Raw genomic sequence first — 55,101 nt, forward strand, 5'->3', positions numbered from 1 at the left:
GCTTTCGTCGCGCCCTGTTGAGCGCTGCCGCCCTCGTGGTGGCCGTCCCCCTCCTCGTTCCCACGGCGGCGTTCGCAGCCTCCGACGACGAGGCGCCCACGCCGACCCCGTCGGCCTCCACGCCTCCCGCCGATCCTGCGCCCCGCACGATCGACCTCGACGCGTCGCTCTACCTCACGCTGGCCCGCTCGGTCTCCGCCTCCGCGGCGGGGAAGGCCGACACCACGACGCTCGACAAGGAGATCGCCCGATTGAGCTCGTCCACCGAGCTCTCGGATGCGGTGGCCGAAGCGTCCATCACCGTGCTGCGCGATGCGACCGCTCGCGTCACCGCGGAGCGCACCGCGTACGACGCCCAGGTCGCCGCCGAGCAGCAGGCGGCAGCCGCGGCGGCAGCCGCCGCGCTCGCGCAGGCGAACACGCCGGACGGCGCTCGCGCAGCGGCCCGCACGATGGCGGCCGAGAACTACGGCTGGGGCGACGACCAGTTCTCGTGCCTCGAATCCCTGTGGCAGCGTGAGTCGAGCTGGAACTACCAGGCGTACAACGACGGCAGCGGCGCGACCGGCATCCCGCAGGCCCTGCCCGGCTCCAAGATGGCTTCGGCCGGTGACGACTGGCAGACCTCCGCGATCACGCAGATCCGGTGGGGGCTCGACTACATCGACCGCGCATATGGCACGCCGTGCGCGGCGTGGGGCCACTCGCAGGCGACCAACTGGTACTGAGAGCCCTCATGACGAAGGGGCACCCGCGCGATGCGGGTGCCCCTTCGTCATGTCCGGGTCAGAGCGCTGCGCGCAGCCCCTCGACGAGCGGCGTGGTGGGACGCCCGATGAGCTGCGACAGCGTGTGGTCCTCGGAGTCCAGCGCACCGGCGGCGATTCCCGCATCCAGCGCGGCGACGAAGCCGGCCGTGCCCTCATCGAGGCCTGCGCCGCGCAGGGTCTCCAGCAGGTGCTCCTCCGACAGCGCCACATACGTCACGTCGCGCCCGTGGATCTCGGCGGCGGCCGCAGCGATGTCCGCGTAGCCGAATGCGACATCACCCGCGAGCTCGAGCACGCGTCCGAGGTACGCGTCGTCCGTCACCACGATGGCCGCCGCCTCGGCGAAGTCGGCGCGGGCGGCTCCTGCCACCTTCCCATCGGCGACCGCAGCGGCGATCACGCCGGACTCGGCGGCGCGGGCCACATCCTGCGCGTAGTTCTCGATGTACCAGTTGTTGCGGAGGATTGTGTAGCGCAGGCCGGATGCGGCGAGCGCCTCCTCGGTGGCGACGTGCTCGGCTGCCAGGGGCAGCGGGCTCGTGGTCGCGTGGTAGATGCTCGTGTAGACCAGCCCGCCGACCTTCGCGGCGACGGCGGCGTCGATGACCGCCTGGTGCTGGGGCAAGCGCTTGCCAACCTCGGAGCCCGAGACGAGCACGACGCGGTCGACCCCGGCGAAGGCCGCGTCGAGGGTCTCCGGAGCGTCGTAGTCCACGACGGCGGTGCCCACCCCGCGATCGGCGAGGTCGGCGACCTTGTCGAGACTGCGCGCGCCCGCGACGATGTCGGATGCGGCGACGCCGCGCTCGAGCAGGCTTTCGACGATGAGACGGCCGAGGTGTCCGCTGGCGGCGGTGACGAGAATGGTCATGGGAGTGTCCTTTCGATCCGGTACGTGGGGGTAAGCCCACCTTCCGCCTGAAACATTCCTTTTGTCAGGTACCCACTTCGGAGTAAGGTACCGACGTCATGGTGAGTTATGTGAATTTGCAGGCCCTCCCGGAGGGATTGTTCACCCACGCGTGCCCGACGCGGACCGTTCTCGATCACGTCATGAGCCGCTGGGGGGTGCTCGTGCTGTCGGCGCTCGTGGGCGGCACCCTTCGCTGGAGCGAGCTGCGCCGCGCCGTCGACGGCATCAGCGAGAAGATGCTCGCCTCGACCCTGCGCCAGCTCACCGCAGACCGCTTCGTCGAGCGGGAGTCGTTCCCGACCGTGCCGCCGCACGTCGAGTACCACCTCACCGACCGAGGTCGTGAGCTCATGGCGCGGATGCTGCCGCTGCTGGAGTGGATCGCCGTGAACGCCGATGAGATCGTGGCGGGGGAGTCGGAGCCGGCTACGGCGTAGCACGAGCAGGTCAGCGCGGGTCGGGATCCTTGTCGCGCAGCTCGTCGACGTACATGGCCTCTTCGTCCAGCGTGCGGTTGCGGTAGGCCTGCCGCCCCACCATATGCGCCGACAGCGGCGCGGTCGCGAGCTGGATGAGGGCGATCGGGATGAGGAAGGCCACGGCGGCCCAACTGCGAACCGACAGGGCGATCGCGAGGCAGATGAGCAGGAAGCCGAGCACCTGAGGCTTGGTCGCGGCGTGCAGGCGCGTGGGGACGTCGTGGAAGCGCAGCAGGCCGATCGCCGCCGTCAGGCACAGGAGCGCGCCGATGAGGATCAGCACGAGAGCTGTGGTGTCGAGGACGGCATCGATCGGGAACCCCGCATCCGCCTGGACGTGCGCGATCATCGCTGGTTCGCATCCTTCCTCGCGACGAACCGCGCGATCGAGATCGATCCGAACACGCCGATCGCGGCGATCACCAACAACACGGGCAGCGTGCGGGTGTGGTGGTTGATCGCCATCTCGGCGCCCAGCACGCACATGACCTCTGTCAGCAGCACGTCGCTGGCGACCGCCCGGTCGAGGATCGAGGGCCCCGTGATGACGCGCCAGAGCGTGAGCAGGGCGGCCACGGCGAAGACGATGTAGATCGCCACGAGCAGTGGGTTCATCCGCTGGCCTCCTTCGCCTGGGCCTCGCCCGTGCGGGCCGGCGTCACCTGCGCGAGCTGTGCGCGCGAGCCGACCGCGCGCACGATCCGCCGCTCCCACCGCTGCACGTGACGACGCTGCGCCTCGACGTCCGCGTCCGAGTTCACGCCGATGACGTGCAGGTACAGGATGCTCTCGTCGCGGTCGATGTCGATCACGAGCGATCCCGGGATGAGGGATGCGGTGACGGCGGTGTGCGCGAGGATCAGCTCATCGTTCGTGGCGAGGGGCACGGCGATGACGGCGCCCCCGGGATAGCGTCGGGGATTCACGACCTGCCAGGCCACGAGCAGCGAGCCCTTGACGAGCGCGCCGAGGAAGGCAAGCACGAAGACCAGGCCGTACCAGAGGTTGACGCGGCCGGACAGCTCCACCGGCGGCAGCCGGAAGACGCGGGTCACGAGGATCGCCGCCACGAGTCCGGTCAGGAACGCGATGACCGTGAACTGACCCCACAGCAGCATCCACAGGGCGACGAGCCACAGGAAGAACGGCAGTTGCCGCCAGGTCTGGGCGATGAGTCCCTTGGGGCCGCGGAGGTGTCGGATCACTGATCGACCTCCCCGGACTGCGTCTCCAGCTGCACGAGCTGCACGGGCTGCAGCAGCGCGTCGCCGATGCGGGTGCACATGTCGTAGAGGGGCCCGGCGAACACCGTGAGGGCCACCGTGACGGCCACCATGCCCGCGGTGGCCGCAGTCATGACACGGGGGATGACGCGGCGTTCGGTCTGGATGCCGGCGGCCGGGGCGTTGCCGAGGTACTCGACGCGAGCCTCGACCTCGGGCTCCTCCGTGTCGTCCTCGCGCCAGAAGCCGAGGTTCCAGGCACGCATGAGCGCATAGAGCGTGAGCAGCGAGGTGACGATACCGGCCACGATCAGAACGATCATGAGCGGCGTGCCGACCTGGGCTGCGGCGTCGAAGAGTCCGTACTTGCCTATGAAGCCCGAGAACGGGGGGAGCCCGCCGAGGTTCACGGCGGGGATGAAGTACAGCACCGCGATCACGGGGGCTGCGCGCATGAGCCCCTTGAGCTTGAGGATGGAGGTGCTGCCTGCGCGACGCTCGATGAGTCCGACGGCGAGGAACAGAGTCGTCTGCACCACGATGTGGTGGACCATGTAGTAGATCGTCGCGCCGATCGCCGCGGGGGTCGCGATCGCGAGCCCGAACACCATGTAGCCCACGTGGCTCACGAGGGTGAAGGAGAGGATTCGTTTGAGCTCGGCCTGGGCGACCGCACCGAGCACACCGACGATCATTGTGGCGAGGGCGACGATCAGCAGCAGCACGTTCACGTTGCTGTCGGGGAAGAGCTGCGTCTCGGTGCGGATGAGGGCGTAGACGCCGACCTTGGTCAGCAGGCCCGCGAAGACGGCCGTGACCGGCGCGGGTGCGGTGGGGTAGGAGTCCGGCAGCCAGAACGACAGCGGGAAGACGGCCGCCTTGATACTGAAGGCGAGCAGCAGCATGAGGTGCAGCGTGAGCTGCACGTGCTGCGGCAACTCCCCCATCCGCTCCGCGATCTGCGCCATGTTCACGGTGCCGAGGGCGCCGTAGATCATGGCGATCGAGGCGAGGAAGAGGATCGAGGAGACGAGCGAGACGACGATGTAGACGATGCCGGCACGGATGCGGGACTCGGTGCCGCCGAGGGTGATCAGCACGTAGGACGCGACGAGCAGGATCTCGAAGCCCACGTAGAGGTTGAAGAGGTCGCCCGCGATGAACGCGTTGAAGATGCCCGCCGCGAGGATGAGGTACGACGGGTGGAAGATCGAGACCGGGGTCTCCTCGTCACCGTCGGCGGCGCCTTGCCCTACCGAGAAGAGAAGGACGGCGAGCAGCACGACGCTCGAGACCACGACCAGCAGCGCCGCCAGCCGGTCGACGTAGAGCACGATGCCGAAGGGGATCGGCCAGCCGCCCACAGCAACGGCGAGGGGCTGGCCCGAGTCGACGACCACGAGCAGCACCGCCGCGATGGCGAGCACCGCCGTGAGGGTCGTGATCGAGACGGCAACCTGCACGCGCCGGCGCCTGCCGAACACGAGCGCAATGGCTGCGCCGATGAGTGGCAGGGTGACCAGAAGCGGAACCAGTGCGTTCATCGCTCACCCTCCTCGTCATCGGTGCGCCTCGTGGTCGGTCGATCAGTCGGCGCGTCGTCGCGGATGCCGGGCACGTCCAGGCTGCCGAGCACCGTGATGGGAACGCTCGCCGCATCCACGAAGTCCGTCGTCGCGTCGTCGGCGGTGATCTCGTCCTCCATGGCCTCTTCGTCTTCGACCGCACGGCCGCGCAGCGCGATGTCCTCGACGTCGTCCTCGACGGTGTCGGCCTGACCCAGCTGCCAGGAGCGGTAGATGAGCGCGAGCAGGAACGCCGAGACCGCGAAGGTGATCACGATCGCCGTCAGCGTCAGCGCCTGGGGGAGAGGGTCGGAGAACTCCGCCGAGTCGGCGCCTTTCGCAAAGAAGGGCGCCGTTCCGGGGAAGCCCATCACGATGAGCAGCAGCAGGTTCGCGGCGTTGCCGAGCAGCAGGAAACCGATCAGCACCCGGGTGAGGCTCCGCTCGAGCATCGCGTACACGCCGCACGCGAAGAGCACGGCCATCACGGCGATCAGGACGACGGAGACGCTCATCGGGTTCCCGCCCCCTGCTGCTCCAGCTGGAGCTTCTGGCGGTCGACCTCGGCGCCGAGGCTGCGGAGCACGTCGAGCACGAGCCCGATGACGACGAGGTACACGCCGATGTCGAAGATCGTCGACGTCACGAACTCCACGTGGCCGAGCACGGGGATCGTCACGTCGAACCAGGTGCTGGTCAGGGGGTCGACGCCGAAGAACAGCGGCACGACGGCGGTTCCGACGGCGAGCAGCATGCCCACGCCCAGCAGGCGCCCCGCATCCGTCGGTGCCGCGGCGCCGAGCTCGTAGCGGCCGCCGGCGACGTAACGCATGACGAGCGCCATACCGGCGATGAGACCGCCCGCGAACCCGCCGCCGGGAAGGTTGTGACCGGCGAACAGCACGTACAGCGAAACGATGATGATCGAGTGGAACAGGATCCGCACGACGACTTCGAGCAGGATCGAGCGGTTCTCCGGCTTGACCTTCGCGCCTCCCACGAGCCAGGCGCGACGACCGCTCTCGCCCGCGCCCTGGGGGCGCAGGCCCTCCGACGTCTCGAGCAGCGGACGACGGCGGGGAAGGCGGGGAAGCGGTTTGGTGAAGTCCGAGAGGGTGTCGGAGCGGTGGGTGACGAACACGAGTGAGGCGACGCCGGTGGCCGCGAGGATGAGCACCGACAGCTCGCCCATCGTGTCCCAGCCGCGAAGGTCCACGAGGGCGACGTTGACGACGTTGCGCCCGTGGCCGATTTCGTAGGCGAGTTCCGGGAAAGCGAGCGAGATCGGCGTCTCGACGCGCGCGGAGGTCGCGACGATCGCGACGAGAGCCATCGTGAGGCCGACGGCTCCGGCGAGCACGGCTCGCGCGAGCGGAGCGACCGACGCGTTGTGGTCGCCCATCCGGGCCGGGATGCGCCGCAGCACGAGCGCGAACGCGACGAGCGTGACGGTCTCGATGAGGATCTGCGTCAGAGCCAGATCGGGGGCGCCGCTCGTGGCGAAGAGCACGACCATGCCCAGGCCCGTGACCGAGACGAGCACGACGCCCGTGTAGCGCTTGCGGGCACGCACCGCGATGATGCCCGCGACGATCATGATCGGGGCGACGAACACCTGGGTCGGCGACTGCCAGGCATCCAGCTGCGCGCGCCACTCCGGCGTCGCCAACAGGGTGACACCCTGCGAGACGACGAAAACGAGGAAGATCGTTCCCACGTAGACCGGCAGCGAGCCGCGCTGCGTGAGCGTCGTCGTCCACACCGAGATGCGGGCGATGAGACGCAGGACCGCGTTGTAGGCGTCGGCGGCGGTGAACGGGAGAATCCTGCGCCGCTCGGCCCACCGCACCTTCAGAGCGAACCAGAACAGGAATGCGCCCACCGCGAGCGTGCCGAGCGAGAGGAACAGCGCGGGCTCGAGGCCGTGCCAGAGTGCGAGATGCGTGGCCTTCTCGCCGGCCGCCGGGGCGAGCTCGGCGTATCGCGCGAACGCGGTGTCGATCCAGGGTGCGGCGAGCCCCGACACGAGCGTGAGGCCGGAGAGGATGACCGGCGCCGCGAGGAAGCCGACGGGCGGGTCGGGCCACTCGGTGCGCTCGCGCGGTGCGCCCGCCGCATCCTTCTTCGTCCAGAACGCGCCCCAGACGAAGCGGATGCCGTACGCCGCCGTCAGCGCCGAACCGATGAGGATGCCGATGAGTGCGACCGTCGCCCACACCGATCCGTCGTCGAGGAAGGCCGCCAGCGCGGACTCCTTCGCGACGAACCCGATGGTGGGGATGACGCCGGCCATGGACGCGACGGCGATGATCGAGAAGGTCGCGAGCGTGGGCGCTTGCCGCCCCACTCTGGAGAGTTCATTGATGTCACGGGTGGAGAGCTGGCGGTCGATGACGCCCACCACGAGGAACAGCGACGACTTGAAGAGAGCGTGGCTGAGCAGGAGCGCGAGACCGGCGAGCGCCGCCTCCCTGGTGCCGAAGCCGAGCACGACCGTCAGGAAGCCGAGCTGACTCACCGTGCCGAACGCCAGAATGCGCTTGAGGTCGGACTCGCGAAGGGCCTGCACGCCGCCGAGCAGCATCGTGAACACGCCGAGGCACACGATGATCGGACGCCACGGATCAGCCTCCGCGTAGACGGGCGCGAAGCGGGCGATCAGATAGATGCCGGCCTTGACCATCGCCGCCGCGTGCAGATAGGCGCTGACGGGCGTGGGCGCGGCCATGGCGCCGGGGAGCCAGAAATGGAATGGGAAGATCGCGGACTTGCTCAGCGCGCCGACCAGAAGAAGGACGAGTGCGGCGTTGACGGTGGGACCGGTGGGGGCCTCGGCGAGGATCGTGGAGATGCTGGTCGTGCCCGCCGCCACGACGAACAACACGACGCCGATCAGCATGACGAGTCCGCCGAGCGTCGTCACCAGCAGCGCCTGCAGCGCGGCACGACGGCTGACACCGCGCGCGTGGTAGAAGCCGATGAGCAGGTACGAGAGCACGCTCGTGATCTCCCACAGCATGACCAGCACGACGATGTCGTCGGTGAGCACGAGTCCGTACATGGCTCCGGCGAAGGCGAGGAGCACAGCGGAGAACTGGCCGAGGCCCTCGCGTTTTCCTGCGAAGTACCAGCGGCAGTAGAGCATCACCAGAGCGCCGACGCCGGTCACGATGAGCGTCAGCACCCAGCTGAGCATGTCCATCCGCATCGAGAGCTGGATACCGAGCGAGGGCATCCAGTCGTATGTCTCGAAGGGAATGCCACCCGACAGCACCTGCGGAGCGAGCCAGAGCGCGTGGCCGAAGGCGATGATCGGCAGCAGGGCCGCGACCGCGAAGGCGCGGGCGCCGAGGCGGGAGACCAGCCAGGGGAGCAGAAGCGGAACGAGGGCAAACGCAGCGAGGAGTACCAGCAAACGCGGCCTCCTCGTGGTCGTCGGGGCTCCGTGGCAGACGGAACCACCCAGGCGATCGGGGTGTCGCTCTCTATTCTACGGGGCGGATCACACGCCCGGCGCCAGGACCGTCGAAACCGGTCCCGTCGTATTACCCGGACGGAACACAGAAGTCAGCAGGATGTCGGGGGGAACGACGCCCTCGAGCATCGCCGACACTGCGATACCGGCGGCGCGCCCCTTCTCCGCCGCGGGCTGCACCATCGTGGTCAGCGTGAGGGGGGCGACGCCGTCGATCGAGACGCCGTCGAAACCGGTGACGCTGACGTCTTCGGGCACGCGCAGCCCAGCGTCGTGGACGGCCCGGATGATGCCCGCCGCCAGCACATCGCTCTGCGCGAGGATCGCCGTCGGCCGCTCGCCCGGTGCCGTGAGGATGGCTCGGCCCGCCGAGTAGCCCTCGTCGATGAGACTCGCCCCCGCCGCATACACGCGGGCGTCCTCGAACACGTCGAGGGCGCCCTCCAGACGTTCGCGCGTGACGTCGACGGTGATCTGCGAGACCGATTGCGGATCGAACCATCCCGTGCTGTGTCCGCCGCCGACGGGAAGGGCGACCACCACGACGCGACGGTGTCCGAGCTCTCGCACGTGCCGAGCGATGACGGCCTGCGCGTCGTGATTGTCCAGGCGGATGCGGGGGATCCCCTCGCCGGCATCGCCCTCCACGACCACCACCGGAACACCGCGCCGCTGCAGCACCTCAAGGTCGTCACGCAGCCGTGTGCTGCATCCGATCAGGACGAAGGCATCAGCCGGGGCTGCGGGGAGGGCTGCTCCCCCCGATTCGTCGTCGCGGAGGAGGAGCAGACCGCTGCCGCGTTCGGCCACGCCCTCGGCGAGCCCGTCGAGCATGATCGTGGTGACGGGATCGCGGAAGGCCGCGCGCAGCCGATCGCCGATGACGACACCGACGACGCCCGAGCGTCCCAGACGCAACGACGCCGCACGCGGATCCGGCCCTGCGTAGCCGAGTTCCGCAGCGGCCGCGAGCACGCGTGAGCGGGTCGCCTCGGAGACCGCGGTCTTGCCGCTGAACACCACCGACGCGGTCGAGGCGGCGACTCCCGCCTGACGTGCGACGTCGGCGATGGTGGCACGGCGTGCGTTCATGGTCCCTCGATGCTAACCCCCCACGTCACGACACGGATCGAATCGATTCGGTAGGGTGTGCTCATGGAAACAGTGCTGTCCCGTTCCCAGGTCGTGCGGTGGCGCACAGCCGTCTTCGCCATCTTCCTCGCGAGCGGCCTGAGCATCGCCACCTGGGCGTCCCGCGTGCCGGCGATCAAGACGGCGCTGGGCATCGACAACATCCAGGTCGGCATGCTGCTGCTGGGGATGGGCGTCGCCTCGATCCTCGGCCTCACGGCCAGCTCCGCGATCCTCGCGCGGTTCGGAGCACGCCGGGGCATGCTCGGTGCGCTGTGCTTCGTCGTGCTCGGGCTCGTTCTCATCGGGGTCGGAACCGACTACCTGCACATGTACGGCGTCGTGCTCGCCGGTCTCGCACTCTTCGGATTCGGCAACGGCTCGCTCGACGTGATGATGAACGTCGAGGGCGCGGCGATCGAGAAGCAGACCGGCAAGACGATCCTGCCGCTGTTCCACGCCTTCTTCAGCTTCGGAACGGTCATCGGCGCGGGTCTCGGCACGGCGGCCGCCGCCATCGCGTTCAGCGTCGTGGCGCACACGGCGATCGTCGCGGTCGTCATCGCCGTCCTGGCCGTCGTGACGGCCTCCAATGTGCCGGTCCGCGACGTCGCGATGGACGTCGACGCGGAGGATGCCCCGAAGGGATGGAGCGAGCGCATCCGTCTCGCGCTGAGCGCATGGAAGGAGCCGCGCACGTACACGCTGGGCGTCATCATCCTGGGCATGGCCTTCGCCGAGGGCGGTGCGAACGACTGGCTCTCTCTCGCGGTCGTCGACGATCACGGGGCCGACCCGGCGCTCGGACCCGCGGCGCTGACGGTGTTCTCCGTAGCGATGACCGTCGTACGGGTGTTCGGCGGTCCGCTGGTCGATCGCTTCGGCCGCGTCGTCGTGCTGCGCTCGCTCGCCGTCACGGCGGCCGTCGGACTCGTGCTGTTCATCTTCGCCCCGAACATGCCGCTGGTGTTCATCGGTGCGGCGCTGTGGGGGATGGGCGCATCCCTCGGCTTCCCGCTGGGCATGTCGGCCGCCGCCGACGACCCCCAGCACGCGGCGGCGCGGGTGAGTGCGGCGGCGACGATCGGTTACGTCGCGTTCCTGTGCGGTCCGCCGATCCTCGGCTTCATCAGCGAGCACATCGGCCTGCTGAACACCCTGCTGATCATCGTGGGACTGATCGTGGCGTCGGGCTTCTTCTCGGGCGCCGCCCGCCCGCTGGTCACCGCATCCGACGAGAAGGCGCCGCGCGGTCACTGAGCGGCGTCACCCCGGGCGATCGCCACGGCGTGCGAACGACTCTCGGCGCCCAGCTTCGTCAGCACACTCGACACGTGCGTCTTCACCGTCGGAACGGAGATCTCCAGCAGCGCGGCGATCTGATGGTTGGAGCGCCCTTCCGAGAGGGCGGCGAGCACCTCACGCTCGCGCGGCGTCAGCGCGTCGAGCGCCGCGGTAGCGGGGGAGTGCTCCGCAGGCCGCGTGCGGCGCGCCAGCACCCGCCGAGTGACCCGAGGGTCGAGGACCCCGTCGCCGCGGGCGACGCTGTGCACTGCATCCACGAGGGCCGCAGCCGAGACCGTCTTCAGCAGGAATCCGACAGCACCCGCGTCGAGCGCCGCATCCACCAGCTCGTCCTCGTCGAAGCTCGTCAGCACGAGCACGTCGCTCGTGTCGTCTTCGCGGATGCGGCGGGTCGCCTCCACGCCGTCCATGCCCGGCATCCGCAGGTCCATCAGCACGACGTCCGGCCGCAGGGCCCGCGCGTTGCGCACCGCCACCGCGCCGTCGGCAGCCTCGCCGACCACCTCGATGCCGTGGGCCACGAGCATGATCCGCAGTCCCTCACGGATGGCGGCGTGGTCATCGGCCAGGAGCACTCGCGGCGCGCTCATCCGGGCACCGCCGCCGGGATGTGGGCCTCGACGCACCATCCATCGGCGCGGGGTCCGGCATCCAGCCGGCCGCCCAGGGCCTTCGCGCGTTCGCGCAGCAGCTCGAGACCCCAGCCGTTCCCGACGAGCCGAGCGGGCGGCGCGGATGCTCCACGGGAGTCCACCCGCACGGACACCTCCCCGGCCTCCTCGACGAGCCGGATGCGCACCTCGGCTCCGGGTGCGTGACGGACGCAATTCGCCAGCGACTCCTGCACGATGCGGGCGACGGCCTGGTCCACGGGCGTGCTGAGATCGGCGTCGAGGTCGTTTTCGAGCGACACCTCCAGTCCGGAGCGGCGCGCGGCCTCGGCGAGGTCGTCGATCGAGGCGACGCCCGCCGGCGCCGCGATCTGCGCGCCGCCGTCGCGCAGCACGGCGATCATCGTGCGGAGCGTGTCGTGCGCCTCCCGCGACGAGTCGCGCACAGCCCGGAGTGCGGCGCGATCGGCATCCGGATCCGGCGGCATCGACAGCGCCGCCTCGGAGCGGATCGCCATCGCCGCAACATGGCCGGCGACGACGTCGTGCAGCTCGCGCGCCATGGCGTCGCGTTCGCCCTGCACCGCCGCATCCCGCTGCCGCGCACCCTCGTGTCGCGCGTCCTCCGCCTGCTGCCGATGCAGCGCGACCAGCTCCCGCGACTGCGCCACCGCGGTGCCGTACCAGTACCCCAACCCGGCCAGGGCGCCCAGCTGCAGAGCGACGAGGAAGGCGGCGCGCGCGTCGCCGGTGATCCACCCGGCCGCGATCGACATGACCGCGACGACCGTCACCGTCCCCGCGAGGATGCCGCGGCGGTGCTCGGCCTCGCGCGTGGCGACGTACAGCACGTCGACGGCGACGATGAGGGGAACCAGCCCGCCGAACACGAAGACGTCGACGGCCATGACGATCGCCGCGGCGATCAGCGCGGGGATCGGCCACCGATCACGCACGAGCACGAGCGCCACGGCGGCGAGCGCGGGGATCAACGCCCACCACGCGGATGCGGCGGCGAACACACTGGGCACGATGGCACCAGACACCGTGAGTCCCAGCGCGCCGGCGGCGAGCGCGATCAGCAGGTAGATGAGCGCGTCGGCGGGCCCCCGGTGCCGGCGCACCCAGTCACGCAGCCGGGAGACCTCTGCTTCGCCCATGCGTTCATGCAAGCACAGGCATGCGTCTGCGGCATCCGTCGAAGGACGGAGGCGCCAGGGCGAGGGTGCGTCCTTCGCCCGATGTGCGCAAGCCGTCCCCGCCGAAGACTCGGAGCGTGGACCTCATTCCCGGCGCCCCCTTGCCGCTCACCCTGTTCGTGCTCGCCCTCGTCGACGGGCTGAGCGTCGGCACCCTCGTCATCCCCCTGCTGCTCATGATCGTGCCGGGCAAGGTGCGCGTCGGGCGCCACCTGGTCTATCTCTCGACGATCTCGCTCTTCTACCTCGCGGTCGGCGTGCTGTTCCTGCTCGGGCTCATGAACGTCATCGACGTGGTCGGCGACTTCTCCTCCTCGACCGCCGGGGCGGTGGTGCGCCTGGTCGTCGGCGCGGCGCTGCTGATCGCCGCCTTCGCGATCCCCGCGAACGAGAAGCGGATGCGGGAGCGCCCCGACGCCGGCCCCGGGCGCATCGTCCGGTGGCGCGACCGGCTGGTCGCCGACGGGGTGCCGGCGCGCACCGTCATCGCCGTGGCGATCGCGGCGGGAATCGTGGAGCTGGCGACCATGCTCCCGTATCTGATCGGCATGACGCTGCTGGCCGAGTCGCCGCTCGCGCTCCCGGTGCAGGTGGGAGCCCTCGCCGCATACTGCCTCGTCATGATCCTGCCGGCGCTGGTGCTGCTGGGTCTGCGGATCGTCGCGGCGCACCTGATCGAGCGTCCCCTCGAGCGTCTCGCAGCATGGCTCTCGCGCACCGCCGGCGAGACCACATCGTGGATCCTCGGCATCATCGGCTTCCTGCTGGCTCGTGCCGCGGCGACCGAGCTCGGCTTGTTCGATCTGCTGTGAGCGTCGAGGACGGGCTCCGCGGCAACTAGGCTCTTCGGGTGCGTCTCGTCATCGCCCGCTGCTCCGTGGACTACACCGGCCGCCTCAATGCCCATCTGCCCCTCGCGACTCGCCTCCTCGTCCACAAGGGCGACGGCAGTCTCCTCGTGCACTCCGACGGCGGCTCCTACAAGCCCCTGAACTGGATGAGCCCGCCGTGCTCACTGGCCGTCGAGGAGCCCGACGAGGATGCGGCGAGCGCCGGCGTCATCGAGCAGTGGCGGGTCACGCACACCAAGACCGGCGACGCGCTGCTCGTGCGCCTCTACGAGGTGATCCACGACTCCAGCCACGAGCTCGGCGTCGACCCGGGCTTGCAGAAGGACGGCGTCGAGGCCGACCTGCAGCGTCTGCTGGCCGAGCAGGTGGGGGTCATCGGCGAGCACCTCACCCTCGTGCGCCGCGAGTTCCCCACCGCCATCGGTCCGGTGGATCTCATGCTGCGCGATCCGGACGCGGCCACGGTCGTCGCCCTGGAGGACGAGACGCCGCGCGCGCTGCACGTCGCCGTCGAGGTCAAGCGGCGAGCGGGGATCGACGCGGTGGAGCAGCTCACGCGCTACCTCGACCTGCTCAACCGCGACTCGCACCTGCGGCCCGTGCGCGGTGTGCTGGCGGCGCAGGCGTTCGCGCCGCAGGCGCGCACCCTCGCGACCGATCGCGGCATCGACTGCGTCGTCCTGGACTACGAGGCCATGAAGGGCATCGACAGCGGACTGCCGACGCTCTTCTGAGCGGCGCGAACCCCGCCGCGACGATCGGCCGCCCGGCGCACGATAGCGTGGGAGCCATGTCCGTCGGATCCCCGTTCTCCTGCATCCTCTGGGACGTCGACGGCACGCTCGTCGACGCATCCGATGGGATCCTGCGCCGCCTCACGATCACGCTCGAGCACTTCGGCCTCCCGGCGCCGACGCGCGCCGAGCTGGTGCACTGGATCGGACCTCCCCTGTACGAGTCCTTCCAGCACCACGCCGGGATGACCCCGGATAGCGCCACGGACGCGGTCACCTTCTATCGCGCGCTGGGCAAGGCCGACGGCTACACCACCGACGTCAAGCTGTACCCGGGGGTCAAGCAGATCGTGGACGACCTCGCCGCCGCGGGCATTCCCCAGGGCACGGCGAGCTCCAAGCCCGAGAACCAGGTGCAGGCGCTCATGCTGCACTTCGACCTCGCGGAGCACATGACGGCCATCACGGGCGCGACGCCCGACGAGAAGACGCTCGCGACGAAGGCGGACATCGTCGCCGAGGCTCTGCGCCGGATGCGGGCCGCCGGCGTCGACACCTCGCGCCCCGTACTCATCGGGGATCGGCACCACGATGTGGACGGTGCGACGGCCAACGGCGTCCCCGTGATCTTCGTGCGGTGGGGTTTCAGCTGGCCGCACGAGGCCGAGGGCGCCCAAGCCGTGGTCGACAACGCGGACGAGCTCCACGCGCTGCTGCTGGTCGACTCCGACGCCTGAGCCCTCCGCGTCGCTATCGTGAGCGCATGACGACGGACGACGCCGCCAGCCGACCGAGGCCCCGCACGGCGATGCGCATCGCTCGTCGCGTGCCCGCGACTCTCGTCCTGGTCGCCGCACTGCTCGTGATCGGGGTCGTCACCGGTGCCCTCTGGCATCCCTTCCATCGGAACCCCGGCATGGAGCTGTGGGCTTACGGCTGGCCCGCCCTCGAGGCCGGCCGCTGGTGGACGCCGTTCACCGGCACCTTCATCGTCGGCCACCCCGGCCTCTACCTGTTCACGGTCGCGAGCTTCGCGGGGATGGCCTACCTCGAATTCCGCCGCGGCACCCGCGTGGCGCTCGCTTACTTCGCGATCGGCCAACTGTTCGCGGTGCTGGCGGCGGCCCTTCTCGTCTGGGCGCTCTCGCTCACCGGCTGGCAGTGGGCACTCACGCAGGCGGGCGCACTGGATGTCGGCCCGTCCGGCGGCGCGTTCGCCGCCATCGCCGCCGCCGTAGGGCTCCTTCGCGCGCCGTGGCGGATGCGGGTCTGGTTGCTCCTGCTCGGATACGTCTTCGTCACGATGCTGTTCTGGGGGAATCTCGACGACATCGAGCACCTGCTGGCGGTAGTCCTGGTGCTCTTCGTGGACCGCTCGCTGCGCCCGCAGCGCACGACCGTGCGGGAGCAGCGGCTCGTCGCCTTCCTCGGACTCGCCATCCTCGCGGTCCTCGAGATCATCGTCTTCATGGTCCCGACCGACGGGCCCTTCGGACCGACCACGCCCGGCTCGGGCTCGGTCTGGGATGTGGCGATCGACGTGGTGGCGATCGCGCTCATCGCCAACGGGCTGCGACGCGGCCGTCGGTGGGCGTGGATCCTCGGGCTCGTGCTGACGGGCCTCAATCTTCTGTCGCTCGCTCTCCTCATCGCCCTGATCGCCCTGACGAGCTGGACCGAAGCCGCCGACGTCCTCTCGGGAGATCCCTCGCTCTCGCTCGCGACCGGCGTGCTCTGGCTGCTCGTTCTCGTCTACCTCGTCTGGGTGCGCGGCGCTTTCCGCGCGCGCCGGCGCACCCGCATCGGTCAGCCGCCCGCGCCGGATCAGACCGCGCTGCGCGACCAGCTGCACCGCTTCGGCGGGGGGACACTGTCGTGGATGACGACCTGGGAGGGCAACCACTACGCCCGGGTGTCGGAGAGCATCGTCGCGTTCCAGAGCCGCGCTTCCGTCGCGCTCGTGCTGGCCGATCCCATCGGTCCGGAGGCCGACGCCGGTCCCGCCGTGTCGGCGTTCATCGACTCGGCGGAGCGTGCCGGCCTCATCCCCTGCTTCTTCAGCGCGGGAGAACGAACCCGTGACGCGGTGCCCGAGAGCTGGCGCAGCCTCGTGGTGGCCGACGACACGATCGTGGACCTTCCCGGACTCGAGTTCACCGGCAAGGCCTGGAACGCCGTCCGCACCTCCTTCAACCGTGCGGGGCGCGAGGAGATGACGTTCCGACTCACGCGGCTCGCCGACGAACCATGGGGGATCCGCGCACAGCTGCGCGCGATCTCCGAAAGCTGGGTGGGCGACAAGGGCCTCCCGGAGATGAGCTTCACCCTCGGCACACTGGCCGAGGCCGCCGACCCGGAGGTGCGCCTCGCGCTGGCGATCTCGCCCTCGGGGGATGTCGACGGGTTCCTGTCGTGGCTGCCCGTCTACGCGCCGGGCGGCGGCATCCACGGCTGGACGCTGGATCTCATGCGCCGACGCGAGGGCGGGTTCGGGCCTGTGATGGAGTTCCTCATCGGCTCATCCGCCAAGGCCTTCTCCGAGGAGGGGGCGCAGATCATGTCTCTGTCGGGAGCGCCGCTCGCGCACGACTACCCGCCGGATGCGGGGCTCATCGCCGAGTTGAGCGGCAAGCTCGCCGAGGCGCTGGAGCCCGTCTACGGCTTCCAGTCGTTGCATCGCTTCAAGGAGAAGTTCCACCCGCGCTACGAGACCATGTACCTGCTCTACCGCGACGAGAGCGACCTCACGCGCATCTCTCTCGCGCTCACACGGGCGTTCCTGCCGACGGCGACGCTGCGTCAGTTCGCCGGCGCGGGTCTGGAACTCGTCCGCGGCACCACCTGACGCGAACGCAAGAGGGACGGGATGCCGCGCATCCCGTCCCTCTTGTCGATTCGCGCCTCAGAGAGCGCGGATCTTCGCTGCCTGCAGACCCTTCGGGCCCTGCTCGACCTCGAACTCGACCCGCTGGTTCTCCTCGAGCGAGCGGTATCCGTTGCCGTCGATCGCGCTGAAGTGAGCGAAGACGTCCGCGCCCCCCTCATCGGGAGCGATGAACCCGAAGCCCTTCTCGGAGTTGAACCACTTGACCGTACCCGTCGTGCTCATGCCTTGCCTTCTTGTGCGTCCGGCACCCTCTGCGCCAGTGACCTCCCACCGTAGCGGCGCGGAGTGATCAGTGGGGAAGAGTTGCAGATGGTGACGAAATCGTTGCACGCGCGACGCGGGCCGTTAACCATTCGACGCCCGGGCCGAGCAGAGCTCATAGGCCCGGGCGTCGACGGATCCCCCCGGATACGTCGCGCGGAGCGCGACAGCGATCACTCTACTGTGTCGCCGCCGAATCGCCACAGATATTCCCCGGCGACAGGGCAAAACTCCGCGGTCGCTCGGAAGGCCGCGCCGTAGACTGGTCCCGCCATGGCCGACCACCCGACATCGCGGCCGCCGCGCCGTCGCCGGATGCTCGGAGACGAGGTCTTCGAGCTGCTCGGTCGCGCCATCCGCGACGGAAAGCTCGCCCCCGGACAGTCCTTGCGCGACGTGGAACTGGCCGAGCGCTTCGGCATCTCGCGCACACCGGTGCGCGAGGCGCTGCAACGGCTGGAGCGCATCGGCCTCGTGGAGATCTCAGCGAACCGGTTCACCCGTGTCACCGTGCCGACCGAGCGCCTCATCACGGACACCCGCGCGTTCATCGTCGGTTTCACGGCGGAGGCCCTGCGCGGCGCACTGCCGACCTGCTCGGACGAACAGCTGAGCGTCCTCGTCGCCGCATACGACCGCATGCTCGCGACTCCCGTCGGAACGGGCAGCCACACCGAGGCGTCGACCGCTTTCTTCCGGACGCTGTCGATGGCCACCGGCAACATCGTGCTCGGCCGTTTCATCCGCGAGACGTCGCTCACGCTCGAGCGGAATCTGCAGGGCTGGGCGTTCATCGACGTCGCATCCGACGCGGGGCGCCGCACCGGCGATGCCCTGCGCCGCTCCCTTCTCAGCCGCAACGCGGCGCGTGGCGACGCCATCCTGCGCGCCTACCAGCGCGAGCGCGGGGAATGAGAAAGGCCCCCTCCTGCTGGGGGGAGCGGAGGGGGCCGTGGAGCCCTTCGATTGGGGGAGGTGAAGGGCTCGTGCACCTAGAGTACCCCTGTCCCCCATATGGGGGACAAATCGATGTCATCGCATAAGCAACACTCAGGTTCTCCTGCGATAGCCGTCACGCCCAGTCGAGGGCGGATCGCCTCTGCCAGTAGCTCTCCGGATCGATCGCGAAGAGCGGCATGTGCAGGGGATCGGCCGGGTCACTGCGCTCGGCTCCGCGACGCAGCTGGTCGTCGGTGGCGGCGCCGCTGAGCACGATGTCGGCCCACTCCTGACGACGAGCCACCGCGAAGGCGTACTCGTCGACGGTGAGGGATGCGGTCCGCGCCGCATCCCTCACCACCGTCGGCGCGTGGGAGTCACTCAGCCAGCCGTTGGCCAGCACCTCCTTCAGCACGACGGTCCACCCCGCATCGTGCGCCCGCGCGAGAGCGGGGCCCGCCGAGGGCTCGAACACGTTCCACGTGGACTGCACGACGGAGAAGAGCTCGCCGTGCTCGTTCCGCGCCCGGTCGATGACCTCCGCCTGGCGGGGTCCGCTCGTGGAGATCCCCACCCGCACCCCGGTGTCGCGGATCTCCCCGATCCGCTCCCGCAGCGCACCGTCGGCGAGCGCCGGTGATTCAGGGGTGACCGAGTGGATGAGATAGAAATCCGGTGGCCCGCCCAGCGCCGCGAGCGTCTGGGGCCACTGCCGGTCGAGCATCGCGAGCGTGTGCTCCTTGCGCTCATGGAGCGCTGCCCCGGGGTCCCAGCCCCCGACGTACTCGTAACCCCACTTGGAGCCGATCGTCAGCGACGCCCGGCGATCGGGGTGCGCGGCGAGCCAGGAGCCGAGGAACTCCTCGGCACGGCCATAGGAGCGCGCCGCATCCAGATAGCGGATGCCGAGCGCCCATGCGGTGTCCAGGAGCGCGTGCACCCGACTCTCCATCGCCGCGACGGAGCGCGCGGCGGGGGATCCGAGATCGTGTTCGCGATCGCTCGTGATGTAGGCGGGGCGTCCCACGGCCGCGAGACCGAAACCGAGTTCCGCCGTGTGCGCTGACTCCTGCATGTGCCCATCCTCCGCGTCGCTGCCTCCAGTATCGGATGCGGCGCGCGAAGGGTGGTGGGCGCCGCCACCCGAGCGGCGCCCACCGCGGCAGCGGGGGCGGTGTCGGCGATCCCGTCACGACCGCCCGACGCGGCATGATGACGAGCTCTCCCCCCAGAGGGACACCGCCGCATCCGCGGCAACGTTTCCAGACAACCCGATCGGATGCGGGCCGTCATCATCCGTAGGGATGAAATGCCCTCGTCCTGCGGTCGGATCCCTCCGGCCGCCACGCGAGCCGGTCGCCACGCGAGCGAAGCGAGACGAAACGGGCCCGAAGACCCAGTGCACTGCCAGGTACCGTCGCTGCCGCGCGAAACGTACGCAGTGTAGGAAGGAAGAGCAACGCACTCTCACGACATCAGGGGGACATCGTGGAGGACACCGGCTACATCCGTGCGCGCCTGAGCGCACCATCGCGCGCGGGCGCCGCCTGGCAGGCCACGCTCCGCTTCATCAACGGCGACGGCGACGCGGTCGCCCGCCGCGAGGTCGAACTTCGAGCGAGCCGCGCCGAGGACGTACCCGCCGCGCTGGTCGCAGCGATCGCCGCTCTCGTCGGCGACGGGATCGAGATGGCCGAAGGCCTCCCGCCGCTGACCGGCGACGTCGTCGAACTCGAGGTCCCGCTGCGCTGCCGCCAGAGCGCATCATGAGCGCCACCCCGGGGGAAGAGCCACCCGCCGGGCGCGCACCCGTCCAGCGCTGCAACGTGCGCGTTCGTCCGGCGACGTCCGTGCTCGATCGGCGACACCGCGGTTCGAGGGACGCGAACCGCGCTCCTGAGCCGCCTGCGCCAGCAGGTGGCGTCCTTTGAACAGCGGGGTGCCGCATCCATCACATGTTCACGAGACGTGAGATGTGCCGCGGATCACCCGAACGCGACAGGTCGGGTCCCTTGAGCGCGCCGCCGGTGAGCACGAACGAGCCCACAGAACGCGAGAACCGGCCGGGATGAATCCCGACCGGTTCTGTCTGTGCGCGAGGGGGGAGTTGAACCCCCACGCCCTTTCGGGCACTGGCACCTGAAGCCAGCGCGTCTGCCTATTCCGCCACTCGCGCGAGTCGCTCACCAGAGATGCGCGAACTCAACCTGCCGATCGTATCACGCCCGATCATGACCCGAGAAGTCGGCCGCGCACCCCTCCTGCGGAAGTCCTGCATGGCCTGTTCAGCCCGTACAACTACGATGGTGCCACCCGTCCAGCCGCCTGAGGAGTCGCGTGGGACTACTTGACAGCTTCGAGAGAGGTCTCGAGCGCGCCGTGAACGGCGCGTTCGCCAAGACCTTCCGCAGCGGCGTCCAGCCGGTCGACATCGCCTCGGCCCTGCGCAGCGAGCTCGACACGAAGGCCGCCGTCGTCTCGCGCGAGCGGATCCTGGCACCCAACACCCTCACGGTGCAGCTGGCGCCGGCGGACTTCGAGCGGATGCGGGCGCTCGGCCCGTCACTGACCGACGAGCTCGACGCGCTGGTGAACAAGCACGCCCGCGCGCAGGGCTACACGTTCGCCGGGCCCCTGTCGATCTCGCTGGCCAACAACGCGAGTCTGTCGACCGGTCAGGTCCGCGTGGAGTCGTCGACTGCGGCGGGGCGGGTCGCGTGGAGCGCCGTGCTCGACATCGCCGGCAAGCGGCATCCGCTCACCGCCGCCCGTACCGTCATCGGCCGTGGGAGCGACGCCGACATCACGGTCGCCGACTCGGGCACGAGCCGCAAGCACGTCGAGATCCTCTGGGACGGCGAGAGGGCGATGGTGCGCGACCTCGGGTCGACCAACGGCACGAAGCTCAACGGTCGAAAGATCGACGAGGCGCCCCTGCCTCCCGACGGGACCGTGTCCATCGGACGCACCGACATCGTCTTCCGCATCGTCGCCCAGGCGACCGGGGGTCGTGCGGCACGCGTCGACGACGATGCGACGCGTGCCTTCTCGCTCGACGACATCGACCGCTGGGGGAAGGCCTGATGAACGAGCTCCCGCTTCTGCTCCTGCAGATCGGCTTCCTGCTGCTGCTGTGGTTCTTCGTCTTCGCGGTCGTGTACTCGCTGCGCGCCGACCTCTTCGGCGTACGCGTGCGCAAGATGCCCGAACAGGCTTCTGCCGCGGCTCCGGCACCCGCCGCGGCAGCCACCGCGCCGGTCGCCCCGAAGGCCTCGCCGCGCAAGTCGTCCAAGGGGCAGAAAGCGACGACGGATGCGGTCTCGCGCATCGTCATCACGAGCGGGCCGAAGGCGGGCCTCGAGCTTCCGCTGGGCACGGAGCCCCTCACGATCGGTCGCTCGAGCGAGTCGGGACTCGTCATCCGCGACGACTACACCTCCAGTCACCACGCGCGTCTCATGCTCTGGGGCGACCAGTGGATGATCCAGGACCTCGACTCCACCAACGGCACCTGGCACAACGGCGAGCGCGTCGCGAGCCCCGTCCCGGTGCTGGTCGGCGCCCCGATCAAGGTCGGCGCGACGACCTTCGAGCTCCAGGGCTGATCCGTCGAGATGGTCTTCCAGGGCTCGAGCGCCGCACTCTCGCACACCGGAAAGGTGCGCTCGAACAATCAGGACTCCGGATACGCCGGTTCGAACCTGTTCGTCGTGGCGGACGGCATGGGCGGCCACGCCGGCGGTGACGTGGCTTCCAGCCTCGCGATCGCCCGCATCGCGCAGCTCGACCGCCCGTTCGCCTCGACGGTGGACGCCGAGCGCGCCCTGCAGCAGGCCGTGACCGACACCGCCGGCGACATCATCGACACGGTCCGCGTGCGTCCCGCCCTCGCCGGCATGGGAACGACGGTCAGCGCGCTGCTGATGGTCGACGACTACGCCGTCATCGCCCACATCGGCGACTCTCGCATCTATCTGTTCCGCGACGGCGCGATGACGCAGATCACGACGGACCACACGTTCGTCCAGCGTCTCGTCGACTCCGGCCGCATCACGCCGGAGGAGGCGCGCTACCACCCTCGACGCTCGGTGCTCATGCGGGTGCTCGGCGACATGGATCCCGATCCCGAGATCGACACGTTCATCATGCCGACGCGTCCGGGCGACCGATGGCTGCTGTGCTCCGACGGCCTGTCGGGCGTCGTCGACGACGCCCACACGCAGAAGGCCCTCGCCGCGGGGCAGGCGCCCGCCCGCACCGCGGATCTGCTGCTGAAGCAGGCGTTGGATGCGGGGGCTCCCGACAACGTGACGGTCGTCATCGTCGACATCGGCGGTCACCATCCGGTCTTCTCGGGAACGCCCACCATCGTCGGCTCGGCCTCGAACCCCACCGGCGTCGTCGTGCCCGCCGCTCGCCCCGGGCGCTCTTCGTGGCTGCACCCCGGCCGGCAGGCGGCGAACGAACCCACCCACTTCGAGCCGGCCCCGGAGTTCCTCGAGGAGCTCATCGAGGAGGACCGCCGCCGCGCCCGTCGCCGCCGCATCGGCTGGCTCGTCGGGCTCCTGCTCGTTCTCGCCGCCCTCGCCGGCGCCGCGTTCGCGGGATACAGCTGGACGCAGACGCGCTACTACGTGGGCGCCGACGACGATTCCGTCGTGATCTACCAGGGCGTGCAGCAGGGGATCGGACCGATCTCCCTTTCCAGCGTCTACGAAGACACCGACATCGCTCTGGCCGATCTCAGCCCGTTCGACCGGCAGAGCGTGGAATCCACCATCTCGGCGCGCTCCCTCGCGGACGCCCAATTGATCGTCGACCGACTCCGACCGGCAGAGGGGCAGTGATGACCGCCGACGCCCCCGCGACCGACACCTCCGTGATGCGGGCCCTCCGCCGCATCCGGATGCCGCAGAAGCAGCGCAACCGCGAGCTCGGGCTGCTGCTGTTCGCCCTGGCGATCAACGGCGCCGCCGTCGCACTCGTGCAGCTGGGCGCGAAGGGGGCGATCGACCCGAGCTTTCTCTACTACTCCGGCGGGCTCGGCCTGCTCGCCCTCGCCCTGCACGTCGTGCTGCGCTTCGTCGCGCACGACGCCGACCCGTTCGTGGTGCCGATCGCGACCGTGCTGACCGGACTCGGCCTCGCGATGATCTACCGCATCGATATCGAGATCGACAGCGAAGGGTGGGCCGCCGCGTCCACGCGTCAGATCGTGTGGGCGGCCATCGCGATCGCCGCGGCGATCGCCGTCGTGCTTTTCCTGCGGAACTACCGCGTGCTGTTCCGCTACACGTACGTCTCGGGCTTCATCGGCGTCGCCCTCCTGCTCCTCCCCTTCGTACCGGGCCTCGGCACCAACCAGAATGCCGACGTCTGGGTCAGACTCGGATTCTTCTCGTTCCAGCCGGGTGAGCTGGCCAAGCTCGCGCTCGCCATCTTCTTCGCCGGCTATCTGGTGCGTACGCGCGAGAGCCTCACGTCCGTGGGCAAGAAGTTCCTCGGCATCACGTGGCCGCGTGCGCGCGATCTCGGCCCCATCCTCGTGGTCTGGCTCGTCTCGCTCGGCATCATCGTGCTGCAGCGCGACCTCGGCACGGGACTGCTGATCTTCGGCATGTTCGTCGCGATGCTCTACGTCGCGACCGGAAAGACCGGGTGGGTACTGCTCGGCGTGGGTCTCGCCGTCGCGGGCGCCGTCGCCGCATCCCAGGTGCTGACGTACGTGGGGTGGCGCTTCGCAAACTGGCTCGACGCCTTCAACCCCGAGATCATCGACCGCACGGGCGGCAGCTACCAGCTCGTACAGGGGATCTTCGGTCTGGCGCACGGCGGTCTTCTCGGCACGGGCCTCGGACAGGGCCGGCCCTCGATCACGCCGCTGGCGCAGAGCGACTACATCTTCCCGAGCCTCGGCGAAGAGATCGGACTCATCGGCGTCTTCGCGATCCTCTGTCTCTACATGGTCTTCACGAGCCGAGGACTCCGCGTCGGCGTCGCCGGGCAGGACGACTTCGGCAAGCTCCTTGCGACCGGACTCTCGTTCACGATCGCCCTGCAGGTGTTCATCATGGTCGGCGGTGTCACACGCGTCATCCCGCTCACCGGCCTGACGACGCCCTTCCTCGCCGCCGGTGGTTCCTCCCTCGTGGCGAACTGGATCATCGTCGCGCTCATCCTGCGCATCTCGGATGCGGTGCGCAATCAGCCCCGGGTGGTGATCGGATGACCCGCGAAGTCCGCCGGCTCAGCTTCGTGATGCTGGCCATGTTCCTCGTGCTGTTCGGTTCGACCAGCGTCATCCAGGTGTTCCAGGCATCGGCGCTGGCCGAGAACGGCGAGAACCGGCGCGCACTCTACGACTCCTACGAGATCCAACGCGGGTCGATCATCGCCAGCGGTGCGGCGATCGCCTCCTCGAGTCCGAGCGACGACGTGTACAGCTGGCAGCGCAGCTACACCGACGCGGACATGTGGTCGCCCGTGACGGGATACATCAACGCGGCGCTGGGCTCGGCAACCGGCATCGAGCAGGCCATGAACCGGGAGCTCTCCGGAACCGGCGGCGGCCAGTTCTTCTCTCGCGTCGAGCAGATCTTCACCGGGCAGCCCCCGCAGGGCTCGAACGTCGTCCTCTCCCTCGATGCCAACGTGCAGAAGGCCGCATACGACGCGCTCGGCGACCTGCAGGGAGCGGTCGTGGCGATCGAGCCGAAGACCGGCCGCATCCTCGCCATGGTCTCCAAGCCCGGCTACGACACCAACCTGCTCGCCTCGCACGACCTCGCCGCGGTGCAGGCCTCGTACAACGACCTCATCAACAACGCCCTGCAGCCGATGTCGAACCGCGCCATCTCCGGCAGGATGAACCCACCCGGATCCACCTTCAAGCTGGTCGTCGCCTCTGCGGCGCTCGCCTCGGGTGACTGGACCCTCCAGTCGACGCTGCCGAATGTCGCCAGCTACACGCTTCCGGGCACCTCGACCTCCATCAGCAACGCCGGCGGCGGCGCGTGCGGCCCGGGTGAGACGGTGACCGTCGCCGACGCACTGCGCCTGAGCTGCAACATCCCGATGGCGGAGCTCGCCGTGCAACTCGGCGACGACGCGATCCGCGCCGAGGCGGAGAAGTACGGCTTCAACACCTCGTTCGCGACGCCTGTGGACTCCGCGCCGTCGGTCTATCCCACCGCCGCGCTCAGCGACGACAAGACGGCCCTCACCGGGTTCGGCCAGGGCGACGTCCGGGCGACGCCGCTGCAGATGGCCATGGTCTCGGCCGGGATCGTGAACGGCGGAGTGGTCATGAACCCCCAGATGGTCGACCAGGTCATCGGGCCGGATCTCTCGGTGCAGCAGAAGTTCGAACCGACCGAGTTCGGTCGGGCGCTGGATGAGGATCTCGCGAACCAACTGGCGAGCGCCATGGTCGCCAATGTCAGTGACGGCGTGGCGTCGAATGCAAGAATAGACGGAGTCGACGTGGGCGGTAAGACGGGGACGGCGGAGAACGGCGGGACCAACCCGTACACGCTCTGGTTCACCGGCTTCGCGCCCGCTGAAGACCCCGAGGTCGCGGTCGCAGTGGTCGTCGAGAACGGCGGCGGGCAAGGTCAGTCGGGCAGCGGTAACTCCATCGCAGCGCCCATTGCAAAGAAGGTCATGGAGGCGGTGCTGGGACGATGAGGCCGACACAGGGAGCGACGTTCGGTGGGCGTTACGAGCTGGATTCGCGCATCGCCATCGGCGGTATGGGCGAGGTCTGGGAAGCCACTGACCACGTCATCGGACGCACGGTGGCGATCAAGATCCTCAAGGACGAGTACATGGGGGACCCCGGGTTCCTCGAGCGGTTCCGCGCGGAGGCGCGCCACGCCGCACTCGTGAACCACGAGGGGATCGCGAGCGTCTTCGACTACGGCGAGGAGAACGGATCCGCGTTCCTCGTCATGGAGCTCGTGCCCGGTGAGGCGCTCTCCACGATCCTCGAGCGCGAGGGGTCCCTGTCCACGGACAAGACGCTCGACATCGTGGCGCAGACCGCATCCGCCCTGCAGGCCGCGCACGCTGCCGGCCTCGTGCACCGAGACATCAAGCCGGGAAACCTGCTCATCACTCCCGACGGCCGCGTGAAGATCACCGACTTCGGGATCGCGCGCATCGCCGACCAGGTCCCGCTGACGGCGACCGGTCAGGTCATGGGCACGGTGCAGTACCTCTCGCCCGAGCAGGCGTCGGGGCACCCCGCATCCCCCGCGACCGACATCTACTCGCTGGGCATCGTCGCGTACGAGTGCCTCGCGGGCAAGCGCCCCTTCACGGGTGAATCGCAGGTCGCCATCGCGATGGCGCAGATCAACGAGCAGCCGCCGCCCCTGCCGCCCACCGTGGCGGTTCCTGTGCAGAACCTCGTCATGGCGATGATCGCCAAGAAGCCCGAAGAGCGTCCGGCATCCGCTGCGGCCGTCGCCCGCGCCGCCAGCGCGTTGCGCCGGGGCGACGTGACGGCTGCGACGGTTGCGGTTCCCGCTATCGGTGGCGCCGTGGGCGCGGACGACGCGACACAGCTGCTCGGGGTCGGCGAGACGCAGGCGGCGACGCAGCTGCTGAGCGCCTCGACCGCTGCCTCTCCTGTGGCCGAGCCGGCGGCGCGCAAGCGCAGCCCCTGGACGTGGCCGCTCGTCGCGCTCATCGTCCTGCTGCTGATCGTGCTGGGCGGAACCCTCTGGGCTATCTTCGGCAACCAGAGTTCCGACCCGGGCCCGACCGGATCGAACACGCGCACGACCGCGTCGAGTCCGTCGTCCACTCCCTCTCCGACCACGTCGACGGTGGATGTCGCTGCGCTCGATCTGGTGGGCAAGACGTGTGAAGAGGCGACGGGCATCGCGCAGCAGGCCGGACTCGAGGCTTCGTGCACCCCCGGCAACCCCGCCCCGAGCCCCGACCAGGTCGGGCTGGTCTACAGCGTGAGCCCGACGGGCAACGCTCCCGAGGGTTCGCAGCTCACCCTGACCGTCTACGCGGACCAGACTCCGATCGGTGCGCCGACCGAGCCCCGCATCGAGGTCAACGGCCAGAAGGCCTCCACCGTGACCGCCGGCTCGACGGTGCAGATCAACTGGGACGGCTTCACCTGCCCGTCGGGCACGGGGTCCGTGGTCAGCTACAACTTCACCGCGGTCAACGGCATCTTCACCTCGACGGGTCAGTCCACGGCCGCCGCAGGTCCGAACCAGCGTCCGATCCCCCTCGAGGTCGGAACGAATACCGGACAGGCGCTCATCGTCAGCTACACCGTGACCTGCTCCGGCTCGGGCGACGGCACGACGCGCAACTCGGAGACGTCACCGCAGGCCCAGGCCAACGTGCAGTCCTCGTCGCCGTCGCCGACACCCACCAACCCCCTCCTGGGCGGGAACTGAGCGCAAGCCGCCGACTCGCCCCGGATTCTGCCAGGGCGGGTCGGTTAGGCTTTCATCTGTTGCACCCAGGGAGTCGCCGTGTCAGATGATCCACGCGTACTCGCCGGTCGCTACCGCATCGATGAGCTCATCGGTCGCGGCGGCATGGCGAGTGTGTTCCGCGGCTACGACCTGACCCTCGACCGCGAGGTCGCACTGAAGATCCTGCGCCGGGAGCTCGCTGACGACGCCGCTTTCCGTACGCGTTTCCGGCTGGAAGCGCAGGCCGCCTCCCGCATGTCGCACCCGACCATCGTGCGGGTGTTCGATGCCGGCGAAGACACTGAGACGACCCCCGACGGCGTGGTGCACCCCGTGCCGTTCATCGTCATGGAGCTCGTCAACGGCGATCTGCTGAAGGACATCATCGCCGGCGGCGATGTGCCCGTGGCCGATGCGGTGCGCTACGTCGACGGCATCCTGGAGGCGCTCGAGTACTCCCACCGCGCCGGCGTCGTGCACCGCGACATCAAGCCCGGCAACGTCATGGTCACAGCCGCGGGCCAGGTCAAGGTGATGGACTTCGGGATCGCACGGGCGGTCTCGGACTCCTCCTCGACGGTCGCCGAGACGACCGCCATCATCGGCACTGCCGCGTACTTCTCTCCCGAGCAGGCCAAGGGCGAGCCGGTGGACGCGCGCGCCGACCTCTACTCGACCGGCGTCGTTCTCTACGAGCTGCTCACCGGTCGGCCTCCCTTCCGAGGCGAGACTCCGGTCGCCGTCGCCTACCAGCACGTCAGCGAGACCCCGGTTCCGCCCAGCGAGCACACGGAGAGCATCCCCCGCGGTCTCGATGCCCTCGTGATGCGGGCGCTCGCGAAGGATCCCTTCCAGAGGTTCCAGGATGCGGCTTCGTTCCGCTCCGCGCTGACCGCGGCCGTGGGCGGCAAGGCGCCGAGCAAGCGTCAGCTCGGGGCGCTCACGAGCGAGCTGTACGGCGCGAATCCGCGTCAGGCAGCCGAGACCGCGCGGTCCCTGCGACAGCTGTCGACCGACACGACGATGCGTCGCACGCAGGCGGGGCCGCCGGTCGCGTGGATCTGGTCCGGCGTCGCCGTGCTCGCCGTGCTGCTGGTCTCGGTGCTGTTCTGGGTCGTCACCATCCGTCCCGGCGACGCCGTGCCGGATAGTGCGCGCATCGTGCCGGACCTGACGACGATGACGTACGACCAGGCCGTCGACGTCCTCGAGGAGCACGATCTGCTCTCGGATCGCGTCCCCGTCGCGGACGATCAGGTCGCCGAAGGCAGCGTCGTGCGCAGCGAACCTGGCGCGGGCGACTCCGTGCAGGTCGGTCAGACCATCAAGCTCTACGTCTCGACGGGTAAGGAGAGCGTCGCCGCACCGACGATCGTCGGCCTCAATGAGACCGATGCACGCCACGCGCTGACGACGGCGGGCCTCGCTGTCGGCACCATCACTCCGGTCAACGATGCCAAGGCACCCGCCGGTGAGGTGCTCAGCGCGAGCACCGCCGCCGGCGACGTGGTGGCGGGCAGCGAGATCCCGGTCGGAACGACCGTCAACCTGCGCGTCGCGAGCGGGCGCGTCGTCCTGAACGACGTGACGGGTTACACGATCGAGGCCGCGACACGGGACCTCGAGGCGCTGGGCCTGACCGTGGTACCGAGCGCCGATCCCGGCTGCAAGGCGACGGGGACGACCCCGACCGTCCGGGTGATGTCGCTCGCGCCGGGTGAAGTGCCGATCCGCTCCGAGATCACCCTCACTTACTGCGCGGGCTGACGCTCGCTCCCCGATGGGGCGTGAGCGTCAGCGCGCGCGCCGGAGCGTCGTTCGCGCCGAGTGAGGCCAGCCAGGTGGCGAGCATCCGGTAGCCGTACTCCGTCAGCACGCTCTCCGGGTGGAACTGCACCCCGCTGAGCGGGAGCTGGCGATGTTCGAGCGCCATGACCGTGCCCTCGGGCGTGCGGGCGGTGACGCGCAGCACGTCGGGAATCGTCTCCGCTTCCACGGCGAGCGAGTGATACCGGGCGGCGGAGAAGGGGGAGGGAAGACCCCGGAGGATGCCGCTGCCGTCGTGAACGATCGGCGACGTCATCCCGTGCATGAGCTCGGGCGCCTGCGCCACGCGGGCACCGAAAGCCACCGCCAGCGCCTGGTGGCCGAGACAGACTCCCAGAAGCGGCGTGCCGGCCTCGGCAGCGGCCACGACCACGGCGAGCGACGATCCGGCGCCCTCGGGCGCGCCGGGGCCGGGTGAGACGAGGACTCCGTCGAATCCCGCGAGAGCGGCCGGTGCCGCCTCCGCGTCGATCTCGTCCGACTCGCGCATCACGGTGTCGGCTCCGAGCTCACGCAGGTAGCCCACGAGCGTGTGAACGAAACTGTCGTGGTTGTCGACGACCAGCACGCGTACTGCGGTCACTGAACGGTCGACTCCTGCGGGTCGACGATCGACGAGATCCACGGGAAGACGTACCAGAACAGACCGTAGAGGACGGCCGCCGCGACGACGAGCACGATGAGCAGTCGCACCCACCAGGGGCCGGGAAGGATGCGCCAGAACGCCGCGTACATCAGGTCACCGCCTCGCTCAGGGATGCCGGCGCGCCCTCGGCTCCCGGCGTGAAGGACTCGAATACGGCGTAGGCCACGAGACGCTCCGAGAACCCGTAGCGCGGACTGCAGGTCGTCATGGTCAGATAGCGCCCGTCGGCCTCGACGCCCTGTTCGCGCGGGACGGGAAGCAGCACGTCGACGGAGTCCGGGGTCACGTACTCCATGCTGCGGTAGCGGTACGTGTACCAGCCGTCCTGCGTCTGGATCACGATGGCGTCCCCGACGTGCAGGTCGGGCAGATTCATGAAGGGTGCACCGTGGCTGCCTCTGTGCGCGGCGACGGCGAAGTTACCGACAGCGCCCGGCATCTGCGTGCTGGAGTAGTGGCCGATCGCGCCGAGGTCCAAGCTCTCCGAGCGACCGACGCCACCCGCGATCTGCACGGCGTAGTCGGGACCGAAGCGCGGGATGTGCATGATGCCGAAGACCTCGCCGCTACCGGCATCCGGGAGCACGATCGGCTCTGCGGCGCTCACCGTCGGCGCTTCGGCGTCGGGAGTGCTCGACGCGCTCGTCGACGGTGAGGGTGACGACGAGTCGTAGTTCTGCGCCCACTGCTCAGCGATCGCTTGGCCTGCAGCATTGTTCTGCTGGCCCTGGATCCAGTCACCGATCCACAGCTGCCAACCGACGTACAAGAAGGCCAACACACCGACGGTGATGAAGATCTCTCCGATGACCCCGAGCGCACTGATCCGCCGGCGCGGCCGCGTGGCGGCGCTCCGGCGCGAACGCCGCGTGGCGGCGGGCGGGGTGTCGGACACAAGGGGAGTCTAACCGTCGCAGGTGACGCAAAAGCCTGACCCCTAGAATGTGCACATGGCACGCTCCGACAACGACGAGGACCTCACCCCCGCTGGCGCCGGTGAGCCCGCTCCCAACCCCGTGTGGTTCAAGCCCATCATGATCGGTCTCATGCTCGTGGGACTCGTGTGGGTTCTGGTCTTCTACCTCAGCGGGATGCAGTTCCCCATTCCGGGCATCGAGGCCTGGAACCTCGTGATCGGGTTCGGGATCGCCTTCGTCGGCTTCCTCATGACCACTCGGTGGCGCTGACGGCTCAGTGCCGAAGAATTACATCCGTGTGATTCATCCCCACGTGTGGATGAACCTGTGGATAACTCTCCCGCTCATCGCCAGATCGCGGGCGCCAGAGCAAGCAGTCCGATGAGGATGACCGACCATCCGGTCAACAGCGCGATCTGCAGTGCGCGCCGCCGACGCTCGCGCGTCATGACGTAGATCAGCCCGACGACCGCTCCGGCGACCAGGCCACCGACGTGCGCCTGCCACGAGATGTTGAAGCCGGGCACGAACCCGATCACCAGGTTGATCGCCAGCACGATGATGATGCCGGTGATGTCGTTGCCCAATCGACGCGCGATGACCATGAGCGCCCCGAAGAGCCCGAAGATCGCCCCCGATGCGCCCACCACGAACGAGCTGGGGGCGATGAGGTCCACGAGCACGGAACCGCCGAGTGCGCTGATCAGATACAGGGTGAGGAATCGGGCGCTGCCGAGCACGGGCTCGAGGATGCGTCCGATCATCCACAACGTGAGCATGTTCAGACCGACGTGCCAGAAGCCGGAGTGCACGAGGCTCGCTGTGAGGAGCCGCCAGGGCTGGAACTCGCCCGTGAACTGGGGGTAGAGATAGCGGGCGCTGAAGCCGAGCCACTGGGTGAGCGGGAGTCCGAACGAGAGGACGAAGATGGCGGCGCACAGGGCGATGATCGTGTACGTCACGATCGGCCGGCCGCCGCCCGCGGCGAGCGCCACGGGGGCAGACCGGCCCCATCGTCGCTGCGCCTTCTTCTGTGCGGGCGTCGCGGCACGTCGCTGCTCAGCCATGCACTCCGGACAGATCACCCCGACCGGTGCCTGCGTCTGACACTCGGGGCAGATGGTTCGCAGGCACCGCTGGCAGAGCACGAAGCTCTGACGGTCGGGATGCCGGTAGCAGAAGTTCTCGCGGTTGTTCGCGAAGCTCTCGCTCGTCACGGGATGCGGGTGGTCAGACCTGCGCGATGTCGATCGACTCGATCACGACGGGCTCGACCGGCCGGTCGCCGGCTCCGGTGGGAACCTGGGCGATGGCGTCGACGACCTGACGCGACGCGTCGTCCGCGACCTCGCCGAAGATCGAGTGCTTGCCCTGGAGCCACGGGGTCGGGTCGGTCGTGATGAAGAACTGCGATCCGTTCGTGCCCTCCACGGCTCCCGTGATGGCGTTGCGGCGCTGACCGGCGTTGGCCATGGCCAGCAGGTAGGGCTTCTGGAAGGTGAGCTCCGGGTGGATCTCGTCGTTGAACGTGTAGCCGGGGCCGCCCACGCCCTGACCGAGCGGGTCGCCGCCCTGGATCATGAAACCGGGGATGATGCGGTGGAAGATGACCCCGTTGTAGAGGGGGCCGGAACCGGGCTGACCGGTCGACGGGTCGGTCCACTCTCCGGTTCCGTCGGCGAGGCCGACGAAGTTCTGGACGGTGCGGGGTGCGTGGTCCCCGAACAGGTTGACGACGATGTCGCCGTGGTTGGTGTGAATGGTGGCGACGGCGGTGTGCTGAGGCATGTTGTCATTGTCTCAGAGTTCGCTGCAAGCCCTGCCGTTCGGAGCCGATCCCTCTGGCAAGATGGGCTCACGACTACCCACGGATTAGGGGGATCTCGCATGAGCCTCAGCCGCAAGCGTAAGAAGGAGCTCCGGAAGCTCCAGGGCCACGCCAACAAGGTGTGGGAATCGCAGCAGGTGCTGGTCGGTGAAGCGGCGGACATCGCCCGCGAAGCCGGCCGCCAGCTCGGCAACTACAACCGCGAGCACGTGGTGCCCGCGGTGCGCGAAGGGTACGACCGCTACGCGGCACCGTACGTGGACCGCGGCGTCAACATCTCGAAGCACGTGCTCAGCGACAAGGTCGTTCCGGCCGCGGGTGCGCTCGTGGGCGGCGCCCTCTCGGTATGGGATGCGGCGGGCGACACCCGTGCGCGCATCGCTGCCGGACGCGGCATCGACCTCGACCCCGCCACGTACAAGAAGAAGGCGGCCAAGTACGGCGCGAAGGCGTCGAAGCAGCTGGCCAAGCGTCTCGCCGTCGAGTCCCCGAAGAAGCGGGGCATCGGCGCCGGCGGCGTGATCGCGCTCATCTTCGGTGTGGCAGCGGCCGCGGGCGTGCTCTACGCCGCCTGGCAGACGCTGCGCGCCGACGACGAGCTGTGGGTGGCGGACGACCCGCTGAGCGCGCCCGACGCGTGAACGAGGATCCGACCAGGCGGGTGCGGGAAGCCGCATCCGCCCTCGGTCTTTCGGTGGAGGTGCGCGAGCGCCCCGAAGCACGGAGTCTGCCCGAGGCGGCCGAGCTCCTGGGGATATCGGCCGTCGACATCGTCAAGACGCTCGTCGTCAAGCGCAGTGACGACACGTTCCTCTTCGCCCTGATCCCGGGCGACCGGGCCATCGCGTGGCCCAAACTGCGCCAGCTCGTCGGCGTGAACAAGCTCAAGCTGCCGGATGCCGATGTCGCTCTCGCCGCGACGGGCTACGAGCGCGGCACCATCGTTCCCCTCGGCAGCACGACAGCCTGGCCCGTCTTCGCCGACGAGTCGATCCGCGGACGCCGCATCGCGCTCGGTGCGGGCGCCCATGGATTCAGTCTCTTCGTCGACGCAGACGCGCTCCTTCAGGCGCTCGACGCGACCGTGGCGGACATCTCCCAGCAGCTCTGAGCGACCGCAGCCGGCTCAGCCGAGCGCGGGGTCTCCCTTCGGGATCAGATACTCCCGCTGCAGCCAGTCTCCGAAGTGCGCACGCGCGAGGCAGCTCTGCGCCGAAGAACAACCGATCACGGGGTCGTGTGCGGCGTACACAGCGAACAGCGAGGCCTTGCGCTCCAGTTCCGTGCCGGTGATGTTCGCCGCTCGCTCGGCCGACGGATAGCCGACCGCATACTCCACCTGCGCGCTCGGCGCAGCGCCCGCATCCACGGCGCGCGAGACGAGTGTTCCGACGGACGAGTGGTCGGGGTGATCGCCTGCCGAGTCCGGCGCCTGTTTGGGGAGGTGTGTGAGCACACGATCCGGCGCGTAGCCGGCGAGGATCTCGGCGATCGACTTCTCCAGCGTTGCGACCGATACGGATCGCCCCGCGTCGATCGTGCGCAGCGACGGGAGCGCGCCGCTGAGCAGCTTCTCGAGCGTCTGCTGACCGGTGTAGATGAATGTCGTCCCGCTGAGTCCGCCATCCGGGAGCCGGAGGAAGAGGAGGGACACGCGATCGTCGCCATTCGGCCTGGTCATCGTGACCGTCATGCCGCTGGCGAGTGTCACCGACCGGTCGATCCACTCCCCGCTACGTCCGAGCATGGCGTCATAGGCCGCACGGATGCCCTTCTCGCGTTCGCTCGCGTACGTGGACTCGCCCTCTCCCGCGTCCGAGTAGGTGAAGAAGAAGGTGCGCACGCAGGCGCCGCTGCCCAGTTCCTCGTCGATGACCGGATTGCCGAAGATCAGGTCGTCGTCGTAGTGGGCCCAGAAGGAGACGACCGTGCGGCCCGCACACGGCTGTTCGATGAAATTCAGCGGCGACGTGAAGGAGGCCACATCCGTTCGTCCCAGAGCCGACGGGATGTCTGCGCACTGGTCCGACGATGCGAAGAAGAGCGCTCCCTCTGCCGCTGGCTGGGGGGCCGCCACGATCTGAGCGCCCAGGGAGGCCGGGTCGGTCCCGAGTGCCGTGGAACACCGATCGACGATGGTCTGGACGTCCTCTGCGGCGAGTGTGTTCGGCGGTGCAGCGGGGGATGTGTTCTCGGTCGTCGGAGCGGGAGACTCCTGCCCACTCGCCGCGCACCCACCGATCCCGAGAACCGCGACCATCACAGCCGCAGCGGACAGAACACGCCATCGCACCACTGATCATCCTCACTGCACGTCCGGCGATCATACGTGCCGAAGGTCACGGCTGCGTCGGCGTTGCGTCCCATCCAGCCATCCGGCGCCCGATGTCGACCAGCCGTACGCAGCGGAGAGAGTCGGCTTCCTCCGGCGTGAACCACTCGGCACGGTCGGTGGATCCCCCCACCTCGTTGCGCAGGCGCCCGCCTGTGATGTGCGCGCGATACACGATGCGCAACGTGTGCAGCGCGGATGCGGTCTCCGCGAGGCGCTTGGTGGCGGGGATCACACGCGAGTCGATCCCGAGCAGCTCGTCGACGACCACTCGGTAGCCGGTCTCCTCACGCACCTCGCGTCGCACTGCACGCTCGGGATCCTCGCCCTCCTCGAGCCCCCCGCCCGGCAGCGTCCAGGCGCTGCGACGACCTTCGTTCCAGTGGGCCAACAGGATGCGTCCGGCATCGTCGGTGATGATCGCGTAAGCGGCGACACGCATATCCATGACGTGACTTTACCGGGGTGTGGATAACTCGCGCTGCCGTTCACGATGCTTCGCTAGCGTGACCGCGTGCCTCTGGACCCCGAAGAATCCCTCGCGCAGATCGAGCGCGACGTCCGGCAGAGCGCTGACCGCGCCGCCAAGATGCCCGCTTTCGAAGCGACCGTGTCCGCGATCCGCGGCGCCGCCTGGTCTTCCGCGCGCGATGTCTACGTGCAGGTCGACTCCACCGGCCGCGTGCAGACACTCCGCCTCGGCGAGACGGCTCTGGCCCGTGGCGCACAACGACTCGCCTCCGACATCCTCGCCACGATCGTCTCCGCGGAGAAGAACGCTCACGCGGCGACGATCGACGCCGTCTCCGAGCTCCTGGGCGACGACGACCCCATCACGGAACAGCTCCGCTCCACCGACACCCCCTGATACGTCCGAAAGAGCCCCGAATGACCGAGAACATCGCCCTTGATTTCGATCGGCTCCGGCAGCATGCCGCGCTGGTCACCTCGCTTGCCGATGACGTCACCGGCGCCATCTCGATGCTGAAGGGAGGCGATCTCGCCTCCAACGCTTTCGGCATCCTGTGCGCCTTCCTCGTTCCCCCCTCGATGGCGATGTCGGCGGCGGCGACCGGTCTCTTCGGGGCGGATCAGTCTCTGCTGCTTCGCACGGCGGGCGAGTTGCGCAGCACCGCCGCGCAATGGGAGCAGTTCGAGGACGACACGGTGACCACCCTCCGCGACCTCGAGAATGCGCTGGGCCTGTGATGACCACTCCCGCCGCCCTCGCCGCATCCGGCTCCTCCTTCGCTTCGCCCTACTCCGGCAGCAAGCTCCTCGACTCCGGCCATGCGCTCTCGCAGGCCGTGCGCAACGGCGACTGGCTCGAAGGAGGTCTCGCCTTCCTCGACACGCTGGGCAACGCTGCGGCCGCGCTCGCGGATCCGATCGGAACCCTGGCGAGCATCGGGCTCGGCTGGGTGATGAAGTACCTCAAACCGCTGAGCACCTGGCTCGACCAGCTGGCCGGCAGTGAGGCCAACGTCGCCGCCGTTGCTCAGCAGTGGACCAACGCCGGCAGCGCCCTGCGCGACACGGGAAACACCCTTGTGACGCGTCTGTCCGATCTCGACGGCCTCAGCGGTGACACCGTGCGCACCTACGTGCGATTCGCGCAAGACACCGCCAAGCACATCGCCGCATCCGGCGACTGGGCAGACGCCGCGGCCGGCGGACTGCGCAACGCCTCGTCACTCGTCGCCAAGATGCAGGGCGTCGTCAAGAATGCGATCTCGCAGGTGGTCGCCACCGCGATCGAAGCCATGGCGGTCGTCGCCGCATCCTTCGGCCTCGGCATCGGCTATGCGATCGCCCGCGTCGTGACCAAGGTCAACCAGCTGGTGAACAAGGTCGTGCGTCCCCTCACGCAGGTCGTGCGCTCGGTGAAGTCCCTCGTGGGCTTCGTGCAGCAGCTCGGCTCGCTGTTCAAGAGCACCGAGAGGCTCAGCTCGACCCTGCTGGGCGGCGGCGCGAAGTCGGCCACCGTGACCGCGGGTGCCGTGGTCGATGCATCGGGAGCCACGAGGCTCGGCAACACCGCGCAGGCGAATCTGATCAGCGCCGGGCAGAAGGCCGACGACTGGCACTTCACGCCGACCGCGGTCGTCTCCACCGGCATCGGAGCGGAAGGAACGCTCACCGCCGACGGATCGATGATCGGCGCCGCGAGCGTCGGGAGCGTGCACGGAACCGCGGACGGCGGCGGCATCGGCGCGGGCGGGGCATACGCCTCCGGCGGCGGGTCTGTCTCCGGCGCAGGCGGCAGCACGGGCAGCCCGTCATCGATCATGGGCACGGGTGCTGCGGCATCCGCAGCCACGGCGGCGAGCGTCGGCAGTTCCCATGCAGCGGCCGGCGGATCCCGCATGATGACGCCGGGCGGAATGATGGGCGGTGCGAGCCGCGACGGCGGGCAGCGCAGCGGTCTCGGCATCCGTCAGGTCGTGCGCGAGATCGTCATCGAGGCGGATGCGGGAGAGGAAGAGCTCGCCACCGCAGAGCGCGACTGAGTCGCTCCTCGAACGCCCCTGTGCCTGTCGGTACGGGGGCGTTCGTCGTTCTCCGATCGATGCGGGTTTGCGCCCAGTCCGATAGCTTCGTATACCAATGGGAGCGCTTTCCGCAGCGTAAGCGAACCGACTCGACCACAGCGCTATGGACTCGGGGATACACATGACCGAATCGACGGACGCGGACCGTGTGCGTTGCAAGAATATCGTCGGAGCCCTCGGAGCTATCGTTTTCGGCATGGTGGTCGGCTGGATGATCGCCTTCTTCTGGCCGAGTGCGGCCCTCGTCGCTGTCTCCGCAACGGGGGCGGTGCTGCTGCTCGTCGGTGCAGTCGTGTTCATGCTGATCACGGGCGGACAAGGAACGTCCTACTCGCGCGCCGACTACTGGGCCCGTCTCATCACCCTTGCAGGGGCGTTCACGGTCGGCCTCGGAGCCCTTGCCGCTCTCGACCAGAAGGTGCTGAGCTTCTTGGCGATGGCCGGTGCCCTCTCACTGGTCGTCGTGCTCTCGTGGGTCATCCGTAAGCTCGGGAAGCATCTCGATAAGAAGCTCGATGAGAACGATGAGAGGAAGGCATCGGGGCAGACCGCCGGGGAATGAGTGGCCGAGCACGCTGGCCCTCATGCTCAGCCAGCCTCGATCGCGCCCGCTCAACGAAAGGCCGGAACATCTCATGATTCGAAACTGTGGAGCCTAGGAGATTCGAACTCCTGACATCCTGCTTGCAAAGCAGGCGCTCTACCAACTGAGCTAAGGCCCCGTGAGAAGGGTGGTGGGGCTACCAGGACTTGAACCTGGGACCTCTTCATTATCAGTGAAGCGCTCTAACCGCCTGAGCTATAGCCCCGTTCGGCACCTCGCGGCGCCAACCTCCAAGACTTTACCGGATGCGGACCGGTTTGACCAATCGCGGTCAGTTGGAGGTGAAGCCCACCAGCAGACCGCCGGTGACCTTCACCGCGAGGTTGTAGATGCCCGCGATGACCGCCCCGAGAACCGTCACGACGATGAGGTTCAGAATGGCGACGACGGCCGCGAACGCCATGACCTGCGGGAGCCCCACGAACTGGCTGAGCGAGAGCGAGCCGTCCGAGAACGACTTGAAGAACTCGTCGGCCTGACCGATGAGCCCCGTCGTCTGCACGACCAGGTAGACCAGCAGGAACGACACGACGGTGACGATCGCCAGGGCGACAGCCGCCAGGAACGACAGCTTGACCGCCGACCAGAAGTCGACGTAGACGAGGCGGAGACGAACCTGCTTGGCGCTCGTCTTGCTGCTCGACTTCTTGGCGAGCTTGTCGGCTACCGTGCTCATGCGTCAGTACTCTCCTCGGGAACGGGGGCGGCCGCGTCGGTCTCCTCCGGTGCATCGGCATCCGCTGCATCCGCAAGGCGCCGCTCGCTGTTGCGGGCGATCGCGATGATCCGGTCATCGTCATCCGGTCGGGCGAAAACGACGCCCATGGTGTCGCGACCCTTCGCAGGGACCTCGGCCACGGCAGAGCGTACCACCTTGCCACTGGCAAGAACCACAAGGACCTCGTCGTCGTCCCCGACGATCAGAGCGCCCGCCAGATCTCCCCGATCCTCGTGCAATTTGGCCACCTTGATGCCCAGTCCGCCGCGGCTCTGGACGCGGTACTGGTCCACATCCGTACGCTTGGCGTACCCGCCCTCCGTGACCACGAACACATCGCCGTCGACGGAGGCGACGGATGCCGACAGCAGGCTGTCGGTGCCGCGGAACGACATTCCCTTCACACCCTCGGTCGAGCGGCCCATCGGGCGCAGCGACGCATCCGTTGCCGTGAAGCGCAGCGACATGCCGTGACGGCTCACGAGCAGGATGTCGTCGCTCTCGTCGACCAGGAGCGCGCTGACGAGCTCGTCCTCCTCGCGCAGACGGATGGCGATGACACCGCCCTGTCGGTTGGTGTCGTACTCCGACAGGCGCGTCTTTTTCACGAGGCCACCGCGGGTGGCGAGCACGAGGTAGGTCGCGACCGCGTAGTCGCGGATGTCGAGGATCTGCGCGATCTCCTCATCGGGCTGCAGCGCGAGCAGGTTGGCGACGTGCTGACCCTTCGCGTCGCGGCCGGCCTCGGGGACCTCGTAGGCCTTGGCCCGGTAGACGCGTCCCTTGTTCGTGAAGAACAACAGCCAGTGGTGGGTCGTCGTGACGAAGAAGTGCTCCACCACGTCGTCGGCACGCAGCTGCGCGCCCTTCACACCCTTGCCGCCGCGGTGCTGCGACCGGTAGTTGTCGCTGCGGGTGCGCTTGATGTATCCCGCACGGGTGATGGTGAGCACCATCTCCTCTTCGGGGATCAGGTCTTCCACCGACATGTCGCCGTCGAACCCGTAGAGGATCTGGGTACGACGCTCGTCGCCGTACTTCGCGACGATCTCCGTCAGCTCCTCGCGCACGATCGTGCGCTGGCGGGCCGGCGTGGCCAGGATGTCCTGGTAGTCCGTGATCTGCGCCTGCAGCTCTTCAGCCTCATCGATGATCTTCTGCCGCTCGAGGGCAGCCAGACGACGCAGCTGCATCTGGAGGATTGCGTCGGCCTGGATGTCGTCGATGTCCAGCAGCTTCTTCAGCCCGCCGCGCGCATCATCGACTGTCGCGGACGCACGGATGAGGGCGATGACCTCGTCCAGCGCGTCGAGGGCCTTCAGGTACCCGCGCAGGATGTGCATGCGCTCTTCGGCCTTGCGCAGGCGATATGCGGTGCGACGCACGATCACGTCGATCTGGTGCGTGATCCAGTACGAGACGAAGCCGTCGAGCGAGAGCGTGCGCGGTACGCCGTCGACGATCGCCAGCATGTTGGCGCCGAAGTTGTCCTGCAACTGCGTGTGCTTGTACAGGTTGTTCAGGACGACCTTGGCGACCGCATCCCGCTTGAGCACGACCACGAGTCGCTGACCGGTACGGTCGCTCGACTCGTCGCGGATGTCGGCGATGCCGGTGATCTTGCCGTCGCGAGCGAGGTCGCGGATCTTGACGGCGACGTTGTCGGGGTTCACCTGGTAGGGCAGCTCGGTGATCACGAGGCACGTGCGGCCCTGGATCTCCTCGATGTTGACCACCGCGCGCATCGTGATCGAGCCGCGACCGGTGCGGTACGCCTCGATGATGCCGCGCGTGCCGAGGATCTGCGCGGATGTCGGAAAGTCGGGACCCTTGATGCGCTGGATGAGCGCCTCGAGCAGCTCCTCCTGCGTCGCCTCCGGGTGATCGAGTGCCCACAGCACACCGTCGGCGACCTCGCGGAGGTTGTGCGGCGGAATGTTGGTGGCCATACCGACGGCGATACCGACGGATCCGTTGACGAGGAGGTTCGGGAACCGCGCCGGGAGCACGACGGGCTCCTGGGTCTGCCCGTCGTAGTTGTCGACGAAGTCGACGGTGTCTTCCTCGATGTCGCGCACCATCTCGAGCGCGAGCGGAGCCATCTTGGTCTCGGTGTACCGGGGGGCCGCCGCGCCCTGGTTACCGGGGGAGCCGAAGTTTCCCTGGCCGAGAGCGAGCGGGTAGCGCAACGACCACGGCTGAACGAGGCGCACGAGCGCCTCGTAGATGGGGGAGTCGCCGTGGGGGTGGTACTGACCCATGACCTCGCCGACGACACGGGCGCACTTCGAGAAGGACTTGTCGGGGCGGAAGCCGCCGTCGTACATGCCGTAGATCACGCGGCGGTGCACGGGCTTGAGGCCGTCTTCCACGCGCGGCAGCGCGCGGCCGACGATCACGCTCATGGCGTAGTCGAGGTAGCTGCGCTGCATCTCGGACTGCAGGTCGACCTGGTCGATGCGACCGTGGTCGTGCTCGGCGGGCTCCGTCGTCGGACGCTCTTCGTCAGTCATTCGTCTCTTCTTCTCTGCGTCGGTGTCGTGTCATCTGACGGATGCGGCTCGCGCCGCATCCGGTGGGATCAGATGTCGAGGAACCGGACGTCCTTGGCGTTGCGCTGGATGAAGTGGCGGCGGGATTCGACGTCCTCGCCCATGAGCGTGGAGAAGATCTCGTCGGCTGCGGCGGCGTCGTCGATCGTCACCTGCAGAAGGGTGCGGGTCGACGGGTCCATCGTCGTCTCCCACAGTTCCTTGGCGTTCATCTCGCCCAGACCCTTGTAGCGCTGGATGCCGTTGTCCTTCGGGATGCGGCGACCCGCCGCGAGGCCCTCGGCCAGCAGCGCGTCGCGCTCGATGTCGCTGTAGACGTATTCGTGCGGCGAGTTCGACCACTTCAGGCGATACAGCGGCGGCTGCGCCAGGTACACGTAGCCGGCCTCGATGAGACCGCGCATGTAGCGGAACAGCAGGGTGAGCAGCAGCGTCGTGATGTGCTGTCCGTCGACGTCGGCATCGGCCATCAGCACGATCTTGTGATAGCGCGCCTTCTCGATCGAGAAGTCCTCGCCGATACCCGTGCCGAAGGCCTGGATCATCGCCTGCACCTCGTTGTTGCCGAGGGCGCGGTCGAGCCGGGCGCGCTCGACGTTGAGGATCTTGCCGCGCAGCGCCAGGATCGCCTGCGTGTGCGGATCGCGACCCTGCACGGCAGAACCGCCGGCCGAGTCGCCCTCGACGAGGAAGATCTCGCTGATCGAGGGGTCCTTGCTCGTGCAGTCCTTCAGTTTGTCGGGCATGGACGCCGACTCGAACACGCTCTTGCGGCGCGCGGTCTCACGAGCCTTGCGGGCCGCCATCCGTGCGGTCGCGGCGTCGATCGCCTTGCGGACGATGTTCTTCGCCTGCTGCGGGTTGCGGTCGAACCAGTCGCCGAGCTGATCGCCGACGACCTTCTGCACGAATGCCTTCGCCTCGGTGTTGCCGAGCTTCGTCTTGGTCTGACCCTCGAACTGGGGCTCGGAGAGCTTGACCGAGATGACGGCCGTCAGACCCTCACGCACGTCGTCGCCGGAGAGGTTGTCGTCCTTCTCCTTGAGCAGGTTCTGCGCGCGGGCGTACTTGTTCACGAGGGTCGTGAGCGCCGCACGGAAGCCCTCTTCGTGGGTTCCGCCCTCATGGGTGTTGATCGTGTTCGCGTAGGTGAACACGTTCTCGGTGTAGGAGGTCGTCCACTGCATCGCGAGCTCGAGCGCGATGTGGCGCTCGGTGTCCTCGGACTCGAAGTCGATGATCTCGTCGTTGACGACGTCGGCCTTGCGCACCCGGTTGAGGTACTCCACGTAGTCGACGAGCCCCCGCTCGTAGAGGAACTCGTCGTGCGGCTGCACGGCCGCCACCTTGCCGTCGACCTCTTCGTCGACCGTGTGGTCGGGCCGCTCATCTCGCACGGTGATGGTCAGGCCCTTGTTCAGGAACGCCATCTGCTGGAAGCGGGTGCGCAGCGTGTCGTAGTCGAAGTCGACCGTCTCGAAGATCGCGGGGTCCGGCCAGAAGGTGATGGTGGTTCCGGTCGCCTCGGTCGCCGAGCCCTGCGCGAGCGGGGCCTGGGGCACGCCACCGTTGGCGTACGACTGGTTCCACTCGTAGCCCTGGCGTTTGACGCTCACCTCGAGCCGCGTCGAGAGCGCGTTCACGACCGAGGAGCCGACGCCGTGCAGACCGCCGGAGACCGCGTATCCGCCGCCGCCGAACTTGCCGCCGGCGTGGAGGACGGTGAGCACGACCTCGACCGTGGACTTGCCCTCCGTCTTGTGGATGTCGACGGGGATGCCTCGACCGTTGTCGACGACGCGCACGCCGCCATCGGCCAGGATCGTCACCTCGATCCGGTCGCAGTAACCGGCGAGTGCCTCATCGACGGAGTTGTCGACGATCTCGTAGACCAGGTGGTGGAGTCCGCGCGGACCCGTGGAACCGATGTACATACCGGGGCGCTTGCGAACCGCCTCGAGTCCTTCGAGAACCTGGATCTCGTCTGCCCCGTACTCGTTCCGGACCGGTTCGGGGGTGTTCTGTCCGTTGTGGGGAACGCTGGAGGGGGTGGGGGACGTCATATGTTTCGAGCGCTCCGGTTCTAGTAGACGGACCATCCCAGTCTATCAAGCGGAGGCTCCGCGCGGGGCGTGTACGCCCGTGTGGCGTCTTAAACGGACGCGAGATACGTCCGTACATGCCTTATCCGTAGGTATCCCGGGGACCGCGCCCTGGAACGGCTCTGGGACCCCATTTCCAGGAGGGGACGTCCGGGCCGACGAAGCGGACATTTTGGACACCCGCATCCGGGAACCGCTGCGCGATGGTCGTGACGATGTGTGTGCGCATGAGCCGTAGCTGCTTCGCCCACGCGGTCGAGTCGCACTGCACGGTGAGCACGCCCGCATCCAGTCCCACGGGACGGGTGTGCCTGGCGGTCTCCTCGCCGGCGACGACCTCCCACTGCCGAACGAGGTCCGCGCGCGCGAGAAGCGGATCCCAGCCGGCCTGTTTCGTCCAGTGCGCGAGCACGTCTCCCACGCCGTGCGGGTCCCGGCCGGGCGTGAACGGCGCATCCTCGTCGCCCGTGCCGCGACGCGTGCGCCTCTTCGCGCCGCGACGCGAAGTCGGCTCGAGACCGCGCAGACGCAGGTAGGTGCTGAGAGTCTCCGGGACCTCGTCCTCGTCACTCATCGTCGCTGACCTCGAGAATGCGTCCCGCCTCGACGCGCACCGTGCGTCCGCGGAGTTCTTCGGGAACGTCCGCCTCGACGGCGGCGGTCACCACGACCTGCTCGAAGCCCGCGACGAGGGATGCGAGCCGCATCCGCCTGTCGGCGTCGAGCTCGGCGAAGACGTCGTCGAGGATGACGATCGGGTCTCCCAGCAGCGAATCGACGCGCAACAGCTGTGCGGAGGCGAGTCGAAGCGCGAGCGCCACGGACCACGACTCGCCGTGCGACGCGTAGCCCTTCACGGGAAGCGAGCGGATGCGGAGCATGAGGTCGTCGCGGTGCGGACCCACGAGCGTCACACCGCGGTCGAACTCCGCGGCGCGCTTCGCCGCGAGGGCCGCACGGAAGGCGTCGGCCGTGACGACACCGGACGCCACGGCCTGATCGTCGCCGTCTTCCGGATCGAAGCCTGCGATGGAGTTCGCCCATTCGAGCTCGGGCGAGTGATCGGCCCCCGCGATCGCGGCGTAGGCGGCGACGAGATGCGGATGCAGGTCGGCGGCGAGCCGCGCGCGGGCCTCGATGATCTCGGTGCCGAGCGCGATGAGCTTGTCGTCCCAGACGTCGAGGGTCGGGAGCGCGTCGCCGCGAAGTCCCCGGGCTCGCGCGGACTTCAGCAGCGCGGTGCGCTGCTTGAGCACGCGGTCGTAGTCGGCGAGGACACCGGCGAGGCGGGGGGAGAGCTGTACGAGCAGCTGGTCGGCGAACCGCCGGCGCGCGGAGGGATCTCCCCGCACGATCTGCAGATCCTCGGGCGCGAACAGTACGACCTGCGCGTAGCGCGGCAGCTCCGCGGAGCGCACAGGTGCCCCGCCGACGCGTGCCTTGTTCGATCCCTGCTTGTTGATCTGGATCTCGAGCTGGATGTGGCGCTCACCGTGACCGAGACGCGCACGGACGAAGGCCGCATCCGCTCCCGAACGCACCAGCGGCGCGTCCGCCGACACGCGATGCGAGCCGAGGGTCGCGAGGTAGGTCACGGCCTCCGCCAGGTTGGTCTTGCCCTGGCCGTTGCGCCCGACGAGCAGGTTCGGCCCGCGGGTGAACTCGAGGTCGGCGTGTTCGTAGTTACGGAAGTCGACGAGACTCAGGCGTTCCACGATCACCCGACAACCCTACGGCGACGGTGCGACGCGGTCAGCGCAGCAGCAGGTTCGGCTGCAGCAGGTACTTGAACTCGCCCTCGCCGGCGCGTTCGACGGAGGTCTGCGGCGTCACGAGGATCGGGCTGAGCTTGTTCGCGTTGTCGCTGGAGGTGAACGTGATGCGCGAGAACTCGCTGCGCACGGCCGAAAGCGACTCGAGCAGGTACTGCGGGTTGAGCCCGAGGGTCACATCGTCGCCGGTCAGCGTCGCGTCGACAGACTCAGACGCGCGCGCCTGCTCGGTTCCCGATGCTTCCATCGCGACGCCCTCGGCGGTGAACGTGAAACGCAGCGGTGCGGAGCGGTCGAGCACGAGCGCCACACGACGCACGGCCTCGGCGAGCTCCGCGGTGTTCACCACCGCGTGATGCGCGGTCTGCTCGGGGAAGAGGCGACGCACGGGCGGGAAGTTGCCCTTGATCAGCAGCGAGGTCACGGTCTTGTTGCCGGACGTGAAGGCGATGATCTCGCGATCGCCCGATCCGGAGAACGCGATCGAGATGTTCTCGCCGTGCGAGAAGGTCTTGCCGACCTCCTGCAGCGTGCGCGCCGGGACGAGAGCCGTGGTGCTCTCACCATCGGTCGTGGCGGGACCGTCCCAGGGGATCTCGCGCAGTGCGACCCGGTAGCGGTCGGTCGCCACGAGGCTGAGCTGCGTTCCGCTCACCTCGAGCTGGACACCCGTGAGCACCGGCGTCACATCGTCGCGCGACGCGGCGAAGGCCACCTGGGCGATCGCCGTCGCGAACTCCTCCGCGGGAACGAGACCGGACTCGCCGGTCACCTCGGGGATCGCCGGGTACTCCTGCACGGGCATCGATGCCAGCGTGAAGCGTGCCGAGCCACAGGTGAGCAGGATGCCGTCGTCATTCACCTCGATCTGAATGGGGGCGTTGGGCAGGCGGCTGGCGATGTCGGAGAGCAGACGGCCGTGGACCAGGATCGTGCCGGGCGCCTCGACCGAAGCCTCGATCGTGGTGCGTGCGGATGCCTCGTAGTCGAACGCGGAGAGGGAGAGCCCCTCAGAACCGGCTTCGATGAGCACGCCCGCCAGGATCGGCTGCGGGTTGCGCTGGGGCAGGAGCTTGACGACGAACGATACGGCTTCGCTGAAAACGTCGCGATTGACCTGGAACTTCACAGTGCTCCCTCTCCGGCGGGCTGGGCTTACCCATGCTAGTGCTGCGAATGGTCCAGGCGAAGAACACGCTTCTCGCCCCCAGAGGTGATCGCACGTCAATGAAGAGTGATTTGAGATTCATCTTGTTAACAACTGTGCAAACTGTGGATAAGTCGGTGGATGACTGTCGGCGCATGGGAACTACACACGTGTGAGATGTGGACGCGCTGCGGACGGAGCTGTCGAACGCGGATCGTGTCATTCGCCGAGCTCGAGCGTTCTCCACACGCGATCGCCGTGTCGTTCACATCGGGCGTCGGCGTTTCGCACAGTTATCCACAACTTGTCCACATGTGTGAAAGCGGAGGATGAGGCCGTGCGGAGCGATTGTCAAATGAGAGTCTTCGCGCGCAGGAAACGACGAACCCCACAGCGCGGGGCCGTGGGGTTCGAGGGATGTCAGCGCCCTGCTCTACCGAGCTGCGTGGTGATCTCCGAGACCTGGTTGTAGATCGAGCGACGCTCCTTCATGAGGTCGCTGATCTTCTTGTACGCGTACATGACGGTCGTGTGGTCGCGGTTGCCGAAGAGCTGACCGATCTTCGGCAGCGAGAGGTTCGTGCGCTCCCGGCACAGATACATCGCGATCTGGCGAGCGGTCGCGATCGCCTGCGAGCGGCTGGACCCGTAGAGGTCGTCGACCGACAGCTTGAAGTACTGCGCCGTGGCCGTGATGATGTCCGTCGGCGAGATGACGTTGGTGTCGTCCTGGTCGACGATGTCTCGCAGCACCTGCTGCGCCAGTGACATGTCGAGCGTCGACCGGTTGAGGCTTGCGAAGGCCGAGACGCGGATGAGGGCGCCCTCGAGCTCGCGGATGTTGCTGGAGACGACTGTCGCGATGTACTCCATGACCTCCGGCGGGATCTGGAGCCGCTCGTTCTGCGCCTTCTTGCGAAGGATGGCGATGCGGGTCTCGAGGTCCGGCGCCTGGACATCCGTGATCAGACCCCACTCGAACCGGCTCCGCATCCGATCCTCGAAGCCGGTGAGGTGCTTGGGCGGAACGTCGCTGGTGATCACGACCTGCTTGTCGTGGTCGTGGAGCGTGTTGAAGGTGTGGAAGAAGGCCTCCTGCGTCTCCGCGCGTCCCTGGAGGAACTGGATGTCGTCGATCAGGAGGATGTCGACATCGCGGTAGCGCGCCTGGAACGCGGAGCCCCGGTTGTTGGCGATGGAGTTGATGAAGTCGTTGGTGAACTCTTCGCTCGACACGTAGCGCACGCGGATGCCGGGATACAGGCTCAGGGCATAGTCGCCGATGGCGTGCAGCAGGTGAGTCTTTCCGAGCCCCGAGTCGCCGTAGATGAACAGCGGGTTGTACGCCTTGGCGGGCGCTTCGGCAACCGCGACGGCCGCCGCGTGGGCGAAGCGGTTGGACTGGCCGATGACGAACCGGTCGAAGGTGTACTTCGGGTTCAGGCGCGTATCTGCCCGAGCGGATGAGGGATCCGCGGCTTCGGCCGCCGGCGCGGGTGCGGCGACGGGTTGCTCGATGACCATGGTCTGCACCGGCACCTCTGCGGTGAGGTGCGCATCGATCAACTCCGGATTGACGACGACTCTGAAGCCGGTGACCTCGTTCGTCGACGCCTGCGCGAGGGCTTCGAGGATCATCGGACGAAGGCGCTTGTTGAGCTGTGCAGCGGTGAGGTCATTGGGGACGTCGAGGTACAGGAACCCCGACATCACGCCCTGCGCGAGCGCCAGATTGAGGAACCCGTGCATCTGCGGCGAGACTCGGGCGTCGCTGCCCAGGATCTCGAGAGCCGCCGACCACACCGGGACGTCGGGAGTGTCTTGCGCGGTCATGGTCCCCTTCTTGGCCCGGCGAGAACGCGCCGGTGCGCGACACCTGTGGATAACTGCGCGAGCCACGCTAGTCAGCGAGGCTCCAGAGAGCAAACTCCGGCGTCGTTCCGGGGGTGTGTCGATTCAGGGTGTCGGGGACAGCGCTGTGGATAATGGCGGGTTGACCTGCGCGGTTTGAGTTCTCGCGGTTCGCGCCTTAGTCTTAGTCGGTTGACTTATGCCCTCGAGGCAGTCCCCGACCACGTCTGAAGGCTTCGCCTTCGGGTGGCAACCGTTTCCCGGAGAGATCCCATGAGCAAGCGTACGTTCCAGCCCAACAACCGCCGTCGCGCCAAGAAGCACGGCTTCCGCGCTCGCATGCGCACCCGCGCCGGCCGCGCCATTCTTTCGGCACGCCGCGGCAAGGGCCGCACCGAGCTCTCGGCCTGACCCTTCCGTTGCTCTCGCGGCCGAACCGACTGACCGACGGCGCCGAGTACAAGGCTGTCGTCCGTCGCGGCGTGCGATGTTCCGGTCCCCACACCGTCACGTACGTGGTGGCATCCGGTGACGATCGCGCCGCACGGTTCGGATTCATCGTGAGCAAGAAGGTCGGTACGGCGGTCGCTCGCAATCGCGTCCGCCGGCGACTCAAAGCAATCTGCGCGTCCGCGCTCCCGACAGTGGTTAGGGGCGCGGACGTTGTCGTGCGCGTGCTGCCCGGTGGAGCGGACGCATCGTTCGCTGAGCTGGACGCCGAAGTGAAGCGATGCCTGGCGCGGAGGGCGTCGTGAGCACGTCGACGCTGCCGATGGCGTCCGTCGGCGAGGCGACGATGCCGGAGCACGGCTGGATCCGCGCGGTTCCGCTGCTGCCGCGCAACATCATCCTCGGTCTTCTCCATGGTTACCGTGCGACCATCTCGCATACGTATGGGGATGTCTGCAAGTACTACCCGTCCTGCTCCGCCTACGCGGTGGGGGCGGTTCAGCAGCACGGTGCGGTGAAGGGCGCGGCGCTGACCGCAGCTCGAATCGCTCGGTGCCACCCCTGGGCCGAGGGCGGGATCGATGATCCTCCTGCCCACGCGAACTTCTCCCACGCACTGACCCGGCACGGATTCGTCGTGCCACTGAGAAAGGACTGATCCCCGTGGATCTGGTACTTGCGACCGCGACGCAATCATCGGGCGGCTTCGACCTGATCGGGACGATCCTGTGGCCGCTCAAGTGGGTCGTCGAGCTGGTGCTCGTCGCCTGGCACGCGATCTGGACGTTCGTCGGTCTGCCGGCGGACTCCGGTCTGGCCTGGGTGCTGTCGATCGTCGGCCTCGTGATCGTCGTGCGCGCGGCTCTCATCCCGCTCTTCGTCAAGCAGATCAAGAGCCAGCGCAAGATGATGGAGATCGCTCCAGAACTGCGCAAGGTTCAGGAGAAGTACCGCGGTAAGCGCGACCAGCTCTCCCGTGAGGCCATGAGTCGCGAGACGATGGCGCTGTACAAGAAGCACGGCACGACGCCGATCTCCGGTTGCCTCCCTCTTCTCGTGCAGATGCCGATCTTCTTCTCGCTCTACAGCGTGCTGAACGACGTCGCGAAGCACGCCACCCTCGGCGTCGGCGGCGTCGGACTTCTGGATCCGAATCTGACGGCGCAGTTCTACAACGCGAATCTCTTCGGCGCGTCCCTGCACGACAATCTGGTCGGCGCGTGGGGCCGCCCGGATGGCACCGTCACGGTCGTCATCCTGCTCGTTCTTGTCGTCTTGATGATCGCGTCGCAGTTCTTCACGCAGCTGCAGATCATCTCGAAGAACCTCTCGCCCGAGGCGAAGACGGGCCAGGCGTACCAGATGCAGCGCATCATGCTCTACATCCTGCCGTTGGCCTTCGTCTTCTCCGGCATCTTCTTCCCGCTCGGCGTCGTCGTCTACTGGTTCATCAGCAACATCTGGACGATGGTGCAGCAGTTCCTCGTCATTCGGAACCTGCCGACTCCTGGCTCCGAGGCCGCGAAGGCTCGCGAGGAGCGTCTCGCGCGTCGCGGCAAGGCCATCGACAGCAGCGGCAAGGTCGTTCCCATGGAGAAGTACCAGGCCGAGCAGCAGCGTCTCCTCGAGGAGGCGGAGCGCAAGCGCGCCGCAGCCCCCAAGCGTCAGCAGCCCGTCGGCAAGCAGCGCGCGAAGAAGCAGTCCGGCAAGCAGCCGCCCGCCGCCAAGAGCGGTGCATCCGACTCCGAACCCTCCAGCTGAGAAGACCGTCATGACCTCTGATCTCTCCCCCGCCACGACCGACTCGGTCGAGCAGCTCGAGCAGGAAGGCGACGTCGCCGCCGACTTCCTGGAGGGTCTGCTCGACATCGCCGACATCGGTGGTGATCTGGCGCTGGATGTTCGTAACGACCGCGCGTACGTGTCCATCGAATCGGATGGCGACGACTCTCTTCGCGTGCTGGCGGACCCGGACACGGTCAGCGCTCTTCAGGACCTGACCCGCCTCGCTGTGCAGAACCGCACCGGTCGGTTCTCGCGCCTCATCCTCGATGTGAGTGGCTCACGCGACGCGCGTCGCCGTGAGCTCGAGGCGCTTGTCGACCGCGCCGCTTCGCGACTGGAGGACGGCGCATCGCAGGCGTCGCTTCCTGCCATGTCCAGCTACGAGCGCAAGGTGGTGCACGACATCGCGGCCGAGCGCGGACTGGTTTCCGAGTCGTATGGCGAGGGCGCGCAGCGTCACACCGTTCTCCGTCGCGCGTGAATGTTTCACGTGAAACACTGATGGACGGTCTCGAGCAGGAGCCGGATGCGGCGGCCGCGATCTTCGGTGACGGCATCGATCGCGCCCGCGCCTTCACGCACAACCTCGCTAAGGAAGGCGAGCTACGGGGTCTCATCGGACCGCTGGAGCTTCCTCGGCTCTGGAGTCGGCACATTCTGAACAGCGCGGTGATGGCGCCGCTTGTCCCCGCGGGTCGGATCGGCGATGTCGGCTCCGGCGCGGGTCTTCCCGGAATCGTCGGAGCCATTGCGCGCCCCGACGTCGAGTGGGTGCTGATCGAACCGATGGAGCGACGCACCCAGTGGTTGCAGGAGCAGGTGGACGACCTTGCGCTGAGCAACGTCGAGGTCTTCCGAGGTCGGTCGCAGGACTGGACGCACGGAGCGGTTCTCGATGCCGTGACCGCTCGCGCGGTGAGCGCCTTGCGCACCCTTCTTCCGATCACGGCACCTCTGGTCCGTGACGGCGGAGAGTTGATTCTCCTCAAGGGGGCGGCCGCCGACGCGGAGATCGAGAAGGCTGCGAAACAGGCGCGCTCCCACCGTGTGGTAGATCTGCGTGTCGAGGTCGTGGGGGATGGCCTTCTGGAGACACCGACCCGAGTCGTCCGCGGTCGGGTGCAGCGTTCCTGAGTCGATGTTTCACGTGAAACATCACGGCGTGGCTGTCGATGGCGACGATTAGAGTGGACAGAGTTCGATGCTGGCGAAAGGCGAAGTGTTTCACGTGAAACAATCCGACGACACCGCGACGGACTTCGGTGACGACACTCCTCTTGCTCGCGAACTCGCGGACCTCCGTGCGCGACGGCGGGCGCTCGAGAACTCCACCGTGACACTGCCGACCGGGACGCGCACGCTGACTGTGTCGAATCAGAAGGGCGGTGTCGGTAAGACGACGACCACTGTCAATCTGGCGGCCGCACTGGCCAGTGTCGGCGCTCGCGTGCTGGTGGTCGACCTTGATCCGCAAGGAAACGCATCCACCGCTCTGGGTGTGCCGCATACCGCCGACATCCCGAGCGTCTACGACGTGCTGATCGACGAGTTTCCTCTCGCAGACATCATCCAGACGAGCCCCGAGTCTCCGCTGCTTACCTGCGCGCCGAGCACGATTCACCTCGCAGGCGCAGAGATCGAGCTGGTCTCGCAGGTTGCGCGCGAACATCGACTGCGTCGGGCGCTCGAAGAGTATCTCGCCGCGGCCGAAGAGCCGCCGCATATCGTCCTCATCGACTGCCCGCCCTCGCTGGGATTGCTCACCATCAACGCCTTCACTGCCGCGGATGAGGTGCTCATCCCCATCCAGTGCGAGTACTACGCTCTCGAGGGCCTGAGTCAGTTGCTCGGCAGTGTGCAGATGATTCAGAAGCACTTGAATCCACCGCTTCACGTGTCGTCCATCTTGCTGACGATGTACGACGGGCGCACCCGGCTCGCACAGCAGGTCGCCGAGGAAGTGCGGTCGCACTTCCCGCGGGAGGTGCTGGCGACCGTGATCCCGCGCTCCGTGCGCGTCTCCGAGGCGCCAAGCTTCGGCCAGACTGTCATCGCCTACGACGGCCAGTCGGCGGGCGCGGTCGCGTACCGCGAAGCGGCCGTCGAACTACTGGGTCGTGAAGCCGATGGGGCCCCGTCGACCACGAACGAAGGAGAACACTGATGGCCAAGCGAACAGGACTCGGTCGAGGAATCGGCGCTCTCATTCCGACGTCGGAGGCTTCCGAGGCGCGTCCGGTCGACGTGTTCTTCCCGGGCGCTCCCGCGCCGAAGACGGATGCGGTGACCGAAGACGCTCCGCAGGAGGAGCTGCTGGCCGTCCCCGGGGCCCGCCTGATTCAGGTGGACCCGCACGCCATCGTTCCCAACCCCCGTCAGCCGCGGACGAACTTCGACCCGGATGACCTCGCTGAGCTCGTGCATTCGGTGCGCGAGTTCGGCGTCCTGCAGCCGGTCGTCGTGCGCGACACGGGTGACGGTACCTACGAACTGATCATGGGGGAGCGGCGTACACGCGCCGCACGCGAAGCGGGCCTCGAGACCATTCCCGCCATCCTCCGCGAGACGGCGGATGAGGATCTGCTCCGGGATGCGCTTCTCGAGAACCTCCACCGGTCGCAGCTGAACCCGCTCGAGGAGGCGTCCGCCTACCAGCAGCTGCTCGAAGACTTCGGCATCACCCAGGAGCAGCTCGCGACACGCATCGGACGCTCGCGTCCCCAGATCTCCAACACCATCCGGCTTCTGCGCCTGCCGGTCCCGGTGCAACAGCGCGTCGCCGCCGGTGTCCTGTCTGCGGGCCACGCCCGCGCGATCCTCTCCGTCGAAGACGGGGAGAGCATGCAGCGTCTCGCTGACAAGATCGTGAACGAGGATCTCTCCGTCCGTGCAGCTGAGGCCGCGGCCAAGGGCGCCGCCGTGGTGAAGCGCCCAGCGCCGAAGGCGGGAGCGCGTCGCGCACATCTCGATGAGATCGCGGAGCGTTTGGGTGATCGCCTCAACACCCGCGTGAAGATCTCCATCTCTGCACGAAAAGGCCAGATCGCGATCGATTTCGCGACCATTCAGGATCTGAATCGCATCCTCAACGAACTCGGCGAAGAAGAGCTCGGCACTTCGCGCTGATCGGAGCGGAGAATCGCTTCTGACGAACCGAAAGCGGGCGGTTGGGCTCTGCGTTTCGTCTCGCTTCGCTCGCTCAACGACCGGTGAGGATAGTCCGGTCGTCGAGCGAGGAGCGGACGAAACGCTCGTGACCCCGGTCGTCGAGCGAAGAGCGCAGCGACGAGACGAAACGGAAACGATGCGGTCGGGACTCCGACGCGTTGTGCAAAACGTAGGCTGGAATCATGACCTCCGAATCCCCACGCCGTCGAGCGAGTCTCGAGTTGCTGCGGGCGGAAGCGGCGGACGAACTGGCGGCGCTCATCCACGAGCGACTTCGTGAGGGGGAAGACCCATGGGACTTCATGGAGGACCTTCCCACGGTCGATGAGCTCGTCGTGTTCCTCCTGCGCGCAGAGAACATCGCCGAAGCCGGCGGCACCAAGCCGTCCGAGGCGCGTCACTATCGCGTGCTCCGTCAGATCGCCCTGGACTATCCGCCGCTGACCCGCGCCGTCTGGCGTCTGCTCGGCGAGACGAACACCTCACGCCGCTGGGACGCCACTGTGCGCCCCGAGGCATCCTGAACAGCACAGAGAAAGGCCCCCGGAGAATCTCCGGGGGCCTTTCTCAGTAAGGGGAGGATCAGCCGATGAAGGCGGCCAGATCCTGCTCGAGCGCGAACTTCGGCTTCGCGCCGATGATCGTGGTCTTCACCTCGCCGCCCTGGAACACCTTCATCGCCGGGATGGAGGTGATCTGGTACTTCATCGCGAGATCGGGGTTCTCGTCCACGTTGAGCTTGAGGACCGTGATCTTCTCGGGGTTCTCCGCCTGGATCTCATCGAGAACCGGGGCCACCATGCGACACGGGCCGCACCACTCCGCCCAGAAGTCCACCAGGACAGGACCGTCTGCTTCGAGGACGTCCTGGTTCCAGGTGCTCGAGCTCGTCGCCTTCGCGCTCATTGTCATTTCCCTTCGTAAGTCTTACTCGTACCGAACACCCGACGGGGTCCGGATGTTCCCTCAGACGACCGGCAGACCCTCGATCTGGTCGGCGTCGGACTGCGGTGCGCCCGCCTCGTCGAGCGCCGCGAGGAAGTGCTCCGCGTCAAGAGCGG

General features: G+C 68.1%; 60 protein-coding genes and 3 tRNA genes (2 of these 63 cut by a window edge). 32 read left to right on the forward strand and 31 right to left on the reverse strand.

All coding sequences use genetic code 11. From position 1 onward, the window contains the following. Window positions 1–728 carry the 3' portion of an aggregation-promoting factor C-terminal-like domain-containing protein gene (locus ACYVJS_RS07290; protein ID WP_460739139.1) on the forward strand. 274 nt of this gene lie to the left of the window's left edge, so only the last 728 of its 1,002 coding nucleotides appear in the window; the start codon falls outside the window, past its left edge; its stop codon occupies window positions 726–728. 58 nt (window positions 729–786) lie between these two features. Here the strand turns inward: ACYVJS_RS07290 and ACYVJS_RS07295 are convergent, their stop codons facing one another. Beyond that, window positions 787–1,641, reverse strand: coding sequence for an SDR family oxidoreductase (locus tag ACYVJS_RS07295; protein ID WP_460739141.1), 855 nt, complete (start codon window positions 1,639–1,641; stop codon window positions 787–789). A 98-nt stretch (window positions 1,642–1,739) separates the two neighbouring features. Between ACYVJS_RS07295 and ACYVJS_RS07300 the strand changes: the two genes are divergently transcribed. Further along, the gene (locus ACYVJS_RS07300) at window positions 1,740–2,120 is read left to right on the forward strand and encodes a winged helix-turn-helix transcriptional regulator (protein ID WP_460739143.1); all 381 of its coding nucleotides are present in this window, start codon (window positions 1,740–1,742) and stop codon (window positions 2,118–2,120) included. Between the two features lie 10 nt (window positions 2,121–2,130). On the opposite strand, the gene mnhG is transcribed toward ACYVJS_RS07300, so the two are convergent. The 7 genes from mnhG to ACYVJS_RS07335 all read right to left on the reverse strand — a co-directional run bounded on the left by mnhG (window position 2,131) and on the right by ACYVJS_RS07335 (window position 9,517). Then, a complete protein-coding gene (gene mnhG, locus ACYVJS_RS07305) occupies window positions 2,131–2,511 on the reverse strand; it encodes a monovalent cation/H(+) antiporter subunit G (protein WP_460739145.1) in 381 nt (126 codons plus the stop codon). Beyond that, complete coding sequence (locus ACYVJS_RS07310) at window positions 2,508–2,777, reverse strand: monovalent cation/H+ antiporter complex subunit F (RefSeq protein ID WP_137418458.1); 270 nt, start codon at window positions 2,775–2,777, stop codon at window positions 2,508–2,510. The genes mnhG and ACYVJS_RS07310 overlap by 4 nt, the downstream gene beginning before the upstream one ends. Then, complete coding sequence (locus ACYVJS_RS07315; RefSeq protein WP_460739147.1) at window positions 2,774–3,367, reverse strand: Na+/H+ antiporter subunit E; 594 nt, start codon at window positions 3,365–3,367, stop codon at window positions 2,774–2,776. The genes ACYVJS_RS07310 and ACYVJS_RS07315 overlap by 4 nt, the downstream gene beginning before the upstream one ends. Continuing rightward, window positions 3,364–4,929 carry a Na+/H+ antiporter subunit D gene (locus ACYVJS_RS07320; protein ID WP_344226794.1) on the reverse strand — a complete coding sequence of 522 codons (1,566 nt, stop codon included), beginning with the start codon at window positions 4,927–4,929 and terminating at the stop codon, window positions 3,364–3,366. Before ACYVJS_RS07320 ends, ACYVJS_RS07315 begins: the two co-directional genes overlap by 4 nt. Beyond that, window positions 4,926–5,465 carry a Na(+)/H(+) antiporter subunit C gene (locus tag ACYVJS_RS07325; RefSeq protein ID WP_460739149.1) on the reverse strand — a complete coding sequence of 180 codons (540 nt, stop codon included), beginning with the start codon at window positions 5,463–5,465 and terminating at the stop codon, window positions 4,926–4,928. Before ACYVJS_RS07325 ends, ACYVJS_RS07320 begins: the two co-directional genes overlap by 4 nt. Beyond that, the gene (locus tag ACYVJS_RS07330) at window positions 5,462–8,365 is read right to left on the reverse strand and encodes a Na+/H+ antiporter subunit A (protein WP_460739151.1); all 2,904 of its coding nucleotides are present in this window, start codon (window positions 8,363–8,365) and stop codon (window positions 5,462–5,464) included. Before ACYVJS_RS07330 ends, ACYVJS_RS07325 begins: the two co-directional genes overlap by 4 nt. 87 nt (window positions 8,366–8,452) lie before the next feature. After that, entirely contained in the window at window positions 8,453–9,517 is a 1,065-nt protein-coding gene (locus ACYVJS_RS07335; protein ID WP_460739153.1) for a LacI family DNA-binding transcriptional regulator, read from the reverse strand. Between the two features lie 63 nt (window positions 9,518–9,580). Between ACYVJS_RS07335 and ACYVJS_RS07340 the strand changes: the two genes are divergently transcribed. Next, window positions 9,581–10,816 carry an MFS transporter gene (locus ACYVJS_RS07340; RefSeq protein WP_460739155.1) on the forward strand — a complete coding sequence of 412 codons (1,236 nt, stop codon included), beginning with the start codon at window positions 9,581–9,583 and terminating at the stop codon, window positions 10,814–10,816. On the opposite strand, the gene ACYVJS_RS07345 is transcribed toward ACYVJS_RS07340, so the two are convergent. Together ACYVJS_RS07345 and ACYVJS_RS07350 are read right to left on the reverse strand one after the other, a co-directional pair. Then, a complete protein-coding gene (locus tag ACYVJS_RS07345; RefSeq protein WP_460739157.1) occupies window positions 10,810–11,451 on the reverse strand; it encodes a response regulator in 642 nt (213 codons plus the stop codon). The two genes, ACYVJS_RS07340 and ACYVJS_RS07345, sit on opposite strands and share 7 nt — an antisense overlap. After that, entirely contained in the window at window positions 11,448–12,632 is a 1,185-nt protein-coding gene (locus ACYVJS_RS07350; RefSeq protein ID WP_460739159.1) for a sensor histidine kinase, read from the reverse strand. The genes ACYVJS_RS07345 and ACYVJS_RS07350 overlap by 4 nt, the downstream gene beginning before the upstream one ends. A gap of 116 nt (window positions 12,633–12,748) precedes the next feature. On the opposite strand from ACYVJS_RS07350, the gene ACYVJS_RS07355 reads away from it, so the two are divergent. From ACYVJS_RS07355 to ACYVJS_RS07370, 4 genes are read left to right on the forward strand one after another with little or no spacing between them, the layout of a single operon-like run. After that, a complete protein-coding gene (locus ACYVJS_RS07355) occupies window positions 12,749–13,483 on the forward strand; it encodes a GAP family protein (RefSeq protein ID WP_460739161.1) in 735 nt (244 codons plus the stop codon). A 38-nt stretch (window positions 13,484–13,521) separates the two neighbouring features. Next, window positions 13,522–14,256, forward strand: coding sequence for an endonuclease NucS (gene nucS / locus ACYVJS_RS07360; protein ID WP_460739163.1), 735 nt, complete (start codon window positions 13,522–13,524; stop codon window positions 14,254–14,256). A gap of 56 nt (window positions 14,257–14,312) precedes the next feature. Next, window positions 14,313–14,993: an HAD hydrolase-like protein gene (locus ACYVJS_RS07365; RefSeq protein ID WP_460739165.1), complete on the forward strand. Its 681-nt coding sequence runs from the start codon at window positions 14,313–14,315 to the stop codon at window positions 14,991–14,993. A gap of 26 nt (window positions 14,994–15,019) precedes the next feature. Beyond that, window positions 15,020–17,101: a bifunctional lysylphosphatidylglycerol flippase/synthetase MprF gene (locus ACYVJS_RS07370; protein ID WP_460739167.1), complete on the forward strand. Its 2,082-nt coding sequence runs from the start codon at window positions 15,020–15,022 to the stop codon at window positions 17,099–17,101. 57 nt (window positions 17,102–17,158) lie between these two features. Here ACYVJS_RS07370 and ACYVJS_RS07375 read toward each other — a convergent pair whose 3' ends face one another. Then, window positions 17,159–17,365 carry a cold-shock protein gene (locus tag ACYVJS_RS07375; RefSeq protein WP_137418469.1) on the reverse strand — a complete coding sequence of 69 codons (207 nt, stop codon included), beginning with the start codon at window positions 17,363–17,365 and terminating at the stop codon, window positions 17,159–17,161. Between the two features lie 312 nt (window positions 17,366–17,677). On the opposite strand from ACYVJS_RS07375, the gene ACYVJS_RS07380 reads away from it, so the two are divergent. Beyond that, window positions 17,678–18,319, forward strand: a complete 642-nt coding sequence (locus ACYVJS_RS07380; RefSeq protein WP_460739169.1) for a GntR family transcriptional regulator — start codon at window positions 17,678–17,680, stop codon at window positions 18,317–18,319. Between the two features lie 157 nt (window positions 18,320–18,476). On the opposite strand, the gene ACYVJS_RS07385 is transcribed toward ACYVJS_RS07380, so the two are convergent. After that, window positions 18,477–19,418: an aldo/keto reductase gene (locus tag ACYVJS_RS07385; protein ID WP_460739171.1), complete on the reverse strand. Its 942-nt coding sequence runs from the start codon at window positions 19,416–19,418 to the stop codon at window positions 18,477–18,479. A 413-nt stretch (window positions 19,419–19,831) separates the two neighbouring features. Between ACYVJS_RS07385 and ACYVJS_RS07390 the strand changes: the two genes are divergently transcribed. Next, window positions 19,832–20,113 (forward strand): hypothetical protein, encoded by a 282-nt coding sequence (locus ACYVJS_RS07390; protein WP_460739173.1) that lies wholly within the window; start codon window positions 19,832–19,834, stop codon window positions 20,111–20,113. Between the two features lie 322 nt (window positions 20,114–20,435). Here the strand turns inward: ACYVJS_RS07390 and ACYVJS_RS07395 are convergent. Continuing rightward, a tRNA-Leu gene (locus ACYVJS_RS07395) sits at window positions 20,436–20,519 on the reverse strand. Window positions 20,520–20,680: 161 nt separating this feature from the next. Here ACYVJS_RS07395 and ACYVJS_RS07400 point away from each other — a divergent pair. The 7 genes from ACYVJS_RS07400 to pknB all read left to right on the forward strand — a co-directional run bounded on the left by ACYVJS_RS07400 (window position 20,681) and on the right by pknB (window position 29,556). Continuing rightward, a complete protein-coding gene (locus tag ACYVJS_RS07400; RefSeq protein ID WP_460739175.1) occupies window positions 20,681–21,427 on the forward strand; it encodes an FhaA domain-containing protein in 747 nt (248 codons plus the stop codon). After that, window positions 21,427–21,948: an FHA domain-containing protein FhaB/FipA gene (locus tag ACYVJS_RS07405; RefSeq protein ID WP_460739177.1), complete on the forward strand. Its 522-nt coding sequence runs from the start codon at window positions 21,427–21,429 to the stop codon at window positions 21,946–21,948. The genes ACYVJS_RS07400 and ACYVJS_RS07405 overlap by 1 nt, the downstream gene beginning before the upstream one ends. 9 nt (window positions 21,949–21,957) lie before the next feature. Next, the gene (locus tag ACYVJS_RS07410; protein ID WP_460739179.1) at window positions 21,958–23,190 is read left to right on the forward strand and encodes a PP2C family protein-serine/threonine phosphatase; all 1,233 of its coding nucleotides are present in this window, start codon (window positions 21,958–21,960) and stop codon (window positions 23,188–23,190) included. Next, window positions 23,190–24,572 carry an FtsW/RodA/SpoVE family cell cycle protein gene (locus tag ACYVJS_RS07415; protein ID WP_460739181.1) on the forward strand — a complete coding sequence of 461 codons (1,383 nt, stop codon included), beginning with the start codon at window positions 23,190–23,192 and terminating at the stop codon, window positions 24,570–24,572. Before ACYVJS_RS07410 ends, ACYVJS_RS07415 begins: the two co-directional genes overlap by 1 nt. Then, window positions 24,569–26,029, forward strand: a complete 1,461-nt coding sequence (locus ACYVJS_RS07420; RefSeq protein WP_460739183.1) for a peptidoglycan D,D-transpeptidase FtsI family protein — start codon at window positions 24,569–24,571, stop codon at window positions 26,027–26,029. Before ACYVJS_RS07415 ends, ACYVJS_RS07420 begins: the two co-directional genes overlap by 4 nt. Next, entirely contained in the window at window positions 26,026–27,768 is a 1,743-nt protein-coding gene (locus ACYVJS_RS07425) for a serine/threonine-protein kinase (protein ID WP_460739185.1), read from the forward strand. The genes ACYVJS_RS07420 and ACYVJS_RS07425 overlap by 4 nt, the downstream gene beginning before the upstream one ends. Window positions 27,769–27,846: 78 nt before the next feature. Beyond that, complete coding sequence (pknB, locus tag ACYVJS_RS07430) at window positions 27,847–29,556, forward strand: Stk1 family PASTA domain-containing Ser/Thr kinase (RefSeq protein ID WP_460739187.1); 1,710 nt, start codon at window positions 27,847–27,849, stop codon at window positions 29,554–29,556. Here pknB and ACYVJS_RS07435 read toward each other — a convergent pair. From ACYVJS_RS07435 to ACYVJS_RS07445, 3 genes are read right to left on the reverse strand one after another with little or no spacing between them, the layout of a single operon-like run. After that, complete coding sequence (locus ACYVJS_RS07435) at window positions 29,537–30,199, reverse strand: anthranilate synthase component II (protein ID WP_460739189.1); 663 nt, start codon at window positions 30,197–30,199, stop codon at window positions 29,537–29,539. The two genes, pknB and ACYVJS_RS07435, sit on opposite strands and share 20 nt — an antisense overlap. Further along, the gene (locus ACYVJS_RS07440) at window positions 30,196–30,351 is read right to left on the reverse strand and encodes a hypothetical protein (protein ID WP_274286761.1); all 156 of its coding nucleotides are present in this window, start codon (window positions 30,349–30,351) and stop codon (window positions 30,196–30,198) included. Before ACYVJS_RS07440 ends, ACYVJS_RS07435 begins: the two co-directional genes overlap by 4 nt. Further along, entirely contained in the window at window positions 30,351–31,157 is an 807-nt protein-coding gene (locus ACYVJS_RS07445; protein ID WP_460739192.1) for a class E sortase, read from the reverse strand. The genes ACYVJS_RS07440 and ACYVJS_RS07445 overlap by 1 nt, the downstream gene beginning before the upstream one ends. 55 nt (window positions 31,158–31,212) lie before the next feature. Between ACYVJS_RS07445 and ACYVJS_RS07450 the strand changes: the two genes are divergently transcribed. Beyond that, entirely contained in the window at window positions 31,213–31,449 is a 237-nt protein-coding gene (locus tag ACYVJS_RS07450; protein ID WP_137418491.1) for a cell division protein CrgA, read from the forward strand. Window positions 31,450–31,523: 74 nt separating this feature from the next. On the opposite strand, the gene ACYVJS_RS07455 is transcribed toward ACYVJS_RS07450, so the two are convergent. After that, on the reverse strand, window positions 31,524–32,396 hold the full coding sequence (locus tag ACYVJS_RS07455; RefSeq protein WP_460739194.1) for a rhomboid family intramembrane serine protease: 873 nt from the start codon (window positions 32,394–32,396) through the stop codon (window positions 31,524–31,526). Between the two features lie 13 nt (window positions 32,397–32,409). Further along, complete coding sequence (locus tag ACYVJS_RS07460; protein WP_243226270.1) at window positions 32,410–32,967, reverse strand: peptidylprolyl isomerase; 558 nt, start codon at window positions 32,965–32,967, stop codon at window positions 32,410–32,412. Window positions 32,968–33,066: 99 nt separating this feature from the next. Here ACYVJS_RS07460 and ACYVJS_RS07465 point away from each other — a divergent pair, with 99 nt between their 5' ends. Next, entirely contained in the window at window positions 33,067–33,648 is a 582-nt protein-coding gene (locus ACYVJS_RS07465; protein WP_460739197.1) for a DNA helicase, read from the forward strand. Continuing rightward, window positions 33,645–34,118, forward strand: a complete 474-nt coding sequence (locus ACYVJS_RS07470; protein ID WP_460739199.1) for an aminoacyl-tRNA deacylase — start codon at window positions 33,645–33,647, stop codon at window positions 34,116–34,118. Before ACYVJS_RS07465 ends, ACYVJS_RS07470 begins: the two co-directional genes overlap by 4 nt. Window positions 34,119–34,133: 15 nt before the next feature. Here ACYVJS_RS07470 and ACYVJS_RS07475 read toward each other — a convergent pair whose 3' ends face one another. Both ACYVJS_RS07475 and ACYVJS_RS07480 read right to left on the reverse strand, forming a co-directional pair. Continuing rightward, window positions 34,134–35,303, reverse strand: coding sequence for a PIG-L family deacetylase (locus tag ACYVJS_RS07475; RefSeq protein WP_460739201.1), 1,170 nt, complete (start codon window positions 35,301–35,303; stop codon window positions 34,134–34,136). A gap of 43 nt (window positions 35,304–35,346) precedes the next feature. Continuing rightward, a complete protein-coding gene (locus ACYVJS_RS07480; RefSeq protein WP_460739203.1) occupies window positions 35,347–35,787 on the reverse strand; it encodes an NUDIX hydrolase in 441 nt (146 codons plus the stop codon). 66 nt (window positions 35,788–35,853) lie between these two features. On the opposite strand from ACYVJS_RS07480, the gene ACYVJS_RS07485 reads away from it, so the two are divergent. The 4 genes from ACYVJS_RS07485 (at window position 35,854) to ACYVJS_RS07500 (ending at window position 38,453) form a co-directional block, all read left to right on the forward strand. Then, window positions 35,854–36,207 carry a hypothetical protein gene (locus tag ACYVJS_RS07485; protein WP_274286769.1) on the forward strand — a complete coding sequence of 118 codons (354 nt, stop codon included), beginning with the start codon at window positions 35,854–35,856 and terminating at the stop codon, window positions 36,205–36,207. 20 nt (window positions 36,208–36,227) lie between these two features. Further along, window positions 36,228–36,548, forward strand: coding sequence for a type VII secretion target (locus ACYVJS_RS07490; RefSeq protein ID WP_234074093.1), 321 nt, complete (start codon window positions 36,228–36,230; stop codon window positions 36,546–36,548). Next, a complete protein-coding gene (locus ACYVJS_RS07495; protein WP_460739206.1) occupies window positions 36,548–37,849 on the forward strand; it encodes a hypothetical protein in 1,302 nt (433 codons plus the stop codon). Before ACYVJS_RS07490 ends, ACYVJS_RS07495 begins: the two co-directional genes overlap by 1 nt. A gap of 238 nt (window positions 37,850–38,087) precedes the next feature. Next, window positions 38,088–38,453, forward strand: coding sequence for a hypothetical protein (locus ACYVJS_RS07500; protein WP_460739208.1), 366 nt, complete (start codon window positions 38,088–38,090; stop codon window positions 38,451–38,453). Between the two features lie 87 nt (window positions 38,454–38,540). Here the strand turns inward: ACYVJS_RS07500 and ACYVJS_RS07505 are convergent. From ACYVJS_RS07505 to dnaA, 9 genes are all read right to left on the reverse strand, one after another. After that, window positions 38,541–38,613 (reverse strand) — tRNA-Ala (locus ACYVJS_RS07505). Between the two features lie 10 nt (window positions 38,614–38,623). Then, window positions 38,624–38,700 (reverse strand) — tRNA-Ile (locus tag ACYVJS_RS07510). A gap of 66 nt (window positions 38,701–38,766) precedes the next feature. Next, the gene (locus ACYVJS_RS07515) at window positions 38,767–39,171 is read right to left on the reverse strand and encodes a DUF3566 domain-containing protein (RefSeq protein WP_137418500.1); all 405 of its coding nucleotides are present in this window, start codon (window positions 39,169–39,171) and stop codon (window positions 38,767–38,769) included. Beyond that, window positions 39,168–41,726 (reverse strand): DNA gyrase subunit A, encoded by a 2,559-nt coding sequence (gene gyrA / locus ACYVJS_RS07520; RefSeq protein WP_460739210.1) that lies wholly within the window; start codon window positions 41,724–41,726, stop codon window positions 39,168–39,170. Before gyrA ends, ACYVJS_RS07515 begins: the two co-directional genes overlap by 4 nt. Window positions 41,727–41,794: 68 nt before the next feature. Further along, entirely contained in the window at window positions 41,795–43,828 is a 2,034-nt protein-coding gene (gyrB, locus tag ACYVJS_RS07525) for a DNA topoisomerase (ATP-hydrolyzing) subunit B (protein ID WP_460739212.1), read from the reverse strand. Between the two features lie 121 nt (window positions 43,829–43,949). Continuing rightward, window positions 43,950–44,441, reverse strand: coding sequence for a DciA family protein (locus ACYVJS_RS07530; protein ID WP_460739214.1), 492 nt, complete (start codon window positions 44,439–44,441; stop codon window positions 43,950–43,952). Continuing rightward, complete coding sequence (gene recF / locus ACYVJS_RS07535; protein WP_460739216.1) at window positions 44,434–45,588, reverse strand: DNA replication/repair protein RecF; 1,155 nt, start codon at window positions 45,586–45,588, stop codon at window positions 44,434–44,436. The genes ACYVJS_RS07530 and recF overlap by 8 nt, the downstream gene beginning before the upstream one ends. Before the next feature lie 31 nt (window positions 45,589–45,619). After that, entirely contained in the window at window positions 45,620–46,768 is a 1,149-nt protein-coding gene (gene dnaN, locus ACYVJS_RS07540; RefSeq protein WP_460739218.1) for a DNA polymerase III subunit beta, read from the reverse strand. 438 nt (window positions 46,769–47,206) lie between these two features. Continuing rightward, window positions 47,207–48,619 carry a chromosomal replication initiator protein DnaA gene (gene dnaA / locus ACYVJS_RS07545; RefSeq protein WP_460739220.1) on the reverse strand — a complete coding sequence of 471 codons (1,413 nt, stop codon included), beginning with the start codon at window positions 48,617–48,619 and terminating at the stop codon, window positions 47,207–47,209. Window positions 48,620–48,910: 291 nt separating this feature from the next. Between dnaA and rpmH the strand changes: the two genes are divergently transcribed. The 9 genes from rpmH to ACYVJS_RS07590 all read left to right on the forward strand — a co-directional run bounded on the left by rpmH (window position 48,911) and on the right by ACYVJS_RS07590 (window position 54,564). Then, window positions 48,911–49,048, forward strand: a complete 138-nt coding sequence (rpmH, locus tag ACYVJS_RS07550) for a 50S ribosomal protein L34 (RefSeq protein ID WP_036304730.1) — start codon at window positions 48,911–48,913, stop codon at window positions 49,046–49,048. Window positions 49,049–49,119: 71 nt separating this feature from the next. Then, the gene (rnpA, locus tag ACYVJS_RS07555) at window positions 49,120–49,392 is read left to right on the forward strand and encodes a ribonuclease P protein component (RefSeq protein WP_460739875.1); all 273 of its coding nucleotides are present in this window, start codon (window positions 49,120–49,122) and stop codon (window positions 49,390–49,392) included. A gap of 17 nt (window positions 49,393–49,409) precedes the next feature. Next, complete coding sequence (gene yidD, locus ACYVJS_RS07560) at window positions 49,410–49,745, forward strand: membrane protein insertion efficiency factor YidD (RefSeq protein WP_460739876.1); 336 nt, start codon at window positions 49,410–49,412, stop codon at window positions 49,743–49,745. Window positions 49,746–49,750: 5 nt separating this feature from the next. Continuing rightward, a complete protein-coding gene (yidC, locus tag ACYVJS_RS07565; protein ID WP_460739223.1) occupies window positions 49,751–50,848 on the forward strand; it encodes a membrane protein insertase YidC in 1,098 nt (365 codons plus the stop codon). A 10-nt stretch (window positions 50,849–50,858) separates the two neighbouring features. Further along, the gene (locus ACYVJS_RS07570; protein WP_460739225.1) at window positions 50,859–51,353 is read left to right on the forward strand and encodes a Jag family protein; all 495 of its coding nucleotides are present in this window, start codon (window positions 50,859–50,861) and stop codon (window positions 51,351–51,353) included. 20 nt (window positions 51,354–51,373) lie between these two features. Beyond that, window positions 51,374–52,006 carry a 16S rRNA (guanine(527)-N(7))-methyltransferase RsmG gene (gene rsmG / locus ACYVJS_RS07575; RefSeq protein WP_460739227.1) on the forward strand — a complete coding sequence of 211 codons (633 nt, stop codon included), beginning with the start codon at window positions 51,374–51,376 and terminating at the stop codon, window positions 52,004–52,006. Window positions 52,007–52,091: 85 nt separating this feature from the next. Continuing rightward, window positions 52,092–53,036: a ParA family protein gene (locus ACYVJS_RS07580; RefSeq protein WP_460739229.1), complete on the forward strand. Its 945-nt coding sequence runs from the start codon at window positions 52,092–52,094 to the stop codon at window positions 53,034–53,036. Then, window positions 53,036–53,998 (forward strand): ParB/RepB/Spo0J family partition protein, encoded by a 963-nt coding sequence (locus tag ACYVJS_RS07585; protein WP_460739231.1) that lies wholly within the window; start codon window positions 53,036–53,038, stop codon window positions 53,996–53,998. The genes ACYVJS_RS07580 and ACYVJS_RS07585 overlap by 1 nt, the downstream gene beginning before the upstream one ends. 224 nt (window positions 53,999–54,222) lie before the next feature. Further along, complete coding sequence (locus ACYVJS_RS07590) at window positions 54,223–54,564, forward strand: tryptophan synthase subunit alpha (RefSeq protein ID WP_460739233.1); 342 nt, start codon at window positions 54,223–54,225, stop codon at window positions 54,562–54,564. A 58-nt stretch (window positions 54,565–54,622) separates the two neighbouring features. Here the strand turns inward: ACYVJS_RS07590 and trxA are convergent, their stop codons facing one another. Beyond that, window positions 54,623–54,946, reverse strand: coding sequence for a thioredoxin (gene trxA, locus ACYVJS_RS07595; protein ID WP_137418515.1), 324 nt, complete (start codon window positions 54,944–54,946; stop codon window positions 54,623–54,625). A gap of 60 nt (window positions 54,947–55,006) precedes the next feature. Then, window positions 55,007–55,101 carry the final stretch of a thioredoxin-disulfide reductase gene (trxB, locus tag ACYVJS_RS07600; protein ID WP_460739235.1) on the reverse strand. The gene runs 883 nt beyond the window's last position, so 95 of the gene's 978 nt are visible here — the last part of the coding sequence; its start codon lies beyond the right edge, outside the window — the gene reads right to left on this strand; its stop codon occupies window positions 55,007–55,009.

The organism is Microbacterium neimengense (assembly GCF_054782995.1).

Coding starts and splice junctions, on each gene's coding strand:
- ACYVJS_RS07495 (WP_460739206.1), top strand. CDS start 36,548: ATGACCACTCCCGCCGCCCTCGCCGCATCCGGCTCCTCCTTCGCTTCG.
- ACYVJS_RS07365 (WP_460739165.1), top strand. CDS start 14,313: ATGTCCGTCGGATCCCCGTTCTCCTGCATCCTCTGGGACGTCGACGGC.
- ACYVJS_RS07500 (WP_460739208.1), top strand. CDS start 38,088: ATGGTGGTCGGCTGGATGATCGCCTTCTTCTGGCCGAGTGCGGCCCTC.
- ACYVJS_RS07460 (WP_243226270.1), bottom strand. CDS start 32,967: ATGCCTCAGCACACCGCCGTCGCCACCATTCACACCAACCACGGCGAC.
- ACYVJS_RS07325 (WP_460739149.1), bottom strand. CDS start 5,465: ATGAGCGTCTCCGTCGTCCTGATCGCCGTGATGGCCGTGCTCTTCGCG.
- ACYVJS_RS07380 (WP_460739169.1), top strand. CDS start 17,678: ATGGCCGACCACCCGACATCGCGGCCGCCGCGCCGTCGCCGGATGCTC.
- ACYVJS_RS07590 (WP_460739233.1), top strand. CDS start 54,223: ATGACCTCCGAATCCCCACGCCGTCGAGCGAGTCTCGAGTTGCTGCGG.
- ACYVJS_RS07415 (WP_460739181.1), top strand. CDS start 23,190: ATGACCGCCGACGCCCCCGCGACCGACACCTCCGTGATGCGGGCCCTC.
- ACYVJS_RS07385 (WP_460739171.1), bottom strand. CDS start 19,418: ATGCAGGAGTCAGCGCACACGGCGGAACTCGGTTTCGGTCTCGCGGCC.
- ACYVJS_RS07405 (WP_460739177.1), top strand. CDS start 21,427: ATGAACGAGCTCCCGCTTCTGCTCCTGCAGATCGGCTTCCTGCTGCTG.
- ACYVJS_RS07425 (WP_460739185.1), top strand. CDS start 26,026: ATGAGGCCGACACAGGGAGCGACGTTCGGTGGGCGTTACGAGCTGGAT.
- ACYVJS_RS07410 (WP_460739179.1), top strand. CDS start 21,958: ATGGTCTTCCAGGGCTCGAGCGCCGCACTCTCGCACACCGGAAAGGTG.
- ACYVJS_RS07515 (WP_137418500.1), bottom strand. CDS start 39,171: ATGAGCACGGTAGCCGACAAGCTCGCCAAGAAGTCGAGCAGCAAGACG.
- gyrA (WP_460739210.1), bottom strand. CDS start 41,726: ATGACTGACGAAGAGCGTCCGACGACGGAGCCCGCCGAGCACGACCAC.
- yidD (WP_460739876.1), top strand. CDS start 49,410: ATGGCGTCCGTCGGCGAGGCGACGATGCCGGAGCACGGCTGGATCCGC.
- ACYVJS_RS07295 (WP_460739141.1), bottom strand. CDS start 1,641: ATGACCATTCTCGTCACCGCCGCCAGCGGACACCTCGGCCGTCTCATC.
- ACYVJS_RS07320 (WP_344226794.1), bottom strand. CDS start 4,929: ATGAACGCACTGGTTCCGCTTCTGGTCACCCTGCCACTCATCGGCGCA.
- ACYVJS_RS07585 (WP_460739231.1), top strand. CDS start 53,036: ATGGCCAAGCGAACAGGACTCGGTCGAGGAATCGGCGCTCTCATTCCG.
- ACYVJS_RS07530 (WP_460739214.1), bottom strand. CDS start 44,441: ATGAGTGACGAGGACGAGGTCCCGGAGACTCTCAGCACCTACCTGCGT.
- ACYVJS_RS07480 (WP_460739203.1), bottom strand. CDS start 35,787: ATGGATATGCGTGTCGCCGCTTACGCGATCATCACCGACGATGCCGGA.
- ACYVJS_RS07420 (WP_460739183.1), top strand. CDS start 24,569: ATGACCCGCGAAGTCCGCCGGCTCAGCTTCGTGATGCTGGCCATGTTC.
- rpmH (WP_036304730.1), top strand. CDS start 48,911: ATGAGCAAGCGTACGTTCCAGCCCAACAACCGCCGTCGCGCCAAGAAG.
- ACYVJS_RS07375 (WP_137418469.1), bottom strand. CDS start 17,365: ATGAGCACGACGGGTACGGTCAAGTGGTTCAACTCCGAGAAGGGCTTC.
- ACYVJS_RS07490 (WP_234074093.1), top strand. CDS start 36,228: ATGACCGAGAACATCGCCCTTGATTTCGATCGGCTCCGGCAGCATGCC.
- ACYVJS_RS07300 (WP_460739143.1), top strand. CDS start 1,740: ATGGTGAGTTATGTGAATTTGCAGGCCCTCCCGGAGGGATTGTTCACC.
- ACYVJS_RS07450 (WP_137418491.1), top strand. CDS start 31,213: ATGGCACGCTCCGACAACGACGAGGACCTCACCCCCGCTGGCGCCGGT.
- ACYVJS_RS07310 (WP_137418458.1), bottom strand. CDS start 2,777: ATGAACCCACTGCTCGTGGCGATCTACATCGTCTTCGCCGTGGCCGCC.
- trxA (WP_137418515.1), bottom strand. CDS start 54,946: ATGAGCGCGAAGGCGACGAGCTCGAGCACCTGGAACCAGGACGTCCTC.
- ACYVJS_RS07370 (WP_460739167.1), top strand. CDS start 15,020: ATGACGACGGACGACGCCGCCAGCCGACCGAGGCCCCGCACGGCGATG.
- gyrB (WP_460739212.1), bottom strand. CDS start 43,828: ATGACGTCCCCCACCCCCTCCAGCGTTCCCCACAACGGACAGAACACC.
- mnhG (WP_460739145.1), bottom strand. CDS start 2,511: ATGATCGCGCACGTCCAGGCGGATGCGGGGTTCCCGATCGATGCCGTC.
- ACYVJS_RS07340 (WP_460739155.1), top strand. CDS start 9,581: ATGGAAACAGTGCTGTCCCGTTCCCAGGTCGTGCGGTGGCGCACAGCC.
- dnaA (WP_460739220.1), bottom strand. CDS start 48,619: ATGACCGCGCAAGACACTCCCGACGTCCCGGTGTGGTCGGCGGCTCTC.
- ACYVJS_RS07345 (WP_460739157.1), bottom strand. CDS start 11,451: ATGAGCGCGCCGCGAGTGCTCCTGGCCGATGACCACGCCGCCATCCGT.
- ACYVJS_RS07570 (WP_460739225.1), top strand. CDS start 50,859: ATGACCTCTGATCTCTCCCCCGCCACGACCGACTCGGTCGAGCAGCTC.
- ACYVJS_RS07350 (WP_460739159.1), bottom strand. CDS start 12,632: ATGGGCGAAGCAGAGGTCTCCCGGCTGCGTGACTGGGTGCGCCGGCAC.
- ACYVJS_RS07335 (WP_460739153.1), bottom strand. CDS start 9,517: ATGAACGCACGCCGTGCCACCATCGCCGACGTCGCACGTCAGGCGGGA.
- ACYVJS_RS07440 (WP_274286761.1), bottom strand. CDS start 30,351: ATGTACGCGGCGTTCTGGCGCATCCTTCCCGGCCCCTGGTGGGTGCGA.
- rsmG (WP_460739227.1), top strand. CDS start 51,374: ATGGACGGTCTCGAGCAGGAGCCGGATGCGGCGGCCGCGATCTTCGGT.
- ACYVJS_RS07465 (WP_460739197.1), top strand. CDS start 33,067: ATGAGCCTCAGCCGCAAGCGTAAGAAGGAGCTCCGGAAGCTCCAGGGC.